The 56,911-nt window shown below is 73.2% G+C and carries 48 protein-coding genes, 1 rRNA gene and 1 pseudogene; 16 read left to right on the top strand and 34 right to left on the bottom strand.

Translation table 11 applies throughout. The features are described from left to right. Positions 1–90 precede the first annotated feature (90 nt). Positions 91–1,119 carry an aspartate-semialdehyde dehydrogenase gene (locus ACFYNS_RS17010; protein WP_360295591.1) on the top strand — a complete coding sequence of 343 codons (1,029 nt, stop codon included), beginning with the start codon at positions 91–93 and terminating at the stop codon, positions 1,117–1,119. Positions 1,120–1,378: 259 nt separating this feature from the next. Here the strand turns inward: ACFYNS_RS17010 and ACFYNS_RS17005 are convergent, their stop codons facing one another. Next, positions 1,379–2,554 (bottom strand): S1 family peptidase, encoded by a 1,176-nt coding sequence (locus ACFYNS_RS17005; protein WP_388603557.1) that lies wholly within the window; start codon positions 2,552–2,554, stop codon positions 1,379–1,381. A 496-nt stretch (positions 2,555–3,050) separates the two neighbouring features. Then, entirely contained in the window at positions 3,051–3,965 is a 915-nt protein-coding gene (locus ACFYNS_RS17000) for a S1 family peptidase (RefSeq protein WP_360295585.1), read from the bottom strand. 477 nt (positions 3,966–4,442) lie between these two features. Here ACFYNS_RS17000 and ACFYNS_RS16995 point away from each other — a divergent pair, with 477 nt between their 5' ends. Next, a complete protein-coding gene (locus ACFYNS_RS16995) occupies positions 4,443–4,901 on the top strand; it encodes a cell division protein SepF (protein WP_019355337.1) in 459 nt (152 codons plus the stop codon). A 49-nt stretch (positions 4,902–4,950) separates the two neighbouring features. Here the strand turns inward: ACFYNS_RS16995 and ACFYNS_RS16990 are convergent, their stop codons facing one another. Both ACFYNS_RS16990 and ACFYNS_RS16985 read right to left on the bottom strand, forming a co-directional pair. Beyond that, positions 4,951–6,135 (bottom strand): acyl-CoA dehydrogenase family protein, encoded by a 1,185-nt coding sequence (locus ACFYNS_RS16990; RefSeq protein WP_360295582.1) that lies wholly within the window; start codon positions 6,133–6,135, stop codon positions 4,951–4,953. 43 nt (positions 6,136–6,178) lie between these two features. After that, positions 6,179–7,915: an MFS transporter gene (locus ACFYNS_RS16985; protein ID WP_388603554.1), complete on the bottom strand. Its 1,737-nt coding sequence runs from the start codon at positions 7,913–7,915 to the stop codon at positions 6,179–6,181. A 196-nt stretch (positions 7,916–8,111) separates the two neighbouring features. Here ACFYNS_RS16985 and ACFYNS_RS16980 point away from each other — a divergent pair, with 196 nt between their 5' ends. The 3 genes from ACFYNS_RS16980 to ACFYNS_RS16970 all read left to right on the top strand — a co-directional run bounded on the left by ACFYNS_RS16980 (position 8,112) and on the right by ACFYNS_RS16970 (position 10,610). Beyond that, positions 8,112–8,246: a hypothetical protein gene (locus tag ACFYNS_RS16980; RefSeq protein ID WP_360295577.1), complete on the top strand. Its 135-nt coding sequence runs from the start codon at positions 8,112–8,114 to the stop codon at positions 8,244–8,246. Further along, on the top strand, positions 8,239–9,405 hold the full coding sequence (locus tag ACFYNS_RS16975; protein ID WP_360295574.1) for a glycosyltransferase family 39 protein: 1,167 nt from the start codon (positions 8,239–8,241) through the stop codon (positions 9,403–9,405). The genes ACFYNS_RS16980 and ACFYNS_RS16975 overlap by 8 nt, the downstream gene beginning before the upstream one ends. A 296-nt stretch (positions 9,406–9,701) precedes the next feature. Further along, a complete protein-coding gene (locus tag ACFYNS_RS16970; protein ID WP_360295571.1) occupies positions 9,702–10,610 on the top strand; it encodes a phosphatase PAP2 family protein in 909 nt (302 codons plus the stop codon). Positions 10,611–10,619: 9 nt separating this feature from the next. On the opposite strand, the gene ACFYNS_RS16965 is transcribed toward ACFYNS_RS16970, so the two are convergent. The 5 genes and pseudogenes from ACFYNS_RS16965 to ACFYNS_RS16945 form a co-directional block, all read right to left on the bottom strand. Further along, complete coding sequence (locus ACFYNS_RS16965; protein ID WP_360295568.1) at positions 10,620–10,847, bottom strand: hypothetical protein; 228 nt, start codon at positions 10,845–10,847, stop codon at positions 10,620–10,622. Positions 10,848–11,138: 291 nt separating this feature from the next. Next, a pseudogene (locus tag ACFYNS_RS16960) lies at positions 11,139–11,298 on the bottom strand (HTH domain-containing protein); the annotation flags it as partial. A gap of 95 nt (positions 11,299–11,393) precedes the next feature. Further along, entirely contained in the window at positions 11,394–12,392 is a 999-nt protein-coding gene (locus ACFYNS_RS16955) for a hypothetical protein (RefSeq protein ID WP_388603550.1), read from the bottom strand. Next, on the bottom strand, positions 12,389–13,639 hold the full coding sequence (locus tag ACFYNS_RS16950) for a glycosyltransferase family 4 protein (protein ID WP_360295562.1): 1,251 nt from the start codon (positions 13,637–13,639) through the stop codon (positions 12,389–12,391). Before ACFYNS_RS16950 ends, ACFYNS_RS16955 begins: the two co-directional genes overlap by 4 nt. Positions 13,640–13,909: 270 nt before the next feature. After that, positions 13,910–14,533: a transglycosylase family protein gene (locus tag ACFYNS_RS16945; protein WP_388603547.1), complete on the bottom strand. Its 624-nt coding sequence runs from the start codon at positions 14,531–14,533 to the stop codon at positions 13,910–13,912. A 459-nt stretch (positions 14,534–14,992) separates the two neighbouring features. Between ACFYNS_RS16945 and ACFYNS_RS16940 the strand changes: the two genes are divergently transcribed. Then, positions 14,993–15,808 (top strand): hypothetical protein, encoded by an 816-nt coding sequence (locus ACFYNS_RS16940; protein ID WP_388603712.1) that lies wholly within the window; start codon positions 14,993–14,995, stop codon positions 15,806–15,808. A 203-nt stretch (positions 15,809–16,011) separates the two neighbouring features. After that, positions 16,012–16,302 carry a hypothetical protein gene (locus tag ACFYNS_RS16935; RefSeq protein ID WP_360295556.1) on the top strand — a complete coding sequence of 97 codons (291 nt, stop codon included), beginning with the start codon at positions 16,012–16,014 and terminating at the stop codon, positions 16,300–16,302. Between the two features lie 55 nt (positions 16,303–16,357). Here the strand turns inward: ACFYNS_RS16935 and der are convergent, their stop codons facing one another. The 5 genes from der to aroH form a co-directional block, all read right to left on the bottom strand. Further along, a complete protein-coding gene (der, locus tag ACFYNS_RS16930) occupies positions 16,358–17,836 on the bottom strand; it encodes a ribosome biogenesis GTPase Der (RefSeq protein WP_388603545.1) in 1,479 nt (492 codons plus the stop codon). 73 nt (positions 17,837–17,909) lie between these two features. After that, positions 17,910–18,575: a lysophospholipid acyltransferase family protein gene (locus ACFYNS_RS16925; RefSeq protein ID WP_360295550.1), complete on the bottom strand. Its 666-nt coding sequence runs from the start codon at positions 18,573–18,575 to the stop codon at positions 17,910–17,912. Next, complete coding sequence (cmk, locus tag ACFYNS_RS16920; protein ID WP_360295547.1) at positions 18,572–19,306, bottom strand: (d)CMP kinase; 735 nt, start codon at positions 19,304–19,306, stop codon at positions 18,572–18,574. The genes ACFYNS_RS16925 and cmk overlap by 4 nt, the downstream gene beginning before the upstream one ends. A gap of 202 nt (positions 19,307–19,508) precedes the next feature. After that, a complete protein-coding gene (locus tag ACFYNS_RS16915; protein WP_360295544.1) occupies positions 19,509–20,600 on the bottom strand; it encodes a prephenate dehydrogenase in 1,092 nt (363 codons plus the stop codon). Between the two features lie 15 nt (positions 20,601–20,615). Then, on the bottom strand, positions 20,616–20,978 hold the full coding sequence (aroH, locus tag ACFYNS_RS16910; RefSeq protein WP_360295542.1) for a chorismate mutase: 363 nt from the start codon (positions 20,976–20,978) through the stop codon (positions 20,616–20,618). 131 nt (positions 20,979–21,109) lie between these two features. On the opposite strand from aroH, the gene ACFYNS_RS16905 reads away from it, so the two are divergent. Continuing rightward, positions 21,110–21,430, top strand: a complete 321-nt coding sequence (locus ACFYNS_RS16905; RefSeq protein WP_019355320.1) for a DUF952 domain-containing protein — start codon at positions 21,110–21,112, stop codon at positions 21,428–21,430. 138 nt (positions 21,431–21,568) lie between these two features. Here the strand turns inward: ACFYNS_RS16905 and ACFYNS_RS16900 are convergent, their stop codons facing one another. The 9 genes from ACFYNS_RS16900 to ACFYNS_RS16860 form a co-directional block, all read right to left on the bottom strand. Then, the gene (locus ACFYNS_RS16900) at positions 21,569–22,825 is read right to left on the bottom strand and encodes a pseudouridine synthase (RefSeq protein WP_388603540.1); all 1,257 of its coding nucleotides are present in this window, start codon (positions 22,823–22,825) and stop codon (positions 21,569–21,571) included. Beyond that, on the bottom strand, positions 22,825–23,601 hold the full coding sequence (gene scpB / locus ACFYNS_RS16895) for an SMC-Scp complex subunit ScpB (RefSeq protein WP_360300199.1): 777 nt from the start codon (positions 23,599–23,601) through the stop codon (positions 22,825–22,827). The genes ACFYNS_RS16900 and scpB overlap by 1 nt, the downstream gene beginning before the upstream one ends. Then, complete coding sequence (locus ACFYNS_RS16890; RefSeq protein ID WP_360300202.1) at positions 23,594–24,829, bottom strand: segregation/condensation protein A; 1,236 nt, start codon at positions 24,827–24,829, stop codon at positions 23,594–23,596. Before ACFYNS_RS16890 ends, scpB begins: the two co-directional genes overlap by 8 nt. A gap of 25 nt (positions 24,830–24,854) precedes the next feature. After that, the gene (locus ACFYNS_RS16885) at positions 24,855–25,541 is read right to left on the bottom strand and encodes a hypothetical protein (protein ID WP_388603537.1); all 687 of its coding nucleotides are present in this window, start codon (positions 25,539–25,541) and stop codon (positions 24,855–24,857) included. Next, positions 25,538–26,602 (bottom strand): ParA family protein, encoded by a 1,065-nt coding sequence (locus tag ACFYNS_RS16880; protein ID WP_388549572.1) that lies wholly within the window; start codon positions 26,600–26,602, stop codon positions 25,538–25,540. The genes ACFYNS_RS16885 and ACFYNS_RS16880 overlap by 4 nt, the downstream gene beginning before the upstream one ends. A gap of 526 nt (positions 26,603–27,128) precedes the next feature. Next, positions 27,129–28,244 (bottom strand): alanine dehydrogenase, encoded by a 1,116-nt coding sequence (gene ald, locus ACFYNS_RS16875; RefSeq protein WP_360300223.1) that lies wholly within the window; start codon positions 28,242–28,244, stop codon positions 27,129–27,131. Between the two features lie 460 nt (positions 28,245–28,704). After that, the gene (locus ACFYNS_RS16870; protein ID WP_388603536.1) at positions 28,705–30,825 is read right to left on the bottom strand and encodes an AAA family ATPase; all 2,121 of its coding nucleotides are present in this window, start codon (positions 30,823–30,825) and stop codon (positions 28,705–28,707) included. Positions 30,826–31,093: 268 nt separating this feature from the next. Further along, complete coding sequence (locus tag ACFYNS_RS16865; protein ID WP_360300210.1) at positions 31,094–31,735, bottom strand: NUDIX hydrolase; 642 nt, start codon at positions 31,733–31,735, stop codon at positions 31,094–31,096. A 5-nt stretch (positions 31,736–31,740) separates the two neighbouring features. After that, the gene (locus ACFYNS_RS16860; RefSeq protein WP_388603533.1) at positions 31,741–33,390 is read right to left on the bottom strand and encodes a CTP synthase; all 1,650 of its coding nucleotides are present in this window, start codon (positions 33,388–33,390) and stop codon (positions 31,741–31,743) included. A 410-nt stretch (positions 33,391–33,800) separates the two neighbouring features. On the opposite strand from ACFYNS_RS16860, the gene ACFYNS_RS16855 reads away from it, so the two are divergent. Continuing rightward, positions 33,801–35,630: a glycoside hydrolase family 15 protein gene (locus ACFYNS_RS16855; RefSeq protein WP_075000609.1), complete on the top strand. Its 1,830-nt coding sequence runs from the start codon at positions 33,801–33,803 to the stop codon at positions 35,628–35,630. Positions 35,631–35,746: 116 nt separating this feature from the next. Here the strand turns inward: ACFYNS_RS16855 and ACFYNS_RS16850 are convergent, their stop codons facing one another. From ACFYNS_RS16850 to ACFYNS_RS16815, 8 genes are all read right to left on the bottom strand, one after another. Further along, positions 35,747–36,967 (bottom strand): glycosyltransferase family 4 protein, encoded by a 1,221-nt coding sequence (locus ACFYNS_RS16850; RefSeq protein ID WP_388603530.1) that lies wholly within the window; start codon positions 36,965–36,967, stop codon positions 35,747–35,749. Between the two features lie 335 nt (positions 36,968–37,302). After that, entirely contained in the window at positions 37,303–39,045 is a 1,743-nt protein-coding gene (gene recN / locus ACFYNS_RS16845) for a DNA repair protein RecN (RefSeq protein WP_360299953.1), read from the bottom strand. A 294-nt stretch (positions 39,046–39,339) separates the two neighbouring features. Continuing rightward, complete coding sequence (locus tag ACFYNS_RS16840; RefSeq protein ID WP_360299956.1) at positions 39,340–40,266, bottom strand: NAD kinase; 927 nt, start codon at positions 40,264–40,266, stop codon at positions 39,340–39,342. A gap of 71 nt (positions 40,267–40,337) precedes the next feature. After that, positions 40,338–41,144 (bottom strand): TlyA family RNA methyltransferase, encoded by an 807-nt coding sequence (locus ACFYNS_RS16835; protein WP_360299959.1) that lies wholly within the window; start codon positions 41,142–41,144, stop codon positions 40,338–40,340. A gap of 3 nt (positions 41,145–41,147) precedes the next feature. Continuing rightward, positions 41,148–41,588 (bottom strand): hypothetical protein, encoded by a 441-nt coding sequence (locus ACFYNS_RS16830; RefSeq protein WP_360299962.1) that lies wholly within the window; start codon positions 41,586–41,588, stop codon positions 41,148–41,150. 40 nt (positions 41,589–41,628) lie between these two features. After that, positions 41,629–42,474, bottom strand: a complete 846-nt coding sequence (locus ACFYNS_RS16825) for an ABC transporter ATP-binding protein (RefSeq protein WP_388603526.1) — start codon at positions 42,472–42,474, stop codon at positions 41,629–41,631. Positions 42,475–42,533: 59 nt separating this feature from the next. Continuing rightward, complete coding sequence (locus ACFYNS_RS16820; protein ID WP_360299967.1) at positions 42,534–43,586, bottom strand: iron chelate uptake ABC transporter family permease subunit; 1,053 nt, start codon at positions 43,584–43,586, stop codon at positions 42,534–42,536. After that, complete coding sequence (locus tag ACFYNS_RS16815) at positions 43,583–44,662, bottom strand: FecCD family ABC transporter permease (protein ID WP_388603524.1); 1,080 nt, start codon at positions 44,660–44,662, stop codon at positions 43,583–43,585. The genes ACFYNS_RS16820 and ACFYNS_RS16815 overlap by 4 nt, the downstream gene beginning before the upstream one ends. A 168-nt stretch (positions 44,663–44,830) precedes the next feature. Between ACFYNS_RS16815 and ACFYNS_RS16810 the strand changes: the two genes are divergently transcribed. After that, a complete protein-coding gene (locus ACFYNS_RS16810) occupies positions 44,831–45,859 on the top strand; it encodes an ABC transporter substrate-binding protein (RefSeq protein WP_388603521.1) in 1,029 nt (342 codons plus the stop codon). An 88-nt stretch (positions 45,860–45,947) separates the two neighbouring features. Next, on the top strand, positions 45,948–46,844 hold the full coding sequence (locus ACFYNS_RS16805; protein ID WP_388603519.1) for a siderophore-interacting protein: 897 nt from the start codon (positions 45,948–45,950) through the stop codon (positions 46,842–46,844). Between the two features lie 82 nt (positions 46,845–46,926). On the opposite strand, the gene ACFYNS_RS16800 is transcribed toward ACFYNS_RS16805, so the two are convergent. Further along, positions 46,927–48,000, bottom strand: a complete 1,074-nt coding sequence (locus tag ACFYNS_RS16800) for an HAD hydrolase-like protein (RefSeq protein ID WP_360299976.1) — start codon at positions 47,998–48,000, stop codon at positions 46,927–46,929. Between the two features lie 146 nt (positions 48,001–48,146). On the opposite strand from ACFYNS_RS16800, the gene ACFYNS_RS16795 reads away from it, so the two are divergent. From ACFYNS_RS16795 to ACFYNS_RS16775, 5 genes are all read left to right on the top strand, one after another. Further along, positions 48,147–49,418: a DUF1015 domain-containing protein gene (locus ACFYNS_RS16795; protein ID WP_360299979.1), complete on the top strand. Its 1,272-nt coding sequence runs from the start codon at positions 48,147–48,149 to the stop codon at positions 49,416–49,418. A gap of 191 nt (positions 49,419–49,609) precedes the next feature. Further along, positions 49,610–51,121: a pyridoxal phosphate-dependent decarboxylase family protein gene (locus ACFYNS_RS16790; protein ID WP_388603516.1), complete on the top strand. Its 1,512-nt coding sequence runs from the start codon at positions 49,610–49,612 to the stop codon at positions 51,119–51,121. Then, on the top strand, positions 51,115–52,506 hold the full coding sequence (locus tag ACFYNS_RS16785) for a lysine N(6)-hydroxylase/L-ornithine N(5)-oxygenase family protein (RefSeq protein WP_388603514.1): 1,392 nt from the start codon (positions 51,115–51,117) through the stop codon (positions 52,504–52,506). The genes ACFYNS_RS16790 and ACFYNS_RS16785 overlap by 7 nt, the downstream gene beginning before the upstream one ends. Further along, on the top strand, positions 52,503–53,084 hold the full coding sequence (locus ACFYNS_RS16780; RefSeq protein WP_388603512.1) for a GNAT family N-acetyltransferase: 582 nt from the start codon (positions 52,503–52,505) through the stop codon (positions 53,082–53,084). The genes ACFYNS_RS16785 and ACFYNS_RS16780 overlap by 4 nt, the downstream gene beginning before the upstream one ends. Next, a complete protein-coding gene (locus ACFYNS_RS16775; RefSeq protein WP_360303107.1) occupies positions 53,081–54,892 on the top strand; it encodes an IucA/IucC family siderophore biosynthesis protein in 1,812 nt (603 codons plus the stop codon). Before ACFYNS_RS16780 ends, ACFYNS_RS16775 begins: the two co-directional genes overlap by 4 nt. A 132-nt stretch (positions 54,893–55,024) precedes the next feature. Here ACFYNS_RS16775 and ACFYNS_RS16770 read toward each other — a convergent pair whose 3' ends face one another. Further along, positions 55,025–56,683: a tetratricopeptide repeat protein gene (locus ACFYNS_RS16770; RefSeq protein WP_388603509.1), complete on the bottom strand. Its 1,659-nt coding sequence runs from the start codon at positions 56,681–56,683 to the stop codon at positions 55,025–55,027. Positions 56,684–56,819: 136 nt separating this feature from the next. Next, a 5S ribosomal RNA gene (gene rrf / locus ACFYNS_RS16765) occupies positions 56,820–56,911 on the bottom strand; the annotation flags it as partial.

The following is a 56,911-nucleotide window of genomic DNA, read 5'->3' as shown; positions in this document are numbered from 1 at the left end:
CACCGTGCAGGGTAGGGGCACGCGGGACACGCACGAGACCAGCGCGGCGGGACGAACCCACGAGGCCGCGCGTTCAGCAGAAGGAGCCCCATGAAGGTCGGGATTGTCGGAGCCACCGGTCAGGTCGGCACAGTGATGCGCGAGATTCTGGCCGAGCGTGATTTCCCGGTCGACGAACTGCGGCTGTTCGCCTCCGCGCGCTCCGCGGGCCGGACGCTGCCCTGGAAGAGCGGCGAGGTGACCGTCGAGGACGCGGCCACGGCCGACTACACCGGACTGGACATCGTCCTGTTCTCCGCGGGCGGTGCCACCTCCAAGGCGATCGCCGAGAAGGTCGCGGCCCAGGGCCCGGTCGTCATCGACAACTCCTCGGCCTGGCGGATGGACCCCGAGGTGCCGCTGGTCGTCTCCGAGGTGAACCCGGAAGCGACCCGCCGGCGCCCCAAGGGCATCATCGCCAACCCGAACTGCACCACCATGGCCGCGATGCCGGTGCTGCGTCCGCTGCACGCGGAGGCGGAGCTGACCGCGCTGGTCGTCGCCACCTACCAGGCGGTCTCCGGCAGCGGCCTGGCGGGCGTGGCCGAGCTGGACGGCCAAGCACGCAAGGCGGTGGAGAACGACGCCGCCCGGCTCGCCTTCGACGGTGAGGCGGTGGACTTCCCCGAGCCGGACAAGTTCAAGCGGCCCATCGCCTTCAACGTGCTGCCGCTGGCCGGCTCGATCGTCGACGACGGCCAGGCCGAGACCGACGAGGAACAGAAGCTCCGCAACGAGAGCCGCAAGATCCTGGACATCCCCGCACTGAAGGTCTCCGGCACCTGCGTGCGCGTCCCCGTCTTCACCGGTCACTCGCTGCAGGTCAACGCCCGCTTCGCAAACCCGCTCAGCCCCGAGCGGGCCGCCGAGCTGCTCGCCGCAGCGCCGGGCGTGGAACTGTCCCCGATCCCCACCCCGCTCCAGGCCGCGGGCAAGGACGCCAGCTACGTGGGCCGGATCCGCGCCGACGAGACGGTCGAGCACGGCCTGTCGCTCTTCCTGTCCAACGACAACCTGCGCAAGGGCGCCGCGCTCAACGCCGTGCAGATCGCCGAGCTGGTCGCCGCCGAACTGGGCTGACCACCGGGACGTTCGGAACGGGCCGGCGAAGCGCCGGAAGCGGGCCGGCAGCCCGGATGCGTGCAAGACCGGGTCGCACCCTCGCCTCCGGCGCACGGAACGCGTGCCCGGCAACCGCACAGCAGCACGGAACCCCCCGGACCACGTCCGGGGGGTTCCGCTGTGGGGGGTCCGAGCCCCTTCCGGAGAGGCTCACCAGGATCCCGTGCAGGGGCCGGGCCCATCGCCCGGCCGACCGGGCTCAGCCGGTCCCGCGGGGTCAGCCGATCTTGGCACCGAGCGCGTCGAGCGCGGCGGGCACCGGCTGGAAGTAGGTCTCGCCGCCGGAGGAGCAGTCACCGCTGCCGCCGGAGGTGAGGCCCAGCGCCTTGTCGCCCGCGAAGAGCGAGCCACCGCTGTCGCCCGGCTCGGCGCACACGTCGGTCTGGATCAACCCGTCGACGGTGCCCTCCGGGTAGGAGACGGAGGCGTTCAGCGCCTTGACCGTGCCGTCGTGCACCTGGGTGGTGCTGCCGCTGCGGGTGACCTTCTGGCCCACCTCGGCCTCTCCGGCGCCGGAGATGGCCTGGGTGCTGCCGTCGTACAGGTCGACCTCGCTCGGGTGGTCGGTGTCGCCGGTGTAGGTGGCGATGCCGTAGTCGTTGCCCGGGAACTTGCCCTCCCCGCTCTCCGCGATGGGCTGGCCGCCCTGCGAGTCGGACCACGAGGAGATGGCGGTGGTGCAGTGGCCCGCGGTCAGGAAGCCGGGCTTGCCGTCCGCGGTGGTGACGTTGAAGCCGAGCGAGCAGCGTCCGCCGTCGCCCCAGATGGCGTCCCCACCGGCGATCTTGGTGGTGAACTTGCCTTCGGTGCGCTTCAGCTCGACCTTGCCGCCCTGGGCCTTGAGCTGCTTCTTGAGCTTGGCGAGCTCGGCGCCCTTGACCGTGCTGTCGGCGGTGACGACCACCTTGTTGGCCTTCACGTCGACGGCGCGGGCCGTGCCCGTCACATCGTCCTCGGTGAGCGTCTTCTTGGCGGAGGTGAGCTGGGAGAGCGTGTGCTCGACGACCCGGGCCCTGGCTCCGGCCGCCTGGACCTTCTCCTTGGCCGCGTCGTCGGTCACGTTGACGACGAGCTGCTTGGCCTTGGCATCGTAGTAGGCGCCCGCGTCGCTCTTGATGTCCGAGGTGAGCTTCGAGGCCAGCTTCGATGCCGAGCCGGACGAGAGGGTCTTGACCGAGGGGGCCTCGGGCGCGGCGTTGGCGGTGGTGACCGTGAGCGCGCCGGCCGCGAGGGCCGCTGCGCCCGCGCCGGCCAGCAGTATCCGCCTCTTGGGTACGCGTCGGTGGTTGGACAAGGTGATACCTCCAGTGGGGGGTTGGGGCCGTCCCCGAGCGGGGTGGTCCCGGAGGATGTACGGACACGGCCCTCTTACCCAAGAGAAAGTCGCGTCCATGCCAACTCGTGCGCCGAGTATTGCGATCCCCCCGACTTCCGCACAAGGTCCAGATCACGTCAGCCGACCGGAAGTTCGGTCCGGCTGTCAAGATGCCGAACGTCCCACCCTGTCCCTGACGTCCGGCGGAACGAACACGGCGGGCGACACCGCGTGTTCATGAGGTAAGGCATGGACCTGTCCGGTATTCGTCGCCCCGGCGGCCGAATCGCGGCAGCACAATGAGGCACTTCGCCACGCGTCCGCCCGCGTGCGGCGACGTGGCACCCGTCGCGCACGCCAACACACCCGCGCACGTGCGCACAAAGACGCCCCGCCGGAGAACGGCCCACCGCATCCCGCATCCCGCATCCCGCATCCCGCATCCCGCATCCCGCGCGAGGACGCTCCGCGGACACGGATCCGCCCGCACACACGGAAGTGCCCGTACACACACCCAGGGAGCGTGTACGGGCACAGGACCGAGCGGTGCTCGGCCGGCACGGGTGGCGGTACGTCAGTAGACGTTCACGCCATACGCGTTGAGCGCCTCGGTGACCGGCTGGAAGAAGGTCGTCCCACCGCTGCTGCAGTTGCCGCTGCCGCCGGAGGTCAGGCCCAGTGCGGTGCTGCCCCGGTAGAGGGGGCCGCCGCTGTCGCCCGGCTCCGCGCACACGGTGGTGCGGATGAGGCCGTAGACGATGTCGCCGCCGCCGTAGTTGACCGTGGCGTTGAGACCGGTCACCTGGCCGCTGTGGGTTCCGGTGGTGCTGCCGCGCCGGGTCACGGTCTGACCCACGGACGGGGTGCCGGCGCTGGTGATGTCCTGCCCGCCGACGGTGCCGGGGTGCGAGATCGAGGTGTTGCTGTAGCGCACGATCCCGTAGTCGTTACCGGGGAAGCTGGAGCCCGCGGTGGGCCCGATGAGAGTGGAGTGGCTGGAGTTGGTGTACCAGTTGCCTCCGCCCTCGGTGCAGTGCCCGGCGGTCAGGAAGTAGTAGGTGCTGCCCCTGCGGACGTTGAAGCCCAGTGAACAGCGGTAGGAACCCGCGTAGATGGCGTCCCCGCCCGAGAGGTACTTCTTGAACGTACCCTTGACGTGCTCGATCTCCACCGCGCCCGCGTTCTTCCCGGCACTGTGCCGGATCCGGGCGATGTCGGCGTCCGAGACGCGGCTGTCGACCGCGACGACGACCTTGTCGCTCTTCTTGTCGACGTGCCAGGCCGTGCCGGCGACATCCGCCGCGCGCACGGCGTCGCTCGCCGAGCCGAGCTGGCTCGCGGTGAAGGTGTGGGGGGACGGAGCTTCCGCGGAGGCCGTGGCGGGCACGATCAGCGCCCCGGCCGCCACCATGCCCGACGCGACGGCGATCAGCCGGTTGCGTCTGCGTCCGGCCGTGCTGTCGTTGGCTTTTGTGCGTTTGGTCTTCACTTTTCCTCCCGATCAGGGAAACCAAGCGTGCTCCTGACAAACGCTGCATGGAGTATTCGCGGCGGCATTCCGGCCCCGCAAGGGCATCTTTCGGACTCCGTGCGTCCAGTTCGCCTGCCGTCCACACCGTTTGACACCGGGAGGTGCGGGGGAGAAGAGGGTTCTGGCCTATCCCTGGCCAGCCCCTTGTCAATCTGGGCGCACGACCGGACCGTCGCTCACTCGGATGTCGTCGGGCGACCACCGGTCACGGCCGGAACGGGGCAATGCGGCACAATCCCGCGCCCCGTCACCAGCCCCTCTGAACAACAACCTTGCTCGAGCGCCACCCGTTTGTGCACCAGAACCGTCACGAATGTCGTGCTGGACGGGTAACCGCTTGGCGCATCATCAGCATCATGGACGACCATAGGGGTTGCGGACCCGCGGCGGAGCGCTAGCAACGGTGGGACACCGCGCAGAGGAGAGGAGGCGTCCATGGGATCGGTGCGCAAGGCGAGTGCCTGGCTGGGCCTCGTCGACGACAGCGAGATGCGGTACTACGACTATGCCGACGGGGCGGACGGCCCGGCCGAGGGGCCGGAGACCGGGAACGCCGCACGCGAGCCGTGGGTCACCGACCCCAGAGTGCGCGTCACGGCCGAGACGGCGCAGGACCAGGGCACCAAGATCGCGACGGTCAGCCCGGACTGCTTCCGGGACGCCCGCGGCATCGGCGAGCTCTTCCGGGACGGGGTCCCGGTGATCGTCAACCTCACCGCCATGGACCCCGCGGACGCCAAGCGCGTGGTCGACTTCGCGGCCGGGCTGACCTTCGGCCTGCGCGGCTCCATCGAACGGGTCGCCAACCGCGTCTTCCTGCTGACGCCGCCCGACTACAGCGTCGTCACCAACGAGGACCGCCGCGACCAGGGCGGCTTCTTCAACCAGAGCTGAGCTGCGGAGGGGCTGGCGAACAGCCCCTCCGCAGCGCGGCGGACGCTGCTCAGCCCCGGAAGGCGTCCACGCCGGTGAGCGCCTTGCCCAGCACCAACTGATGCATCTCCACCGTCCCCTCGTACGTGAGCACGGACTCCAGATTGGTGCTGTGCCGCATCACGGGATACTCCAGCGAGACGCCGTTGGCACCCAGCACGGTCCGGGCGGTCCGGCAGATCTCGATGGCCTCCCGGGTGTTGTTCAGCTTTCCCAGACTGATCTGCTCCGGCCGCAGCCGTCCCGCGTCCATCCGCCGCCCCAGGTGGTGCGCGAGCAGCAGTCCCTTGTGCAGCTCGACCGCCATGTCGGCCAGCTTGGCCTGGGTGAGCTGGAAGGCGGCCAGCGGCTTGCCGAACTGCTCCCGTTCGGTGGCGTAGGCCAGCGCCGTCTCGAAGCACGACCGCGCGGCGCCCATGGATCCCCACACGATCCCGTACCGGGCGTGGCTCAGACAGCTCAACGGCCCGCGCAGCCCCCGCGCCTCGGGCAGCACCGCATCCGCCGGCAGCCGCACCTCGTCGAGGACGAGCTCGCTGGTGACCGAGGCGCGCAGGGACCACTTGTGCTTGATCTCGGGCGCCGAGAAGCCCGGCGCGTCCGTCGGGACCACGAACCCGCGGACCCCCTCCTCGGTGCGGGCCCAGACCACGGCGACCCCGGCGACCGAGCCGTTGGTGATCCACATCTTGCGGCCGGTGAGCACCCAGTCCGCACCGTCGCGCCGGGCGTGGGTCCGCATTCCGCCGGGATCGGAGCCGTGGTCGGGCTCGGTCAGCCCGAAGCAGCCGATCACCTCCCCCGCCGCCATCGGCGGCAGCCAGCGCTGCTTCTGCTCCTCGCTGCCGAACCGGTGGATGGCGTACATCGCCAGCGAGCCCTGGACCGACACCAAGGAGCGGATACCGGAGTCGGCGGCCTCCAGCTCCAGGCAGGCCAGACCGTACTGCACGGCACTCGCGCCCGCGCACCCGTAGCCGGTCAGGGGCATGCCCAGGGCACCGAGCGAGCCGAGTTCCCGGGCGAGCTCCCGGATGCCGGGCAGCTCCCCGCGCTCGTACCAGTCGGCGACATGGGGCAGGACCCGGTCCGCGGCCCAGGAGCGCACGGTGTCGCGCACGGCGCGGTCCTCGTCGCCGAGCAGGTCGTCGATCCCCAGCGGATCGTGCGCGTCGAACGCGGGCAGCGGGCTCATGGGCGGCCTCCGGAAGGGAACGATCACGGATACCGACCAGACGCTACGGCTGGGTAACGCCCCGCGACAAGGGGTTCCCGGCGCGCCCCGGCCGGTCCTCGCAGATCCGGGCCCGCTGCGGGGCACCGGAGGCGGCGCCCGGCCCGGCCCCGGACTCGGCACCGGCCTCCGCACCGCCGGGGCCCTCCTCGTGCACGGTGGAGTCGGCGGTCTCCATCCGCCGGGGCAGCCGCAGCGCCGCCAGCGCACCGAGCAGCAGCAGGCAGGCACTGACCAGCAGGGTCACATGCAGCCCGGTGACGAACGAGGACCGCGCGGCGGACCGCAGCGCGGCACCCGGAGCGCCGCCGAGGTGCCCGGCGACCTCGTACGCCTCCCCCAGCGAGTGTGCCGCGTCGGCGCCGGTGCGGTCGGGGAGGCCGAGGCGGCGGGCTGCGTCCCGCACCCCCGGCCCATAGGCGGCGTTCATCACACTGCCCAGCAGTGCGATGCCGATGCCGGCGCCGAGCTGGTAGGCGGTCTCACCGACGGCGGCCGCGCCCCCGGACCGGCCGGGCGGTGCCTCGCTGAGCATGGACTCGTAGCAGCCGAACAGGGTGGTCTCCAGGCCGAAGCCGAGCAGCACGAACCCGCCGACCAGCAGGCCCGGCCGATCGTGCTGGCCCACCCCGGTCAGACACAGCACCGCGGCCGCGGTCACCAGGAAGCCGAGCGCGACCATCGCGCGCGGCCCCAGCAGCGCCAGCAGCCGGGAGCCCAGCAGCCCCGCCGCGATGGCGGCCACGGACAGCGGCAGCAGCCGCACTCCGGTCTCCAGCGGGGAGAGCCCGAGGACGAGCTGCAGATACTGGGCCGCGATCAGCGCCAGTCCGACCAGCGCCAGCACGGTCAGCACGATGCAGCCCACGGAGGTGCCGAAGGCGGCCCGGGTGAGGGTGCCGAAGTCGATCAGCGGATGGGCGCGCCGCCGCTGACGGCGCACGAACAGCGCGATCAGCACGGCCCCGGCGAGCAGCGGCAGCCAGCACAGCGGGGTGAGCACCTCGCCGCCGCCCGCCTGCTTGACCCCGAGTATCACCCCGAAGAGACCCAGTGCCGCCATCACGGCGCCCAGGACGTCCCAGGGCCCCCCGCCGCCGGTGGCCGACTCCGGCAGCAGCCACCGCCCCACCGGGAGGCTGGCGGCCATCAGCGGAATGTTGACCAGGAAGACCGAGCCCCACCAGAAGTGCTCCAGCAGCGCTCCCCCGACCAGCGGCCCGACCGCCGCGCCCACCGCGGCGACGGCGCTCCAGATGCCGACGGCCAGGGCCCGCTCGCGGCGGTCGGGGAAGACCTGGCGCAGTATCGAGAGGGTGGCGGGCATGATCATGGCGCCGCCCACGCCGAGCAGCCCCCGGGCGGCGATCAGCACCTCCGGGGTGGGCGCGTACGCGGCGACGGCGGAGGCGGCGGCGAAGAGCGCGTAGCCGAACAGCAGCACCCGGCGGGTGCCGATCCGGTCGCCGAGCGTGCCGAAGAGGATCAGCAGCGAGGCGCACACCAGCGGATAGGTGTCCACGATCCACAGCAGCTCGATCGAGCCGGGGCGCAGGTCCTCGGAGACCGCGGGCACGGCGACGTGCAGCACGGTGGCGTCGACGGCCACCAGCAGCAGGCTCGTGCAGAGCACGACGAGCACGACCCACCGGTTCGCCTCCCGGTCGGACCGCCGCGCTCCCGGTCCGCTGCCGGGGACGTCCGCCGCCTTCCGCGATATGGCCGTGGTCGTCCCGGACATGTACGCACCTCCTGTTGCTCTCGCACCCGCGGGACGGACCGTGGGGGTGGGGGACGGCTGCCCGGGCCGCGGCTGTCGCACGCGGCCCGATCGGCGTCGGCGTCCGGCCCCGGTGAAGAGGGGCGAGTGCCGGTCAGCGTACGCGAACCGGCACGGGCGTCCAGTGCTCCCCCGTCAAACGGAAGGAGTGCCCCCGGTGCAGCTGCCCGATGTGCGGCTGTCCATGACCGCGATTTTCCCGCAGTTTCCGGACACCGGTCGCGTCCTGCCCGTCGGCCCGCCCGCCGCACCGGGCGCCGGGAGCGTGGCCAATAATCGTCCGAATGACTGACCTCGCCGACCCGGGCACACCCCAGGTGCGCCCCGGGACCACCGGATACGGCAGCTCCGGGCCGCTGCGCGGGCCCGCCGCCGCACTGCTGGCCTACGCGGGCGTGCGCGTGCTGGGCCTGCTCGTACTGGCGCGCTGGAGCGCGGAGCGGGGCACGAGCGCGCACACCCTGCTCACGGCGCGCTGGGACTCCCTGTGGTACACCCGGGTCGCCGAGGGCCGGTACGGCTACCAGGTGCGGCTGCCGGACGGCGGCGTCCATTCCGACCTGGCCTTCTTCCCGCTGCTGCCGACGCTGGAGCGCGGGCTGGCCGAGCTCTCCCCGCTCACCGCGCCGGACGCGGGCATGCTCGTGAGCTGGCTCTCCTCGCTGGCGGCGGCCTGGGCGCTGTATCTGACGGGCGCGCGGCTGCACGGGCACCGCGCGGGAGTCTGCCTGGCGGTGCTGTGGGCGGCGCTGCCGGTCGGCGTGGTGCAGTCGATGGCCTACAGCGAGTCGCTGTTCACCGCGCTGGCCGCCTGGGCGCTGTGGTCGGTGCTGCGGGGCCGGTGGGTGTGGGCGGGCACATTGGCCGCGCTGGCGGGGCTGACCCGCCCGGTGGGGGCCGCGGTGGTGGCCGCGGTGTGGATCGCGGCGCTGCTGGAGCTGCGGCGGGAGCGGCGCCGGCCGGATGTGCGCATGGCGCTGGGACTGCTGCTGGCGCCCATGGGGTGGCTCGGGTACGTCGTCTGGGTGGGGATCCGCACCGGAAGTGTGACCGGGTACCTGGACGTCCAGGGGCAATGGGGCAACGGCTTCGACGGCGGCTGGGCGTTCGCGGGGTTCGTCCGGGACACCTTCGCGGACACGGCGGCCGGCGGCCTGGGGCTGCTCGCGGGGGTGGCCCTGGTGCTCTGGTTGTACGGGCTGTGCGTCCGGCGCCGGCAGCCCGCGGCGCTGCTGGTGTACACGGGTCTGGTGGTGGCTCTCGCGCTGGGCGCCAAGGGGTACTTCGGCTCCAAGCCCCGGCTGCTGCTGCCCGCCTACCCGCTGCTGCTCCCGGTGGCGGCCGCGCTGGCACGGTGGCGGCGCGCGGCTGCCGCTGCGGTGCTGTGCGGTCTGGCAGCCGTCTCGGCCTGCTACGGCGCCTGGTGGCTCAACGGTTCCGGACCGCCGTGAGGACCGGGCCGGGGCGCACCGGACCCCGGGAGGCGCAGGGGGCGTGCGCAGGGGCGCGGGTGGTGCCGACGCGCGGAGGAAAGCACGGTGCACCGACCGGTGAATGGTGCGAATTTCCGTCAACCCACGTGTGACGGAAGTCGCTTCACGGTCCCGTCCCGACAATGAATCGGGCCCGGAATCGTGGGGGATAAACAGCATCCGGGCCGCCGCGGGGTGCTTTTGCACATCACATCGGCATCACGAACGGGCGGCCCTCGCCGGACCGGCTCTTCACGGCCGGTAATCTCGATTAGGTGCGTACCGACCGAATCTTCTCCCGGCTGGAGCAGGAGCCTCATCGCCCGCGGGGGCCCTTCCCGCGGATGAGCCCTGTCCGGCTGGGCCTGTTCAGCACCACGGTCGCCTTCTACCTGGCGATCGTGGTCGCCGTGCTGGGCACGACGTGGCTCGTGCAGCTCGACTGGCAGGTCATGCTCTTCCGCCCGTACAAGCAGTGGCCCGCCATCCACGGGTTTCTGGACGCCTTCGTGGTGCTGGGGCAGCGCGGTCCCACCGCGGTGCTGGTCGCGGCGTGGCTTGGCTGGCGCTCCTGGCGGCAGCGCACGCTGCGCCCGCTGCTGGCCCTGGGGTTCGCGCTGCTGCTGCTCAACGCGTCGGTCGGCGCCGTCAAGATCGGCCTCGGCCGCCTGGGCCCGCACTACGCCACCGAGATCGGCTCGGCCGAACTGTGGGCCGGCGGGGATATATTCCCTTCGGGACACACCGCCAACGCCGTGGTGACCTGGGGCATCCTCGCCTACCTGGCCACCACGCCGCGGGCTCGCAGATGGCTCTCCGTCGTCGCCGCCGTCTTCGCACTCGGGGTGGGCGCGACCACCGTCTACCTCGGTACGCACTGGGTGAGCGACGTGCTCCTCGGCTGGGCCGCCGGACTGCTGATCCTGCTGGGGCTGCCCTGGTGCGAACCCGCGATCGCGCGGGTGGAGGCCACCGTCCTGGCGTGGCGTGAACGGTTCAGCACGGCGGGTTCACCGCAGCCGAAGGATTCCTCGCCGGCCGCCTCGCCCGCCGCGCAGCCGATGCCGGCGCGGCAACCGCTGGTCGGGGCGCGGCTCCCGGCACAGGACTCCGGGAAGGGGACCCGCGCCGCGCTGCCGCGCACGGCGGACGAGGCGCGCTCGGCCGCCTCGTCCCGGTCGTGACCCCGGGCCTCAGCCCGCCCAGCAGCGGACCACCCGGTCGTCCTCGACCGCGAAGTTCAGCCGCCCCACCACGTACTCCATGGTGATGATCGCGTCCGGCTCCAGTCGGCGCACGCTCGACCAGCCCCGCGCGCGGGCCCGCCGTTCGGCCTCCTGGGCGCCGAGGCCCACATAGTCCTCGGGGGCGTCCCGCGGGGTGTCGTCGGAGGGCTGCGGTGCTGCGGATTCCGGTGCCATGGGACCACCGTATGCACCCGGCCGCGGCAGCCGGAAGTCCCGCCTTCGCAGCAGCGGCGTCACACTTGCGTCACAACGCTCCGTGCACTCTGCCCCGTTGCCCGCTTCACTCGTACGTGGCCTCTGCACGTCTGTACGCCACCCAATTCGACGAATTCCGCATTCGCTTTCCGCTGCCCGGATCAGAGGCATTGCCGACTGTCTTACGAATTCCGGAACGGCACGGTAAGCACACCTTAAAACCTTCGGAAGAGTTGCCGAATACCGCGTTACCGCCGCTCTTCCTCCGGATCGAAGGGACCGGATAGCCCAGCTCACGCAGCCGCTCCACGTCCCGGCGGACGGTGCGGGGGGTGACACCGAGCCGTCGGGCGAGATCACCGCCCGACCGGTCGGGGTGGGTCTGCAGCGGTGAGAGCAGCTGCAACAGCCGTGCCGAGGTCTCCAGCACGGAGCGATTCCGGCAGCACCCGCGGGCGACGCGCGCCGGGGTCCCGGACCGGACGGGTCCGGGAGCCGCTCGACACCGTCCGCCCGCGGCCCGGTTCACTCCGCGCGGTCGATCCGCACCGCCAGGTCGTTGTTGAGCGTGTAGTACGGCTTCGCGGTGACCGCGGCGGTCTCGGTGGCGACCGGCCCGGCCGCGGCCGACTCTCCGGCGTCCCGGGCGACGGGCTGCGCGGGGTAGGTGAAGATCCGCTTCTTGTCAGGGACGTCGTCCAGGATCCGCGCGACCCGCACCGCCTCGGCCCCTTCGGCGGGACGCAGCCACAGGTCCCACAGCCGACCCCCGGCCAGCGCCGCGAACGGCAGCGCGGCGGCGAACTCCCGCCGGTCGCCCCCCGTCCCGGCCGCGTCGGCGACCACCGGCTCGGCCGGCCCGCGCCGCGGCCACGCCTCCAGCCGCGCGGTGGCGGAGACCTCGCCGCCGTAGAGCCGTCCGCCGACCTCCAGGGCGCCGTCCCGCATCCGCAGCGCACCGGCCTCGGCGTGCGGCCAGCGCATCCACGCCCGGACGCTGAGGTTGCCGTGCTTGGTGGCGTAGGGGATGCGCACGCCCAGCCAGCCGCGGTTCTCGTGGGGAACCCGGTCCACCAGCGAGCGCAGGTCGTTGACGCCCGGGGAGAGCCTGCGCGGGTCGCGCCCGGCGAGCACGAGGAAGACGTTCCAGCGCCCCTCGGTCAGCCTGACGGTGCTGGGCAGCGCGGCGCGCAGCGTGCCGGGCTCCCCGTCCTGCACCGGGGTCAGCGGCAGCCTGACCTCTTCCGTCTCGCCCGAGGCGTCCGGACGGCGGCGCAGCAGCAGTCCCGCGTCCTCGCTTTCGGTCCCGGCGTCGGTCCCGGCGAGTCTCAGGTCGAAGGTGAGGCCGCCCGCGCTGTCGGCGGTGCAGTCGGTTGCCGGGCCGCGCTGGGCGGGCTGTGGGGGCACGGTCTCTCCAGCGTCGTGGCGGTGCTCCTCCTCGGCGCCGAGGGGAAGAGGGGCGAGCGGGCCGTCTGCGAGGGACGCCGCTCCTGTGGTGCCGGTCCGGATCGTGCTGCCGCTCATGCTGTGTGTCCTCCCTGGAGCGCCGCTTGTCCGTTGGCCAGCGCGTCCTTGACGGCGTAGGCCCCGCTCAGCAGCGAGGCGCGGGTACGGTGCAGGCCCCGGCTGCCCTTGCCGACGAGGTCGTGGAGTATCGACTCGTAGCGGGCCCCGATGAGCGAGGGGTCGAAGCGCGCGGAGTCGGCGAGCGCGGCCCGGCCCATCCGGCGGCGCAGTTCGTCGTCGTTGATCAGGCCGAGGAGCGCTCCGGCGACGGCGTCCTCGTCGCCGGTCGGTACGAGGCGTCCGTCGACGCCGGGCCGGACGATCTCGGCGGGACCGTGCGGACAGTCCGTGGCGACGACGGGCAGGCCGCAGCGCATGGCCTCGACGATGGTCATGCCGAAGGACTCCAGGCTGGAGGTGACGGCCGCTATCGACCCCTTGGCCCACTCCGGCTCGATGGGGTGGATGGGTCCCATCAGGAAGACGTGGTTGTAGAGCCCGAGTTCGTCTATGAGGGTGCGCAGCTCCGGCCGCTCCCGTCCTCCCCCGTAGATCCGCAGCCGCCAGTCCGGCCGCTCGGCCACCACCTTGGCGAAGGCGCGCACCAGCAGGTCGTACCGCTTGGCCGGGGCGAGCCGGCCCGCGGCGACGACCCATTTGCTGGAGCCGTCGGCCGGTTCGACGGCAGGTGCGGGGACGCTGTTGGGGACCGCCTCCACCCGGACACCGGGCAGTCGCAGCAGACGGCGGTAGTCGGCGGCGTCGGCCTCGGTGACGGTGGTCAGCGCGTCGAGCCGGGGATAGACGGTGCGCAGCACGCGTTTGAGGCTGCGGGAGTGGGTCGCGAGAGTGAGGTGCTCCTGCCCCAGTCTCGCGGGCCCGCGCCGGGTCTGGCGGGCGAGGTGGACGTTGAGGCCCGGCCGGGTGCCGATGACGACGTCCGCCTCGGTGCTGCCCAGGTGGTCCCCGATGAGGCGGTCGGTCAACTCGCTGTACATCGGGTGCTTGCCGTCGGCCTCCGGGAAGACCTGGGCAGGCCGGGCGTGTTCGGCGCCCAGGCCGTCCGGTGAGCGCACCCCGCGGGTGTCGACGAGGTGGCGCAGCCGCACCCCCGGTCCCGGGTCGAACACGGGCCGGTCCCGGGTCCGGAAGACCGAGACGACTTCGACGTCGTGGTGTTCGGCCAGGGAACGGGCCAGGTTGTAGGTGGTACGGACGGTTCCCCCGATGGCGTACCCGTTGTGGAGCAAGAAGGAAATGTGCATTTGTCCTGAGTCCCACGCATCCTCGCGGTCAGTCCCCCTCTGTCCGCCTGTCACCGAGCTAGACCGTTAAGTGCGGTGCAGGGTTGGGTGCGTTGAGCAGGTTGTTTCAGAAGAGTTCTGAATGGTTTTACTTTTGTGACCTGTTGAGGGGAACGAAACCCGTGCGCGGGACGTAACCGGCGGCGCCGACAGCAGACGTGGCGGCCCCGCCAGGTGTGCACCTGGCGGGGCCGCTCCGCTCCCGGCCGTCCGGCGGCCGGGCGCGACTGATCAGACGTCGAGCTTCTGACCGGCGAGGATGAGGTCGGGGTCGCTCCCGATGACGTCCTTGTTCGCGCGGTAGAGGTCCTTCCAGTCCTTGCCGTGCTCCGCGGCGATCGAGCCGAGGGTGTCACCGCTCTCGACCGTGTAGTTGCCGGATCCGCCACGTGTGGCACTGCGGCCCGGGTGCGTGGCGGGGCGGTCGTTCGACGGGGAGTCGGTGCGCGGCGCCGACTGCTGCCCGGAGCCCTGCTCGGACTGCGCCGGGCCGGTCGCCCGGGGCGGGGTGCCGGAGGCTCCGGCCTTGACCGAGCAGTTGGGCCAGGCGCCCCAGCCCTGGGCCTGCTGCACCTTGGTGGCGACCGCGATCTGCGCGGCCTTGCCGGCCTTGTCGGCGGTGGGCGCGTAGGCGCCGCCGCCGTAGGCCCGCCAGGTGCTCGCCGAGAACTGCAGGCCGCCGTAGTAGCCGTTGCCGGTGTTGGTCTGCCAGTTCCCTCCGCTCTCGCACTGGGCGATGCGGTCCCACACTCCGTCGTTCGACGCCGCCGAGGCCGTCGGAGCCGTGGCGGCGAGCAGGGCGAGCGGGGCGGCGAGACCGGCACCCGTGAGCACTGCTGTACGACGCTTGGACAAATCAAACCCTCTCCACGAACCCGGGAGACCCCGTTGCTCCCCCGTGCGGGCCGAGTAGCAGTGGGCGCGTCCGGCGCCCGCACTCGACTCCACCTGTCCCGGGTGGTGCTCGGTGCACCGCCGAGGAATGTAGGGAGCACCTCGCCCGAATTGCAACCAGAACACTGTCTTTGCAGGCCATGCACCGGTTACCGGCTATAACAGCGGTTTCAGGACACCCCCCGAACGGGTGCATTCCGGGCAGTAGTTGACAGTCCGACCGGCCCACTGTGAGTCAGCTCACCAGTCGAACTCCTGCGCGCTCGACAGGTATTGACGGGGTGTGAACTCTTCTCCCGGTTATGTGACCGGTTGCGTACGAACGGGGGACGTGCACCGGCACCCGCGCGTGACCGCGACCACAGGTCTCCCGTTGTCCAGGCGAACAGGAACCGAAAGCCAGGAGTCCCCGTGTCCCCCATGCTCGATGTCAGCGACGCCGTACGCGCCGAGATCGGCGAAGCAGAAGCCGAGAGGCTGCTCGCCGGAGAGAACGCCCCAGGAGACTACGACTGCACCTCGTGCCGCGCCCGGGGCAACACCGGCCAGGAGCGCACCAGCACCGTGCTGTTCGTCGGCGAGGAGACCGCGGTCCTCGCCTTCGCGCACGCGGCCTGCATCCCCTCCCAGGTGGTGACCGTCGCCGAGGACCAGCTCCAGGGCGCGGTACGCACCCTCTCCACGCCCGAGTCCGCCCCGGCCGGGCCGCCCGCCGAGCCCGCCGTCCCCTCGCCCGCCGCCGAGCCCGGGACGGGGCAGCGCCAGGCGGTGCTGGGCATCACCTGCGGCCAGGTCCTCATCGACGGCACCGCGCGCTCCGCGCTCGTGGTGGAGCCCACCGGCCCGATCGCCCGCCCGGGTTCGGACGGACCGGGCGACGACTTCCTGCCGCTGCTGATCGAGCAGGGCTTCATGCCCGTCACCGACGTGGGGCTGCTGCCCGCTCCGGTGGCCGGGTGGTCGGTGCTGGTGGCCATGGGGCAGCTGCACGCCGTCTTCCAGCCTCCCGCCACACCGGGCGGGCAGCCGGTCGCCTGGTGGCAGGCGCACCAGCCGCTCGCCGTCACCGAGGGCTGGCGCACCGCGGCCGCCAAGAACCACACGGTCGTGGTCTACGCCGCCCCCGCGGGCTCCATCGGCCAGCAGCCGCGCGAGGACCTGCTGCGGGAAGCGCTGGAGAAGGCGGCGGCCGGCGGTGTGCTGGTGGCCGGCACGATGCCGCTGACGGGCACATGAGCCGCCCTCCGCACGCGCACGGGCCGCGCTCCCGGCACCTTCCGGCGGCCGGGAGCGGGAGCACGAACAGCTCGGGACAACTGGTGCGATCCGGTCATTCGCCACACGCGGCCGCATCCGGTGTGCCGCACGGTCGTTGGGCAGACGTGCAGCCATACGAGCCTCTCCGAGCCCCTCACCCGCATCTCGGCCACGGCCGCGCCGTGAGCGCGTCCGGGGCCCCCGCCGTACCCCGGATGCGGGCGCCGTACAGCTCGTCCCCCGAGGGGTCAACGCCCATCTACGACTCGCTGTACGCGGAGTACCGCAGACTCTTCCGGGCCCTGCCGGGAGACCGCTCCGGCGAGGAGGAACTGCGCTTCGAGGGGTTCGGCACAGTGCACGGCATCGGGTCGGGCTCCTGGAGCGACCAGGAGTCCCCGGCCGCCTGGCACACCCCCTCCTGGCAGCTTCCGGCGCTGCCTCCCGCGCCCCGCCACGGCCCCCACCGCTGACGGGCGCCCCGCCGGAACCCGGGACCGGGTTCCGGCGGGGCGCTGCCCGAAGCGGCTACTTCTTGCGGCCGCGCTTCTCGCGCACCCGCACCGAGAGCTGGACCGGGGTCCCCTCGAAACCGAACTTCTCACGCAGGCGACGCTCCACGAAGCGCCGGTAGCCGGCCTCCAGGAAGCCCGAGGCGAACAGCACGAAGCGCGGCGGTCGGGTGCCGGCCTGGGTGCCGAAGAGGATGCGCGGCTGCTTCCCGCCGCGTACCGGATGCGGGTGCGCGGCGACGATCTCGCCGAGGAAGGCGTTGAGCTTGCCCGTCGGGACCCGCGTCTCCCAGCTCTCCAGCGCCGTCTCGATCGCCGGTACCAGCTTCTCCACATGCCGTCCGGTGCGTGCCGAGACATTGACGCGGGGCGCCCAGCGCACCTGGACGAGGTCCCGCTCGATCTCCCGCTCCAGGTAGTAGCGGCGCTCCTCGTCCAGGGTGTCCCACTTGTTGTAGGCCAGCACCACGGCCCGGCCGGAGTCCACCGCCATGGTGATGATGCGCAGATCCTGCACGCTGATCGACTCGCTGACGTCGATCAGCACGACAGCGACCTCCGCCTTCTCCAGCGCCGCCGCGGTACGCAGCGAGGCGTAGTAGTCGGCGCCCTCGGCCATGTGGACCCGCCGCCGGATACCCGCCGTGTCCACGAACTTCCAGGTCCGGCCGCCGAGTTCGATCAGCTCGTCCACCGGGTCGCGGGTGGTGCCGGCCTCCTCGTTGACGACGACGCGCTCCTCACCCGCCACCTTGTTCAGCATCGAGGACTTGCCGACGTTGGGGCGGCCGATGAGCGCGACCCGGCGCGGGCCGCCCAGCGGGACGCCGTCGAAGGTCTGCCGGGGCGCCTCGGGCAGTGCCTTGAGCACCTCGTCCAGCATGTCTCCCGTACCGCGCCCGTGCAGCGCCGAGACGGGGTGCGGCTCGCCCAGGCCCAGCGACCACAGATAGGCCGCGTCGGCCTCTCCCGACGGGCCGTCGACCTTGTTGGCACACAGCACCACGGGCTTGCCCGCGCGGCGCAGCAGCTTGACGACCGCCTCGTCGGTGTCGGTGGCGCCGACGGCGGCGTCCACCACGAACACCACCGCGTCGGCGGCCTCGACGGCGAACTCGGCCTGCGCCGCGACGGAGGCGTCGATGCCGAGGACGTCCTGCTCCCAGCCTCCGGTGTCGACGACCTTGAAGCGGCGGCCCGCCCACTCCGCCTCGTAGGTGACCCGGTCCCTGGTGACGCCCGGACGGTCCTCGACCACGGCCTCGCGACGGCCGATGATCCGGTTCACCAGGGTCGACTTGCCCACGTTGGGCCGGCCGACGACGGCGAGGACGGGCAGCGGCCCGTGCCCCGCCTCGCCGAGCGCGCCCTCGACCTCCTCCTGGTCGAAGCCCTCCTCGGCGGCGAGCTCCATGAACTCGGCGAACTCGGCGTCACCCAGCTCACCGTGGCCCTGCTCGGTGCCGTCGTCGGCGGGGTGCATCTGGTCGTTCATGACGTCTCGTCCTCGTCGTTCAGCGGGTCTGTGCGGCTGCCGCGAAGGGCGCGGCCGCCGGGTGGTACGGGGGTCAGGGGCCCGCGCGGCCGGTGAGCCGCCTGGCCTCGGTCAGATGCCCGGCGAGCCGTTCCTGGAGCCGTACGGTGGCCTCGTCCAGCGCCTTCCTGGTCCGGCGGCCGGAGCCGTCCCCCACGGTGCACGGGTCGCCGAAGACCACGTCGACCCGGCCGCGCAGCGGCGGCAGCGCCCGTATCAGCCGACCCGGGCGGTCCGAGCTGCCGAGCACCGCGACCGGGACGACGGGCGCGCCGGAGCGCAGCGCGAAGTAGGCGAGCCCGCCGCGCAGCGCGGCGAAGTCGCCCTCGCCGCGGGTGCCCTCCGGAAAGATCCCCAGCGCCCCGCCCTGCTTCAGCACCGCCAGCGCGCGGGTCACCGCCGTGCGGTCGGCGCCGCTGCGGTCGACCTCGAGCTGGCCGATGCCGCGCAGGAACGGGTCGAGCGGACCGACGAACGCCTCTTTCTTGATCAGGAAGTGCACGGGCCGCGGTGCGGTCCCCATCAGCATGGGTCCGTCGATGTTGTGCGCGTGGTTGACCGCGAGGATCACCGGGCCGCTCGCCGGCACCCGCCAGGCGCCCAGCACCCGGGGGCGCCACAGGGTGTACATCAGCCCGATGCCGATCCGGCGGCCGACGGCGGCGCCCCGCTCGCTCGCGGCGGAGTCGGATGCCGTCACCTGGCGGCCTTCTCCCGGTCCTGCGCGGGACCCTCCTTGTCCGCCGCCGCCTTCTCCACGAGGGTGACGACGCACTCGACGACCTGCTCCAGGGTCAGCTCGGTGGTGTCCACCTCGACGGCGTCGTCGGCCTTCTTCAGCGGGGAGGTCTTGCGGCTGGAGTCCGCCCGGTCGCGGGCGGTCAGCGCCTGCTGGGTGGCGGCCAGGTCGCCGACGGAGGTGCCGTCGGCGGTCTTGAGCTCGCCGTTCCGCCGTGCGGCCCGCGCCTCGGGAGAGGCGGTGAGGAAGACCTTCAGGTCCGCGTCGGGCAGCACCGTGGTGCCGATGTCCCGGCCCTCGACGACGATGCCGCCGCGCGCCTCCACCGCGATCGTCCGCTGGAGCCCCGTGATCCGCTCCCGCACCTCGGGCACCGCGCTGACCGCGCTGACCGCGGCGGTGACCTCCTGGGTGCGGATCGGGCCGGAGGCGTCCGCGCCGTCGGCAGCGATCGCCGGGGAGAGCGGATCGGTGCCGGAGACGATGCTGGGCTTGCCCGCTGCGGCCGCGACGGCGTCGGCGTCGGCGGTGTCGACGCCGTTGGTCAGCATCCACCAGGTGATCGCCCGGTACTGGGCCCCGGTGTCGAGGTAGCTCAGCCCCAGCCGGGCCGCGACGGCCTTGGACGTGCTCGACTTGCCCGTGCCGGAGGGGCCGTCGATGGCGACAATCACTGCCGGGGTTGCAGACACGGTTGTGGGCACCTTTCGTGGGTCTGAGGCTCGCGCGCGGCGCACAGGAACGGACGGGACCGCCCTGGGCCCCCGCACAAGGCTACCGGCTGCCACGGACACGCCAGGCCGCGCGTCCGGACCCCGGCGCCGCCCCGCGGTGCGGCCGCGGCCCGCTCCGACAGCGCGCCCAGGCCCCGTCGGCTCGTCGGACCCGCCGGCTTCACTGCCGCAGGGACCAGCCGCGTTCGCGCAGCGCCTGCTCCAGCACCGGCACCGCACCCGGCTCCACCATGAGCTGCATCCGGCCGGCCTGCTGCCCGGTCGCGTGCTCGATGCGGACGTCCTCGATGTTCACACCCACCGATCCCGCGTCGGCGAAGATCCTGGCGAGCTGCCCCGGGCGGTCGCTGATCAGCACCGTCACCGTCTCGTAGGCGGTCGGCGCCTGGCCGTGCTTGCCCGGGACCCGGGCCCGCCCCGCGTTGCCGCGGCGCAGCAGTTCCGCCACGCCCGCGGTCCCGCTGGAGCGCTTCGCCTCGTCGGCCGACTCCAGCTCGCGCAGCGCCCGCACGGCGGTGTCCAGGTCGGTGGCGACCGCGGCGAGGATGTCGGCCACCGGGCCGGGGTTCGCGGAGAGGATGTCCACCCACATCGCCGGGTCGGATCCGGCGATCCGGGTCACGTCCCGGATGCCCTGGCCGCACAGGCGCACATCGGTCTCGGCGGCCTCCTCGAGCCGCGCCGCCACCAGCGTCGAGAGGAGCTGCGGGGTGTGCGAGACCAGCGCGACGGCCCGGTCGTGCGCGTCCGCGTCCATCACCACCGGCACCGCCCCGCACAGCGCGATCAGCTCCAGGGCGAGGTTGAGCACCTCCGTGTCGGTGCCCTGGGTGGGGGTGAGCACCCAGGGTCGCCCCTCGAACAGGTCGGCCGAGGCGGCCAGCGGACCGGACTGCTCGCGGCCGGACATGGGGTGGCTGCCCAGGTAGGTCGTCAGGTCGCCGCCCCGCTCCAGCAGCTCCCGGCGCGGGCCGCCCTTGACGCTGCCCACGTCGATGACGCCGCGCGCCAGCCCGGCGCGCTGCACCTCGGCGACGGTCGCGGCCAGGTGCGCCGGCGGCACGGCCACGATCGCCAGGTCGACGGGGGAGCCGGGGGCGGGTTCCTCGCCGGTTCCGGCGCCCAGCGCGACGGCCGTGCGGACCCGCTCCGGGTCGCGGTCGCTGAGGTGCACCCCGACGCCCCGCGCGGAGAGCGCCAGCGCGGCCGAGGTGCCGATGAGTCCCGTACCGAGCACGAGGGCGGTGCGCATTGCCGTGGCGTGTCCTTACTGGGCGATGTCCTTGCGGAGGGCGGCTGCGGCGCCCAGATAGACGTGCTGGACGCCGGACCTGGGCAGCTCGGTCTCCGTGTGAGCAAGGATACGGACCACCCGGGGCATCGCACCCGCGACCTCGAGTTCCTGCGCGCAGATCAGCGGCACGTCCGCGATGCCCAGCTTGCGGGCCGCGGCGGCGGGGAAGTCGCTGTGCAGGTCCGGGGTGGCGGTGAACCAGATGCTGATCAGGTCCTCGGTGGAGAGGCCGTTGCGCTCCAGCACCTCGGTCAGCAGTTCCCCGACCCGCTCGTTCATGTGTCCGGCCTCGTCCCGGTCGAGCTGGACGGCCCCCCGTACCGCACGCACCGCCACCGCCGCTCGCCCCTTTCCGACCCGCCGCCGGTCCCGATCCCCTGCCGGCCGCCTGCCGGCGGGGCCAGGGTAGGTACGTTCCAGCGCGGATGTCCGGGCCGCCCGCACAGTGAGACGGTACAAGTGGAGGCATGCTCTTCCACGTGGTCCCGCTCGACGACTGGTTGCTCGCCCCGGACCGGCCGTACGCGCCGCGCGCGCTGGCCGAGGACGGGTTCATCTCCTGCACGCCCGACGAGAAGCAGGCGCTGGCCGTCGCCGACGCGCGCTTCCGCGAGGCGGTGGGGCCGCTGATGGCCCTCATGATCGACGAACGGCGGCTGGACGCCCGCGTCTGCTGGGACCCCGCGCCGCGGATCCACGGGCGGGTGAACCGGTCCGCCGTGGCGGGCATGCTGGAGGTCCGGCGCGACGACGAGGGCCGGGCCGTCGATCTGGCGCTGTGGTCCTGAGCCCCCGGGCCCGCCCAAGTCCCCGGGCCCGCCCGTTCCCGACGACCGGGCGCAGGGTGCGCTCCGGGCGCCGGTGGCGCCGGGCCGGGTGCCCGCGGCGCGAGCAGGCTCTCCGCGGCCGCGGAGAGCCCTGCGCCGCTACAGGCCGACCTCGCCCATCAGCATGCCGACCTCGGTGTTGGTGAGGCGGCGCAGCCAGCCGGACTTCTGGTCGCCCAGCGCGATGGGGCCGAAGCGGGTGCGCACCAGCCGCTCCACCGGGAACCCGGCCTCGGCCAGCATGCGCCGCACGATGTGCTTGCGCCCCTCGTGCAGCGCGACCTCGACCAGGTAGTTCTTTCCGGTGTTCTCGACGACCCGGAAGTGGTCGGCGCGCGCGTACCCGTCGTCGAGCCGGATCCCGGACTTCAGCTGCTTGCCCAGGTCCCGGGGCAGCGGGCCCTGGATGGCCGCCAGGTAGGTCTTGGTCACGCCGTACCGCGGATGGGTGAGCCGGTGCGCCAGCTCACCGTGGTTGGTGAGCAGGATGATCCCCTCGGTCTCGGTGTCGAGACGGCCCACGTGGAAGAGCCGGGTCTCCCGGTTCTGTACATAGTCGCCCAGGCACTGGCGGCCGTCGGGGTCCTCCATGGAGGCGACGACCCCGGCGGGCTTGTTCAGCGCGAAGAAGAGGTACGACTGGGTCGCGATGGTCAGTCCGTCGACCTTGATCTCGTCCTTCTCCGGGTCGACGCGCAGCCCCTGCTCCCGGACGATCTCGCCGTTGACCTCCACCCTGGCCTGCTCGACCAGCCCCTCGCAGGCGCGGCGCGAGCCCATGCCCGCACGTGCCAGCACCTTCTGCAGGCGCTCGCCCTCCACCTCGCCGAACGTCTTGGGGAGCTTGACCGGGGGCTTGCTGTGCCGGGCCCGGTTGCGCTCCTCGATCTGCGCCTCGTACTCGCGGGGGCGCGCGGGCGCCGAGGCCCGGCGGGCGCGTGCCTTGGGGGCGCCGCTCTTGGTCACGTCCTTGCGCACGTTGGCCTTGCCGCCGGGCTTGCCGCCCTGGCCCTTGGCGGCGCCGCCCTGGCCCTTCGGGGCGCCGGGCTTCGCCTTCGGGGCGCCGGGCTTCGCCTTCGGGGCGCCGGGCTTGCCGCCGCCGGGCTTGCCGCCGCCGGACCCGGCGCTGCCGGACCCGGCGCCGGAGCCGCCCTGGGGGTAGCGGCGCTCCTCGGGGCGCGGCGGCCGGGAGTCCGCGGACTGCTGCCGCCCTCGCTGCCCGCCCTGGCCCTGCCGGCCGCCGGAGGCGCCCTGCCCGCGCCGGGCACCCTGCCCGCGGCCCTCCTGGCCGCCGCGGCCCGCGCCGCCCTGCTTGCCGCCTCGGTTTCCGCCGGTGTTCCTGCCGCTGCTTCGCATCAATGTTCCGTCTGGGAGTCGGGGGAAGGATCGTCTACGTCGAACGACGGCATACCTTCCTGGGTCTCCCCCTCGACGGCCTCCGCTTCCGGGAGGAAGGGCGCCAGCTCCGGAAGCTCGTCCAGGCCGCGCAGGCCCATCCGCTCCAGGAAGTAATGCGTCGTCCTGTAAAGGATCGCACCTGTCTCGGGTTCCGTGCCCGCCTCCTCCAGCAGACCGCGCTGGAGCAGGGTGCGCATCACGCCGTCGCAGTTCACACCGCGTACGGCGGAGACCCTCGAGCGGCTGACCGGCTGCCGGTAGGCGACGACGGCGAGGGTCTCCAGCGCCGCCTGGGTCAGCCGGGCCTGCTGCCCGTCCAGTACGAAACGCTCCACCGCGTCCGCGTAGTCGCTGCGGGTGTAGAACCGCCAACCGCCCGCGACCAGCCGCAGCTCGAAGCCGCGGCCCTCGACGGTGTACGCGTCGGCCAGCTCGCGCAGCGCGTCCGACACCTCGCGCGGGCGACGCTCCAGGACCTTGGCCAGGTGCTCGGGGGTGGCGGGCTCGTCGACGACCATCAGCACCGCCTCCAGCGCGGGCTTCAGCTCCAGCTCCGCGACGCCGTTGCCCCCCGCGGGCTCCGCCGCCGGGCCGCGCTCCTCCTCGGCCTCCTGCACCTCGTAGGTCTCCGCGTGAGTCTCCGCCGGGCCATCGGCCGCCCTCTCCGGAGCCTCGGCCTCCGCCGCTCCGGGTGCTCCGCCGGTTCCGGCCCGGTCGCCGACCGCTTCAGTCATCCTTGCGCTCTCCTGGCTCCTGGTCGAACTCGTCGGTCACCAGCGGTGTCCCGTCTCCGGCGTCCGCGGTGCCGCTCCATCTGACGAGGAGCGCGCCCAGCGCCTCGTCCTGGTCCAGCGCGACGGCCCGCTCCCGGTAGAGCTCCAGCAGCGCGAGGAAGCGGGCGACGACGGTGAGGGTGTCGGGGGCGTCCCGGGTCAGCTCCTGGAAGCTGGCCTCGCCCCGCTCCCGCAGCCGCGCCACGACCACCTCGGCCTGCTCCCGGACGCTGACCAGCGGCGCGTGGATGTGCTCGACATACACCTGCGGCTTGGGCTTGGGCCGCATCGCCTTGACGGCCAGCCTGGCGAAGCCCTCCGGGCCGACGCTGAGGGCCACCTCGGGCAGCAGCTCGGCGTGGTCCGGTTCCAGCCCCACGGTGCGCGGGTGACGCCGGGCCTCCTCCTCCAGCCGGGTCGCGAAGATGTTCGCGATCTCCTTGTAGGCGCGGTACTGGAGCAGCCGTGCGAAGAGCAGGTCCCGGGCCTCCAGCAGCGCCAGGTCCGCCTCGTCCTCCACCTCGGCCTGCGGCAGCAGCCGGGCGGCCTTCAGATCGAGCAGCGTGGCGGCGACGACGAGGAACTCGGTGGTCTGGTCGAGATCCCACTCCGGGCCCATGGCGCGGATGTGGGCCATGAACTCGTCGGTGACCCGGGAGAGGGCGACTTCGGTGACGTCCAGCTTGTGTTTGGAGATGAGCTGGAGCAACAGGTCGAAGGGGCCCTCGAAGTTGTCGAGGACGACCCTGAACCGCCCGTCGTCGGCCTCCTGCCCGGCCTCGGCGGCCCCGGCCGGGTCGGCAGGGGCTTCGGGGTGCGCTTCCCCGGCGGCCGGTCCGGCGGCCCCTTCCGGTCCGCCGGGCGGTTCCTCGGGCTCCGCGCGGAGTTCGGCCGCGGGCTCGTCGCCCTCGCGGAGTTCAGACGCGGACCCCTCGACCGGTCCGAGGGGTTCCGCGGCGGACCCGTCCGCCGGTCCGCCGGGCAGTTCCTCCGGCTCCGGTGCGGGTGCGGAACGTTCCGCCGGTACCGGCGCAGGCGGCGCGCTCGGCGCCGCGGGAGCCGGTCCGGCCGCCGCGGCCCCATCAGGGCTCCCGACGGCGGCGGGCTCCGCCTCGTACGCCGTCCCGGGCCCCCGCCCCAGCGGTCGGCGGGAGCCCCGGCTGCGGAGTGCGTCGTCAGGAGTGGGCATCGCAGGCAGCGTACTGGCAAGCAGGTCAGCGCCCGCGCAACCGCCGTACGAGAATGCTCGCGTCTCCGCGGGATTCGAGGTCGGCCAGCACGACGGCCACGGCCTCGCGCACGATCCGCCCCCGGTCGACGGCGAGTCCGTGTTCGCCGCGCAGCACCAGCCGGGCGTGTTCGAGGTCCATCAGTTCCTCGGCGGAGACATAAACGGTGATCTTCTCGTCGTGCCGCTCGCGCCCGCTGGGGCGGCGGGCCGCCCGGCTGCGGCGGGAGGCCGCCGGGGAGGCGGAGGCCGCCGGGGAAGCCGTTCCCGAAGCACCGGCCGACTGGCGGCCTTTGGCGGTGCCGCCGCGGCGCCCGGCGCGCTCGCCGGGCGCCGGACCCGCCTGTTGGGGCGGTGCGGTCCGCTGGTCGTCGGCCGTGGCCGTGCCGCGCGCACCGCGCGCGGTGCGCCGTGCGCCGGCGGTCGCGGCGCTGCCGGGCTCGCCACCGGACTCGTCGGCCGCGGAGCGCTCGACACCGCCGGTCTCCGGAACCGGCTCGGAGGCGGGAGCGGGCACCTTGGGGCCGGGAGCGGCGGGGCCCACCGAAGACTGCGCCGGGGCCTCGCCGTTCGCCCGGCCGACCTGCCCGGACCGCTCCTCCTGCGGCGCGGACGGCTGTACGGCGGCACCGCCTGTCGTACGGAACAATTCGTCGGCTGCCGGGAGACTCACTCGGCGTGGCACCGGGCGAGCACCTCCCTGGCGAGCTGGCGATAGGCGGCGGCGCCGACGGAGTTGGAGGCGTACGTCGTGATCGGCTCACCCGCGACGGTGGTCTCGGGGAAGCGGACGGTGCGCCCGATGACGGTGTGGTAGACGTTGTCGTCGAACGCCTCGACCACCCGGGCGAGCACCTCGCGGCTGTGCACGGTCCGCGAGTCGTACATCGTCGCCAGGATGCCGTCCAGCTCCAGCTCCGGGTTGAGCCGCTCCTGGACCTTCTCGATCGTCTCGGTCAGCAGCGCGACACCGCGCAGTGCGAAGAACTCGCACTCCAGCGGGACGATCACCTTGTGCGCCGCGGTGAGCGCGTTGACGGTGAGCAGGCCGAGCGAGGGCTGGCAGTCGATGACGATGAAGTCGTAGTCGTTGAGCAGCGGACCCAGCGCGCGCTGGAGCGTCGACTCGCGGGCCACCTCGCTGACGAGCTGCACCTCGGCCGCCGACAGGTCGATGTTGCTGGGCAGCAGGTCCATCCCGGCCACCGCGGTCTTCAGCAGCACCTCGTCGGGGGCCAGGCCGCGCTCCATCAGGAGGTTGTAGACCGTCAGGTCCAGTTCCATCGGGTTGACGCCGAGGCCGACCGAGAGAGCACCCTGCGGGTCGAAGTCGACCAGCAGCACGCGCCGTCCGTACTCCGCGAGCGCCGCACCCAGGTTGATGGTCGACGTCGTCTTGCCGACGCCGCCCTTCTGGTTGCACATGGCGATGATCTTGGCCGGGCCGTGCTCGTTCACCGGGCCGGGGATCGGGAAGTAGGGCAGCGGGCGTCCGGTCGGGCCGATGCGCTCCCGGCGCTGCCGCGCGGCATCGGGCGCGAGCGTGGCCGCGTACTCCGGATCGGGTTCGTACTCCGCGTCCGGGTCGTAGAAGTGGCCCTCGGGCAGCTCGCCCTGGTTGGGGTCGTAGTGCGGGTCACTGTAGTCGGCGAAACGCTCGGCGGACGGACCGTTCGCAGCGTCGCCGGCCGTGGCGTTCACGTGGTGGCCGTCCGTGCTCTGGTTGGCTGTCATGGTGGGCGTCGGGTTCTGGTGGGCTGCGAAGGTGCGGACAGCGACGGAGCCGACACCCTCGGGTCCTGTGGGACCTGAGGACCCCTGGCCTCGTACAGGCGCTCCTGGTTGACCACCCCCGGGAGAAAATGTCGACTCGTTCACAAGTCGTCGTACCTCCTTGGTGACCAGGAAATTTCTCAACAGGTCAGCGTGACACCATGCCGACGGTTGGCGACTCTATGGCGTGTCGGCGGTCCGCAGCAACACAATCCGCCTCAGACGGCCCGATGTGTCGGTATGCGGACCCCCTGCTGTCAAGAGGCTCCCGGGTGACGTCGGGGTGGTTTCGCCGGTGGGCAAAAAGGTTGGACAGTTACGTTAAGGGCAAGTCGGGTCGCCGTCCCGCGGACACGACGACGTCACCGTCCGGACCTTCCCTCCAAGGCCCGGACGGTGACGTGAGGTTGCCGACGTTGACGCCGGGAGTTGACCCGGCCGCGGGTTCTCCCGGCCCCGCCGGCGGTGCGCCGGCCGGCTCGGCGGCTCAGCCCAGCAGCGTCGCGATGTCCCGCACCGGCAGGTCGTGCGCCTCGCCCACCGGGCCGTAAGTGACCTCGCCGTCGTGCGCGTTGAGGCCCTTGGCCAGAGCCGGGTCGCGGCGCAGCGCCTCCCGCCAGCCGCGGTTGGCCAGCTCGACGATGTACGGAAGCGTCGCGTTGGTCAGCGCGTGCGTGGAGGTGTTCGGCACGGCGCCGGGCATGTTGGCGACGCAGTAGAAGACCGAGTCGTGGACACGGAAGGTCGGCTCGGCGTGCGTGGTCGGCCGCGAGTCCTCGAAGCAGCCGCCCTGGTCGATCGCGATGTCGACAAGGACACTTCCCGGCTTCATCCGGGAGACCAGCTCGTTGCTGATCAGCTTCGGGGCCTTGGCGCCCGGGATCAGCACGGCACCGACCACCAGATCCGCCTCGAGCACCGCACGCTCCAGCTCGAAGGCGTTGGAGGTGATGGTGCGCACCCGGGTGCCGAAGATCCTGTCGGCCTCACGGAGCTTGTTGACGTCCTTGTCCAGCAGGGTGACGTGGAAGCCGAGGCCGACCGCGATCTGGGTGGCGTTCCAGCCGGAGACCCCGCCGCCGATCACGACGGCGCGGCCGGGGTTCACCCCGGGCACCCCGCCGGGCAGCACACCGCGGCCGCCCGCGGAGGCCATCAGATGGTAGGCGCCGACCTGCGGCGCGATCCGGCCCGCGACCTCGGACATCGGGGCGAGCAGCGGAAGGGTGCGGTTGGCCGGCTCGACGGTCTCGTAGGCGATGGCCGTGGTGCCCGACTCCAGCAGCGCGTCGGTGCACTCACGCGAGGCGGCCAGGTGCAGGTAGGTGAAGAGGGTCTGGTCCTTGCGGAGCCGGTGGTACTCCTCGGCCACCGGCTCCTTGACCTTCAGCAGCAGGTCGGCGGTGGCCCACACCTCGTCCGCCGTGCCCAGGATGGTGGCACCGGCACCGGTGTACTCGGCGTCCGGGATGGAGGAGCCGACTCCGGCGTCCTTCTCCACGTACACGTCGTGGCCGTTCCGCACCAGTTCGTTCACCCCGGCCGGGGTGATGGCGACACGGAACTCGTTGTTCTTGACCTCGCGGGGGATACCGACCTTCACGTCGATCACGGTCCTTCACTCAGGGGTGCAGAAGGCAGAGAAAGCCGGGTCGCGCATGCTCGAAAACACCGGGGGGACCGCGGCTCGACCAGTCTAATGAAGGAGGCTGAGCTGTCCAGCCTTACAAACAGTCGATCTTTTTCGAGATTGCTATGTGATTCGCAGGTTCTCGATGGAGGGCCGCGAGAGCGCCCCATCGGGCACCACGAACCGTCGCCGAGTGGCGCATGTCACACCCTGCTGGGGGCCGGAAATTCGTTCCGTTTCCACCCCTCGCCCCGGTCCGTCCCCAGCCCGGCCCGGTTCCGGCTCCCCGCCCTGCGGCTTCCGGTTCCGTGCCCGGGGCCGGGAGCTCGGGGCACGGCGGGGTCGGCTCGCGGGCTCGGACTCCAGGCAGGGCCGGCTGCGGGCCCGGCGGCGCCGCTCCGGGCTCGGGCCCGCTCCCGGGCCCGGCCGGTTCTCAATCCCCGGCGGCCCCGGCGGCCCCGGCAGCCCCGGTGGAGCCCGCCGCGGGGCGCCGCAGCCGCGCGGCCGCCGTCCGGTACCGCCGGGCGTCCCGCAGGCTCCCGGCCCGCTCGCACGCCTCCGCCGCCCACAGCGCCAGTTCCGTCGCCAGCCGGACGTCCCCCGCACCCCGGGAGACCTCGCACGCCTGACCCCAGGTGCGCAGCGCGTCCGTCCGGCGCCCCGACTGCTCCTGCACCGCCGCCACCTCGGCCAGCGCCCGCGCCCGCGCGGCCGGCTCCCGGAGCCTGCGGAAAGCGGCCGCCGCGGCCCGCCACGCCCGCAGCGCCTCCTGCGGGCGCGCCGCCCGGGTGTGCACGGCGCCGATCCGGCCGTGCAACCGCGCCACCGCCGCCCGGTCCGCGAATTCGTCCCGGGCCAGCCGCAGCGCCAGCGCCCGGCCGTACCAGTCGGCGGCCCGGTCCCAGTCGGCCAGCTCCGCGTAGCCGTCGCCCAGCGACTCCAGGGCCCGGCCCGCCGCCCACTCGTCCTCGCCCTCCCGCGCCGCGTCCAGCGCCGCGCGGTAGCGGACGAGGGCCTCCGCCCAGCGGTCCGTGCGCGCATCCAGGTCCCCGAGGTTGAGCAGCGCGGCGGCACGCTCCCGGTGCCTGCCGTTGCGCTCGGCCACCAGCAGCACCAGTTCGTGCAGTTCGTAGCGGTCGGACGCCGCCTGCTCGGGCGCCTCGTGCGCGTCGAAGGCCCGGGCCAGTGCCGACACCAGGCGGCGGGCCAGCGTGTCGAGCTCCCCCGCGCCGTCCGCGACGGCCGCCCGGACGGCCGACAGCAGCGCCGGACGCCGCGTGCGCAGCCAGTTCCGCGCCTCCAGGGGGTGCAGGAAGCGCAGCGCGCGCGGCATTCCCGCCAGTTGCCGGCGTGCCTCGGACCCCGGCGGTTCGCACACCGCGCGACACGCCTGGAGCCGGCTGACCAGCCGCTCCAGCATCCGCGCCCGGGCCAGCAGCACCTCGTTCGGCTGCTCGTGCGCGGCCGACGCGGCGCGCAGCAGCGGATCCAGACACCCCGGAACCTGGTAGTGGCCGGAGTCGAGCGGACGCAGCAGACCGAGCCGCACATAGTCGTCCAGCGCCGCCTGCGCGGTACTCAGCGAGCAGCCGCCGAGCGCGGAGGCGAGCTGCGGATCGACGAACCCCGCCGGTGCGAGGGCGAGCAGCCGCAGCAGACGCCCCAGCGGACGCGGGAGGGAGTCGTGGACGAGCCAGAACGTCCGCTCCAGCGGGTCCGGGGCCGCCGGGATCCGCGCGGAGTGCGCCTCCTCCGGCACCGGCGGACCGCTTTCGGCCAACGCCCGGGAGGCGTCGAGCAGCGACAGCTTGGGATGGGCGCCGAGCCAGCCGCTCAGCAGCGTGAGCGGCGCCGGGAGGGCACCGCACTGCTCGACCAGTGTCTCGGCGCTGCGCGGGTCCACGGTGACCCGGGGCGAGGAGCCGGCATGACGGGACATCAGCGCCACGGCACTCGCGCGGTCGAGACCGCCGAGGGCGCACGGGCGGACGTCGGGCACCTCGGTGAGCGGCCCCGAGGAGACGGCGACCACCAGGCAGTCGCGGCTCTCCGGCGCCAGGTCGAGGAGCTGCTCGGAGTCGGCCACGTCGTCGAGGAACAGCAGGACCCGGCCGCGGCGCTCGAGTGCGGAGCGCAGCGCCTCGGCGACGTCCGCCGGGTCGGCACCGGGCGGCGGATCCTGGCCCGCCGCGTCCTCCTCGGGGCGGCGCGCGGTGCCGGGCCCGGCACTCCGCGCCAGGGAGGCCAGCAGGTCCCGGGCGGTGCGCTCGGTGGGAACCGGGGTCCCGCCCGGCTCGGTGAGCCGGGCCCGCAGCACCCCGCCGGGATAGCGGTCGGCCACCTGCCGGACGAACTCCTCGGCCAGGGTGGTGCGGCCCGATCCGGCCGCCCCCGCGATCAGCAGCACCCGGCTCTGCGGGAGCGGGCGCCCGGACATGGTGTGCAGCCCGGCGCTCTCCAGGTCGGCGCGCAGCGCGCGCAGTTCGCGGTCGCGACCCGTGCAGGAGTGGGGGCCCGGCCCCGCGGTCGCGGGCTGCACCGCCTGATCTGTCACGGGCTACGCTCCCGTTCGCTGTTCACCTGGTGTGTGCGCGGACGAATACCGCGAGCGTAGTTCACCGCGGGCCGCCGACCGGTGCGAACGGGCGCCGCGCCCGCCCCGGGAATCACCACATCGGCTCAGGTCGGCCGGATCGGACGCCCCCGGGGCCGGGAGCCCCGCACCGGGCGGACCACCGGGATGCGGCCGCCGCGCCTTGGACGGGCCCGCGCGAGGCGGTGGGGTGCGGGGCGCGAAGCGCGGGGGCGGCTCCCGCGGGCGGCTACATCGGGTCGAAGGGCCGGGCGGGCCAGGGGGCTTGGGCGGGACGCAGCGCGCCCAGACCGCCGCCGCTGGAGAGCGCGGCGCTCAGCGCCAGGCACCCGACCACGAGGCAGTTGTTGTGCAGCTGCCCGGCGAGCGCCCCCCGCACCAGTTCCTCCATCGGCACCCTGGCCAGCTCCATGTCGGCCTCTTCCCCGGAGACCTCGAAGCGCGCCCCCTCGGCCTCGGACAGCCGCCGGGCCAGGAAGATCCGCACGGCTTCGTCGCTGCCGCCGGGGGTGGTGTAGACGTCGACCAGGACCCGCCAGTCCTCGGCCTGGACGTGGGCCTCCTCGTACAGCTCCCGCTGCGCGGCGGCCAGCGGGTTCTCGCCGGGGACGTCCAGCAGCCCGGCCGGGATCTCCCACAGCTTCTCGCGGACGGGGTGCCGGTACTGGCTGAGGACCAGCACGTGGTCCTGGTCGTCCAGGGCCAGCACGGCGACCGAACCGGGGTGGGTCTGGTAGTCGCGGCTGACGGCGACCCCGTCGGGCATGACGACGTGGTCGGTGCGGACCCCCGTCTTGGCGCCCTGGAACGGTGTGGCGGTCGCGGTGACCTCCCACTCCTCGGGAGTGTCGGCGATACGGGACGCGGACACGGCGCTCACTCCCCCTGCTGGCGCGCCACGGCGGCCTTGACCAGGCCGGCGAAGAGCGGGTGCGGGCGGGTCGGCCGGGAGCGCAGCTCGGGGTGCGCCTGGGTACCGACCAGGTAGGGGTGCACCTCGCGCGGGTACTCGACGTACTCGACCAGCTTGTTGTCCGGCGAGGTGCCGGAGAAGACCAGTCCGGCCTTCTTCTCCAGCTCGGTGCGGTAGTGGTTGTTGACCTCGTAGCGGTGGCGGTGGCGCTCCTCGACGTAGGGCTCGCCGCCGTAGGTCTCGCGCACGATGGAGCCGTCGGCGAGCTTGGCCGGGTACATGCCCAGCCGCATGGTGCCGCCCATGTCGCCCTCGCCCGCGACGATGTCGAGCTGCTCCTCCATGGTGGAGATGACCGGGTGGGCGGTGCCCTGGTCGAACTCGGTGGAGTTGGCGTCCTCGATGCCCGCCAGGTTGCGGGCGCCCTCGACGACGATGCACTGCAGCCCCAGGCAGAGGCCGAGCAGGGGAACGCGGTGCTCGCGGGCGTAGGTGATGGCGCCGACCTTGCCGTCCACACCGCGCTCGCCGAATCCGCCGGGGATGCAGACGGCGTCGCAGTCGCCGAGTTCGCGCTCGGCGCCCTCCGGGGTGCGGCAGTCGTCGGAGGTGACCCACTTGATCTTGACGCGGGCCCGGTTGGCGAAGCCGCCCGCCCGCAGCGCCTCGGTGACCGACAGATAGGCGTCGGGCAGGTCGATGTACTTGCCGACCAGGGCGACCTGCACCTCGTGGTCCGGCTGGTGGACCCGGCGCAGCAGGTCGTCCCACTGGGTCCAGTCCACGTCCCGGAAGGGCAGGTCCAGCTTGCGGACGACGTAGGCGTCCAGGCCCTCGGAGTGCACGACCTTGGGGATGTCGTAGATGGAGCGCGCGTCCTTGCAGGCGACCACGGCGGCGTCGTCCACGTCGCACATCAGCCCGATCTTCCGCTTGATGGAGACGGGCACGTCGCGGTCGGCCCGCAGCACGATGGCGTCGGGCTGGATGCCGATGTTGCGCAGCGCGGCGACCGAGTGCTGGGTGGGCTTGGTCTTCAGCTCCCCGGAGGGGCCGATGTAGGGCAGCAGGGAGATGTGGACGACGAAGACGTTGTCCCGGCCGACCTCGTGCCGGACCTGGCGGACGGCCTCCAGGAAGGGCAGCGACTCGATGTCGCCGACGGTGCCGCCGACCTCGGTGATGACGACGTCCACGTCGTCGGTGGCCATCCGGCGGATGCGGTGCTTGATCTCGTTCGTGATGTGCGGGATGACCTGCACGGTGTCGCCCAGGTACTCGCCGCGCCGCTCCTTGGCGATGACCGTGGAGTAGACCTGGCCGGTGGTGACGTTGGCGCTGCCGTCGAGGTCGACGTCGAGGAAGCGCTCGTAGTGGCCGATGTCCAGGTCGGTCTCGGCACCGTCGTTGGTGACGAACACCTCACCGTGCTGGAAGGGGTTCATCGTGCCCGGGTCGACGTTCAGGTAGGGGTCGAGCTTCTGCATGGTCACCCGCAGGCCGCGCGCCTTCAGGAGCGCGCCCAGGCTGGAGGCGGTGAGCCCCTTGCCGAGCGAGGAGGCGACACCCCCGGTGACGAAGAGGTGCTTGGTCGTCATGGACGTAGGCGGCATGGCCAAGAGGGGGCTCCCGTGGTCGCTTGGTGGGGTGCGATGGCTGCGTCCCGGATGGGTGGCCCGGGTGGCCTCGCTGCGGTTCGGGGGGCTGCCGTCTCGAACACTTCGCGTTCGCGCGCCCACCGCTCCACGGGCTACCAGCGTAACAGTGCCGAGGGGGCGGTGCCGCTGCCGAGGCCCGTCGGCGGGTGGGCGTCGCGACCGGGTGCGCCCCAGGGTGACGGGAGAGTCGCAGCAGGTGAAGCCCTCGGTCAAGCTCACCCCATCGGCGCAGCCGGACTCAGCCGACCGTCGGGCGGAAGGGATCGCTGCGTCGTATCCTGCACGGACACTTGCCTGGGGACAGGCAGAAACTCACAGGTCATCCAGCACGTCCCGCGGGGGCGTCGCAGTTCGTTCGACTGGAGATGCACGTGGCTGGGCGCATCGAAGATTACGCACTCATCGGGGATATGCAGACTGCGGCCCTGATCGGCAGGGACGGCTCGGCCGACTGGCTCTGCCTACCCCGCTTCGACTCCCATGCGGTGTTCGCCGGGCTGCTCGGCACCGAGGAGCACGGGTTCTGGCGGGTGGGTCCGGCGCACCCGGCCGGCGGCGACCCGCCACCGGCCGACCGCCGCCGCTACCGGGGGGACTCCCTCGTACTGGAATCGGAGTGGGACACCCCGCGGGGTACCGTCCGGATCATCGACTTCATGCCTCCGCGGGAGAACCACGCACCGCAGTTGGTGCGCATCGTGGAGGGCGTCAGCGGGCGGGTGCGGATGCGCTCGGCGCTGCGGATGCGGTTCTCCTACGGCTGGGTGGTGCCGTGGGTGCACAAGGAGGGCCGGCGCACGGTCGCCGTCGCCGGACCGGACTCGGTCTGGCTGGACACCGAGGCCGACACCTACGGCAAGGACCTGACGACCTACTCCGACTTCACCGTCGGCCCCGGCGACCGGGTGGCGTTCACCATCAGCTGGGAGGCGTCGCACCGGCCCGCGCCGGAGCTTCCCGAGCCGGAGGAGGCGCTGCGCACCACCGAGGACTTCTGGCGCGAGTGGGTCGAGACCTGCACGTACCACGGGCCCTACCGGGAGGCCGTGGTGCGCTCGCTGATCACGCTCAAGGCGCTGACCTACGCGCCCACCGGCGGTATCGTCGCCGCGCCGACGACCTCGCTGCCGGAGGAGATCGGCGGGGTACGGAACTGGGACTATCGCTTCACCTGGCTGAGGGACGCGGCCATCACCCTCTCCTCCCTCCTGCGCACCGGGTACCGCGAGGAGGCCCGCGCGTGGCGCGAGTGGCTGCTGCGGGCGGTCGCGGGCGACCCGGAGAACCTCCAGATCATGTACGGCATCGCGGGCGAACGCGAGCTTTCCGAGGCCGAGTTGAGCTGGCTGCCGGGGTACGAGGGCTCCAAGCCGGTGCGGGTCGGCAACGGCGCGGCGGGCCAGCTCCAGCTCGATGTGTACGGCGAGATGGTCGAGGCGCTGCACCTGGGCCATATGACGGGCCTGGCGCGCAACGACTACGCCCAGCTGCTCCAGCTCAAGCTGATCGGCTACCTGGAGGACCACTGGGAGGAGAAGGACGAGGGCATCTGGGAGGTGCGCGGCCCGCGCCGGCACTTCGTGCACTCCAAGGTGATGGCCTGGGTGGCCGTCGACCGCACGGTCAAGCTCATCGAGTCGGGCGACGTGGACGGGCCGCTGGAGCGGTGGCGCAACCTGCGGGACGAGATCCACCGCCAGGTCTGCGAGAAGGGCTACGACAAGGAGCGGAACACCTTCACCCAGTCCTACGGCTCCAAGGAGCTGGACGCCTCGCTGCTGCTGATCCCGCAGATGGGCTTCCTGCCGCCGGACGACAAGCGGGTGATCGGCACCATCGAGGCCATCCAGCGGGAGTTGACCACCGAGGACGGCTTCGTGCTGCGCTACCCCACCAGCAGCGAGGCGGGCGCCGACGGCACGGCCGAGAACGTGGACGGCCTCGCGGGTGAGGAGGGGGCCTTCCTGGCCTGCTCCTTCTGGCTCGCCGACGACCTGGCGATGATCGGCCGGGTGGACGAGGCCCGGAAACTGTTCGAGAAGCTGCTGGCACTGCGCAACGACGTCGGTCTGCTGGCGGAGGAGTGGGACTCGGCGCGCCAGCGGCAGGTCGGCAACTTCCCGCAGGCGTTCAGCCACGTCCCCCTGATCGACACCGCGCTGCGGCTGACCGCATCAGGGGCGTACGGGGTCTGACCGTACGCCCCGTTTCGGGTGCCCTGCGCGCATGCGCGCAGGGCGGCTCACGGTAGGGGCGCCGGTCGTCGGATCTCGCGGTACCCGCCGCCCGGCGTCGGCGGTCGGCGCCGGGCTCAGCGATCCGCGGCGGCGCGGGTCACCTCGTCGTACACGCTGAGGACCAGCGCGGCTGTGTCGTCCTCGCCGGGCCAGGTGCGCGCCCGGGCACGTCCCGCCGCACCCAGCGCGGCACGGCGGGCCGGATCGGCCAGCAGGCCCAGTACGGCGGAGGCGAGCGAGTCGGCGTCACCGCAGGGGACCAGTACGGCGGCGGTGCCGACCAGTTCGGGAACGCCGCCGCTCGCCGCGGCGACCAGTGGCACGCCCGCGCGCAGGGCTTCCTGGGCGACCAGCGACGGCCCCCGGCAACGGGTGGGCTGCAGCGCGATGTCGGCCTCCGCCAGCAGCCGCAGTGCGTCGTCCCGCCGTCCCAGCAGCCGTACCGGCAGCTTCTCCTCGTCGATACGGCGCTGCAGCGCGTCCCGCCCGGGACCCTCCCCCGCGACGGCGAGCAGTGGTGCGGGGGTGAGGCCACGCCAGGCGCGGGCGGCGGTCAGCGCGGTGTCGTGGCCGCGCCGCCCGTCCAGCCGGCCGACGGCCATCAGCAGCGGCCGGTCAGCGGCCCCGATACCGGCGCGCGCCGTGCTGCGGAGCGCGTCCTGGGCTGCCGCGTCCTCCCGGTCCGGCGGCGGCACGGCCCCGGTCAGCGGGACGGGTGCCGGTGCGAGACGTGCGTCGCGGGCTCCGCTGCGGCGCGCGGCGTCGACGAGTTCGGTGGTGGTCCCCAGGACGACGGTCGCGGCACGGGCCACCCGCCGGAGCAGGAGCCGGGTCACCAGGTCGTGGGCGGCGTCCGCCGGTGAGGCGTGTCCGGGTCCGGCGCGCGGCAGTGCGTGCCAGGTGACGACGAGCGGCACCGGGCCACGCCGTCTGCCGAGCGCGAGGGCGGCCAGCAGTCCGGCGCGCAGGCCGTGCGCGTGGACGAGGTCGGCTTCCGCGCAGACCGCGCGCAGCCGGGCCGCCGCCTCGGCCTCCGAACGGCCGGGGAGGGCGGTGAACTCCGCGCCGGTTCCGGTGAACGAGTGCCGCAGTGCTTCGTCGTGCCGGGTGCACACCGTCACCCGCACCCCGCGCGCGGTCAGTCCCCGGGCGAGCGAGCGCGCGTGGGCCGCCGTACGCGCCGAGGGTACGTATGTCCCGTCGGCCGCCGGGCCGCCCCCGAGCACATGCACGGCGTGCGGCGGCCGTGCACCGACCGCGGGCCGGCGCGCGGTGTGGGTACGGCTCGGGCTCACGGCGGTCGGGCTCCCTGGCTCGGGGGTGGGCGCATGCGTGCCCAGGATGCCAGCCGAACCGGGACCGGCACGCCGCCGTGCGGACCGCGGCGCCGCCACGCAGGGCGTACACCCCACGCTCTCACTCACACGAGTGAAAGCGTGCGAAGCCAAGTCGTGCGCCCCCAGCGCACGCTCCCCTCGCGGGGCCGGGCGCACGGCGTCCCGCCCCGCGGACGGTGCCGCCGACCGTGCGGACCCGGCCGGACGCCGAGCGGCTCACGGCCGGGAACGGCGCGCCACCGGGCGACGCGCCGGAGCGGCAGCCCCGGCCGCCGCCGCACCCGCACGGCGGCTCACAGACCGCCGCGGGCCGCCTCCAGGAGTTCCTCGGCGTGTGCCCGGGCGAGTTCGGAGTCCTCCTGGCCGGCGAGCATCCGGGACAGCTCGCGCACCCGCTCCTCGCCCTCCATGACACGGACACCACTGCGGGTCACCGACCCGTCGTCGGTCTTCTGCACCACCAGGTGCCGGTCGGCGAACGCTGCCACCTGCGGGAGGTGCGTGACCACCACGACCTGCGCCGACCGGGCCAGCCGCGCCAGCCGGCGTCCGACCTCGACCGCCGCCTTGCCTCCGACACCCGCGTCGACCTCGTCGAACAGATAGGTCGGCACCGGATCGGAGTCGGCGAAGACCACTTCCACGGCGAGCATCACCCGGGACAGCTCGCCGCCGGAGGCGCCCTTGGCGACGGGCCGGGGCGGCGCGCCCGGGTGCGGGGCGAGCAGCAGTTCGACCTCGTCCGTGCCGTGCGGCCCGAAGGCCACCGCGCGTCCGTCGACCTCGATGCCGTCCGGGTCCTCGGTGTGCTTGAGCGCGAAGCTGACCCGGGCGTGCGGCATGGCCAGCTCGGCCAGTTCCCCGGTCACCGCGTCCGCGAACCGCTTGGCGGCGTCCGCACGCGCCTCGCCGAGCGTACGGGCGAGGGAGCCGAGCTCGGCACGGAGCGCGTCCCGCTCGGCACCCAGCTCGCCGATCCGGTCGTCGTCGCCCTCCAGCTCGGCCAACCGCTCCGCGCCCTCCCGGGCCCAGCCGAGTACGGCGGCGATGTCCTCGCCGTACTTGCGGGTGAGCTGCGCGAGTGCGGCACGGCGCTCCTCGACCGCGGCCAGGCGGAGCGGATCGGCGTCCAGGTCGTCGGCGTACCCGGCCAGTTCGCCCGCGATGTCGGAGAGCAGGATGTGCACCTCGCCCAGCCGGTCGGCGAGCGTGGCCAGCGCCGGATCGTGCGCGCGCACCGCCTCCAGCGCACGGTGCGCCCCGGCGACCAGAGTGGCCGCGTCGACACCTTCCGGGTCGGCGGGGTCCCCGGCCAGCGCACCGTGCGCGGTGGTGGCGGCGGAGGCCAGCGCCTCGGCATGGCCCAGCCGTTCGGCCTCGGCCGCCAGCTCGGTGTCCTCCCCGGTCCGCGGCTCGGCGGCCTCGACCTCCTGGATCCCGAACCGCAGCAGATCCGCCTCCTGGGCACGTTCGCGGGCCCGGGCGGACAGCTCCTCCCACTCGGCGGCGACAGCCCGCAGCCTGCGGTACGCCTCCTGGTAGGCGGCCAGCGGCCGGGCCACGGCCTCGCCCGCGTAGCGGTCCAGCGCCTCGCGCTGCCGCGCGGTGCGCAGCAGGCCCTGCTGATCGGTCTGGCCGTGCACGGCCACCAGATCGTCGCCCAACTCCGCGAGCAGCCCGGCCGGCACCGAACGCCCGCCCACGTGGGCCCGCGACCGCCCTTCGGCCGAGACGGTGCGGCTGAGCAGCAACGCCCCTTCGTCCAGCTCCGCGCCCGCTTCCTCGGCGCGGCGGGCCGCCGGCGCGTCCGGTGCCAGCGCGATCCGGCCCTCGACAAGGGCGGACCTGGCGCCGACCCGGACCAGCCCGGCGTCGGCACGCCCCCCGAGCAGCAGCCCGAGACTCGTGACGACCATGGTCTTCCCGGCGCCGGTCTCGCCGGTCACCGCGGTGAAGCCTGGGGACAGCTCGACAACGGCGTCGTCGATCACGCCCAGGGCTTTGATCCGCATCTCCTCCAACACGGATACGACCATACGAGGTCCCCGCGCACCGGCCACACCTGTGGTCCGGGTGGTAGCCGGATCGTGGGGCGGCACCGCAGGGGAACTCGACCCGGGTTGCACCGGCATATCCGTTTCCTCCCCCGCCGTCTCGATCCCGACTCCCCCAGTGCCCTGCACGCGGTTCCCCGCCGCTCCGCTGCGGCACGCGCCGCCGCACGAGCCCGCGCCGGCGCCCCGCGCCGGGCCGCTCCCCTGTGGCAGGCCCCGCGCCGGGTCGTCGAAGCCCCGTCCGCCGGGCCGGGCGGACGGGGCTCCTCCGAGGACCTAGCGCGGCGCCCCCCGCCAGCCCGTGACGGGCAGCGCGAACTTGGCGACCAGGCGGTCGGTGAACGAGGCATGGTGCAGCCGCGCCAGCCGTACCGGCACCGCACCGCGCCGCACCTCCACCCGGGCCCCGGCGGGCAGTTCGACGCTGCGCCGCCCGTCGGCCCACAGCACCCCGTGCGGCGTCTGGGGCCGGACCTCGACGGCCAGCACCGAATCCGGCGCGGTCACCAGGGGCTTGGCGAACAGCGCGTGCGCGCTGATCGGCACCATCAGCAGCGCCTCGACCTCCGGCCACACCACCGGTCCCCCCGCGGAGAAGGCGTAGGCCGTGGAGCCGGTGGGGCTGGCGCACACCACGCCGTCCCCGCCGAAGCTGGAGACGGGCCGCCCGTCGACCTCGATGACCACCTCCAGCATCCGCTCGCGCGCGGCCTTCTCCACCGAGACCTCGTTCAGCGCCCAGTCGGCGTGCACCACCTGGCCGCTGCCGGGGCTGTGCGCACCGTGGCCGCCGTTGCGCACCAGCACGTCGAGGGTCATCCGCTCCTCGACCTCGTAGGCACGGGAGACCACGCGGTCCACGACCTGGTCCAGATCGTCGCGCTCGGCCTCGGCGAGGAAGCCGACCCGGCCGAGGTTGACGCCGAGCATCGGCACGCCCGAGGCGCGGGCGAACTCGGCACCGCGCAGCAGGGTGCCGTCCCCGCCGAGCACGACCAGCAGTTCGCAGCCCTCGGCCGCGTCCTGCCTGGCCGACACGGTCTGCACCCGCTCGGGCAGCGGCAGGTCGGCCGCCTCGTCGGCGAGCACCCGCACCCCGATCCCGCACCGCAGCAGCCCCTGGACAACGAGTTCGGCGCTGCGCACCGCGGCCGGTCTGCCGGTGTGCGCGAGCAGGAAGACCGTACGGTCCCCGCCCGCCACGCCGGGGTCCGGTGCACCGCCCCGGCGGTCACCGGGAGGGTGTGCTGGCTGCGTCGCTTCGCTGTCCTCGGTCACTTGGGCCCCTCCGCCACCGCTCGCTCGACTTCGGCCGGGTCGAGGGTGTCGGCCCCGGCACGCAGCCACAGAAAGTATTCGACGTTTCCCGAGGGCCCGGGCAGCGGACTCGAGGTGACGCCCAGCGCGCCCAGGCCCAGGGCCGCCGCGTGTCCGGCGACCGTTCGCACGGCCTCGGCGCGCAGCTCCGGGCTGCGGACGACACCTCCGCTGCCCAGCCGTTCCCTGCCCACTTCGAACTGCGGCTTCACCATCAGCACCAGATCCGCCTCGGGTACTGCGCAGCGGACCAGCGCGGGCAGGACGAGCCCCAGGGGGATGAACGACAGGTCACCGACGACGAGTTCCACCGGCTCGCCATCGAGGTCCTCCAACGTCAGTTCCCGGACATTCGTGCGGTCCTTGACGGTGACCCGCGGGTCGCTCCGCAGCGACCAGGCGAGCTGCCCGTAGCCCACGTCCACCGCGACCACCCGGTCCGCCCCGGCGCGCAGCAGCACGTCCGTGAAGCCGCCGGTGGAGGCGCCCGCGTCCAGCGCACGCCGGCCGGTCACCCGCAGTCCGCGCGGGCCGAACGCCTCCAGTGCTCCGGCGAGCTTGTGGCCGCCGCGCGAGACATAGCCCGGATCGCTCTCGTCCGCCTTGACGACCAGCGCGGCACTGGTCTCGACCTGGGTGGCGGACTTGGCCGCGACGTTGCCGCCGACCGTGACCCGGCCCGCGGCGATCAACTGGCCCGCGTGCTCCCGGGAGCGGGCGAGGTTGCGGCGTACCAGCTCCGCGTCGAGTCGGCGTCGTGCCACGGTTCAGCTCCGGGGTGTGTGGGGGCGGTCCAGCGCGGCCAGGCTCTCGCGCAGGCCGTCGTGGACATCTTCGTACACCTCCAGATGGCCGGAGACAGCGAGGTGGTCGGCGTCCTCCAGCCGCTTGAGCCGGGCGTCGACCGGGCCGTTTCCGGTGGGGCGCACACCCACGCCGAGGGGACGCGGGCCGTCCTCGGGCTCCTCCTCCGGCTCGGCGCCCGGCTCCTCGTCTCCACCCGGGGCGGCCTCCGACTCGCGTGCGCCCTCCGGCTCGGAGAGACCCGGGCCGCGGCGGACCCCGGGGTCCTCGGGGCCCGCCGGGGCCTGCCCGGGGTGCCCGTGCGGCTGATCGGGCCGCACCGTCTCGTCGTACCGCTCGGTGGCGCTCCCCGGGTGCTGCTCGGGGACGCGGCCGGGCCCGGGGCCCTGCGCGAACTCGCTCATGCCCCGACGCTACCCTCCGGGTCCGACAGAGCAGCCCGTCTCAGCGCCGTGCCGCGGGCACCACCAGCGGGGTGCCGGTCTCGGGATCGTCGATGACGCGGCAGGGCATGCCGAAGACCTCCGCCACCAGTTCCGCCGTGACGATCTCGCCGGGCTCGCCCTGTGCGACGATCCGGCCGTCCCGCATGGCGATCAGATGGGTGGCGTAGCGGGCCGCGTGGTTGAGGTCGTGCAGGACGGCGACCAGGGTGCGCCCCTCCTCCTCGTGCAGCCGGGCGCACAGGTCGAGGATCTCGACCTGGTGGGCGATGTCCAGGTAGGTGGTGGGCTCGTCCAGCAGCAGCAGCGGCGTCTGCTGCGCCAGCGCCATGGCGATCCACACGCGCTGGCGCTGGCCTCCGGACAGCTCGTCCACGAAGCGGTCCCCGAGGCCCTCGACGCCGGTGGCCGCCATGGACTCGGCCACCACCCGCTCGTCGTCGCGCGACCACTGCCGCAGCAGTCCCTGGTGCGGATAGCGGCCGCGGGCCACCAGGTCCGCGACGGTGATGCCGTCGGGCGCGGTGGACGACTGGGGCAGCAGGCCGAGGGTGCGGGCGAGCGACTTGGCCGGCAGGCCCGCGATGTCGCTGCCGTCCAGCAGCACCTTCCCGCGGGTGGGTTTGAGCATCCGCGAGAGTGCGCGCAGCAGCGTCGACTTGCCGCACGCGTTGGGGCCGACGACCACGGTGAAGGAGCGGTCGGGTACGGCCACGTCCAGCTCGCGGGCGATGGTGCGCTGGTCGTAGGCGAGGGTGAGGTCGTGCCCGGTCAGCCGGGGTTCCCCGGCCGCCGGTCCGGCGGCGGCAGCGGTCCGCGCCCGGTCGGCCTGTGTCGCGGTCTTCATCGTGTCCCCGCCTCCGTCGTGGGTGCGTACATCTGTGCCGGTGGGGCCGTGGGTGCCGGTCATATCCGCCCCGCTCTGCGCTCGGTGGCCAGCAGCCACACCAGGTACCCGCCGCCCACCACCCCGGTGATCACGCCCACCGGGAGCTGGTGCCCCCCGAAAGCCCGCTGGGCGAGCAGATCGGCGCAGATCAGCAGCAGGGTGCCCATGCACAGGGAAGGCAGCAGATTGGGGCCCGGCGCCTTCGTCAGCCGCCGGGCGAGCTGCGGGGCGCACAGCGCGACGAAGGAGACCGGCCCCGCCGCGGCGGCCGAGAGCGCCACCAGCAGGATCCCGGCGACCAGCAGCGCGAGCCGGGTGTGTTCGACGCGGACACCGAGCGCGTACGCCGCGTCGTCACCCATCTCCATCATTCCCAGCGCACGTCCGCAGCCGAGCAGCACCAGCGGGACGAGCACCAGCATGCCCAGGGCCAGCGGCAGGACGTCGCCCCAGCCGCGCCCGTCCAGGCTGCCGGTCATCCACAGCACGGCGCGGGACGCCTCGGTGAGGCCGGCGCGGGTGATGAGGTAGCTGTTGACGCCGGTCAGGATGGCGGTGGTGCCGACCCCGACGAGCACCAGCCGGTAGCCGTGCATGCCGCGGTTCCAGGCGAGGGCGTAGATCAGCGTGCCGGTGACGAGTGCCCCGGCCACGGCGCCGCCCGCGAGCAGGGCGCTGCTGCCGCCCACGGCGAAGATGACCAGCAGCGCCCCGGCCGCCGCTCCGTTGGTGAAGCCGAGGATGTCCGGGCTGCCGAGCGGGTTGCGGACGACGGCCTGGAAGACGGCGCCGCTCAGCCCCAGGCTCGCGCCGACGAGCAGGGCGGTCGCGGTGCGGGGGAGCCGCAGCTCGTTCACGATGAACGCGTCGGCGGGGTCGCCCTGTCCGAGCAGGGTGCGCAGTACGTCGCCGGGCGGCATCGGGTACTCGCCGCTGCCGATCGCGAACACGGCGGCGACCAGCGCGAGCAGCAGGCAGCCGGCGCCGACCAGCAGGGCGCGCGGACGGTAGCCGACCGAGAGGCCGCCCGCGGTGCGGACGACGCGGGAACGGGTGCCGGTGAGGCTCATGCGTGTGCCACCCTCCGCTTGCGCACGAAGTAGAGGAAGAGCGGTCCGCCCAGGACCACGGTCACGATGCCGACCTGCAGTTCGCCGGGGCGGCCCAGGATCCGTCCGAGGATGTCGGCGCCGAGCAGCAGCACGGGGGCCAGGACGGCGCAGTACGGCAGCATCCAGCGCTGGTCGGGGCCGGTGAGCGCGCGCACCATGTGCGGCACCATCAGTCCGACGAAGACGATCGGCCCGCAGGCCGCGGTGGCGGCGCCGCACAGCAGGGTGATGGCCACGATGGCGGCGGCGCGGGTCCTGGCGGGCCGGGAGCCGAGGGCGCGGGCCGCGTCGTCGCCGAGCGCGAGCGCGTTCAGCGGCCGGGCCAGCGCCAGCGCGACCAGCGCGCCGACCGCGATGAAGGGCAGGGCCGAGAGGACCGTGGCGTCCTGGGCGCGGGCGAGCGAGCCGACCATCCAGAACCGCATCCGGTCCAGCGAAGCGGTGTCCAGGAGCTGCACGGCGCTCACGTAGGAGATCAGCGCCGCGTTGAGCGCCGTCCCCGCCAGGGCGAGCCGGGCGGGGGTGGCGCCGCGGCCGCCGCCCACGGCGTAGACGAGTACGGAGACCGCCGCGGCGCCCAGGAAGGCGAAGCCGATGTACCCGGTGTATCCGGCGACGCCGAAGAAGGAGATGGCGGTGACGACGGCCGCGGCGGCACCCGCGTTGATGCCCAGCAGGCCGGGGTCGGCCAGCGGGTTGCGGGTGAGCGCCTGCATGACGCCGCCCGCCAGACCGAGTGCGGCACCGGCGAGCAGACCGAGGAAGGTGCGCGGCAGCCGCATCTCGTGGACGACGGGGTAGCTCGCCGAGCCGCTGTCCAGCAGTCCCGACCACGCCTCCCCCAGGGAGAGCGGCCGGGCGCCGAGGGCGAGGCTGAGCAGGGCGACGAGCAGCAGGACGAGAGTGGCGGCCAGCAGCCCGGCGGCCCGGGCGAGCGGCGCCCGGGCCCTGGCGGGCCGTTCCGGGCGGGCCGCGGGCGGCTGCTGCTCGACCACCGAACCCCTATGCGACTGCGGGGACTTGGGGAGAGTCACGTACGCGCTCCGGTAGGGGCCGGGGAATCGTGCCGCCCGGCCACTGGACAACAACAACTTTGGTTAGGTTAGCCTAACTGGGAACTCGGCCCCATGGCCGCCCCGCATGGACGTCCGCGGCCTGCCCGCGGTGCGTTCGCAGCACGTCGAGAGAAGGCCGGAGAGAAAATGCCCAGCTCCTCCCCCATGTCCCCGCTTTCGCGCCGCGGCCTGCTCGCCGCGGGTGGCGCCGTCGGCCTCGGCGCGCTGCTCACCGCCTGCGGAAGTGACGACTCCGGATCCGGTTCGGGCAGTGACCCGAAGGGCAAGGGCTGGTCCTTCACCGACGGCCGCGGCGAGAAGGTCTCCCTGGACGCCGTGCCGCAGCGGATCGTCGCCTACACGGCCACGGCCGCCGCGCTGTGGGACTTCGGCGTCCGCGACCAGGTCGTCGGCGTCTTCGGTCCGACCAAGCAGAAGAACGGCGACCCCGACGTGCTCGCCGGGGACATGGACATCTCCAAGGTGGAGATCATCGGCAACGCCTTCGGCGAGTTCGACCTGGAGAAGTACGCCAAGCTCCGTCCGCAGTTGCTGATCAGCAACATGTACCTCAAGGACGCGCTCTTCTACGTCCCGGACGAGAGCAAGGACAAGATCTACAAGCTGGCTCCGCACGTGGCCATGAAGGCCGCCGGGGTGCCGATGCTGGAGGTCGTACAGCAGTACGCGAAGCTCGCCGAGTCGCTGGGCGCGGATGTGAAGGCCAAGGCCGTCACCGACGCCAAGGCCCGCTTCGAGAAGGCCGCCGAGCGGCTGCGCAAGGCAGCGAAGAGCGGCATCCGCGTGATGGCCGCCGCCGGGGCACCCGACCTGTTCTACGTCTCGGACCCGGACGCCAGCACCGACCTGCAGTACTTCAAGGAGCTGGGGGTGGACTTCGTGAAGCCGAAGAAGCTCAGCAAGCAGGGCTTCTTCGAGGAGCTGAGCTGGGAGAACGCCGACAAGTACGAGGCCGACCTGATCATCCTGGACAACCGCACCCAGTCCCTGCAGCCCAAGGCCCTCGCCTCGAAGCCGACCTGGAAGGACCTGCCGGCCGTCAAGGCGGACCAGGTCGCCCCCTGGGCGGCGGAGCCCCGCTTCTCCTACGCGGGCGCCGCACCGCTGCTGGAGAACCTCGCGGAGGCGATCGAGAAGGCCAAGAAGGTCCGCTGACCCGCCGCGGGGCCCGTCAGCCCCGGCCCGCACCGTCCGCCCCCGCCCGCACCGCCCGACCCCGTCCCTCCCGGGAGGAGCAGTCACGATGAGCACTTCCAGCACGGCGCAGTCCGCGCCTTCCACCGTTCCGTTCGAGTTCTTCGCTCTGCACGTCGTCCGGACCCGCCGACTGGGTCCGACCCTGCTGCGGGTCACCTTCGGAGGCGAAGGACTGGACCGGTTCGCCTCCGGGGGCCGCGACCAGCGCGTCAAGCTCTTCCTGCCGCAACCGGGTCAGACCGCGCCGGTGGTCCCCGTCGAGGCGGGCACGGAGTGGTTCGCCGAGTGGCGGGCGATGGACGAGAACATCCGCGGGATCATGCGCAGTTACACCGTGCGCGCACTGCGCAAGGGCAGCCAGTACGGCGCCGCGGACGAGCTGGACATCGACTTCGCGCTGCACGGCGAGATCGGCCCCGCCTCGCGCTGGGCGCTGCGGGCCACGCCCGGGGACCGGGTGACGCTGCTCGGTCCGGTCGTCGAGGACAACGCCGGCGTCGACTTCCGGCCGCCCGAGGGCACCGACTGGGTACTGCTGAGCGGTGACGAGACGGCCCTGCCCGCCATCGGGGCCGTACTGGAGTGGCTGCCCGCCGGGATGCCGGTGCGGGTGTTCGCCGAGGTCGCGCACCGGGAGGACATCCAGGACCTGCCGACCCTCTCGGACGCGCGGATCACCTGGCTGGTGCGGGACGAGTCCGGGAGCCGGACGGCCGGTTCGCGGACCGAGCGCGCGGTGTCGGCGGTGCGCTCGGCCGGGCTGCCCTCGGGCACGCCCTACGCGTGGCTCGCGGGCGAGGCCGGCACGGTCAAGGCCCTGCGGCGCCATCTGGTGAACGAGCGGGGCTTCGACCGCCGGGCGGTCGCCTTCACCGGCTACTGGCGCGCCGGCACCACGGAGGAGCAGTTGGTCGCCGAGGCCCTCGCGGCCGCGGCGAGCTGAGGCATCCCGGCCGGCCGCGGCGAGCCGGGGAGCGAGCGTTCGGTGTCCGGCCGCCACACGGTCCCCGGCCTCGGCCCCGGCCTCAGAACCCCAGCCGGGTCAGGGCCTTCTCCGCGTCCAGTCGGCACTCCGCGGTCCCGGCCGTCGACCAGGCGGCCCCGCACAGGGCCCGCAGCCCGTCGGCCGGATCACCGTCCCCCGCCACCTCCAGCCGCCCGTCCTCGGCCCGGGCGCTCCAGCCGCCGCACCCGGCGGCGCCGTCCGGCCCCACCGTCACCTCCGGTTGGGGCTCCAGCAGACCCCGCAGGTCGCGGGCCACATACGTGGGGCGGTGCACCGGGGAGGCGGCGAGCAGCCGGGCCGCGTCGGTCACCCCGGTCAGGACCAGCAGCGAGTCCACGCCCCCCGCGTGCGCCCCTTCGATGTCGGTGTCCAGCCGGTCGCCGACGACCAGCGGGTGCCGCGCACCGGTGCGCAGGATGGACTCCCGGTGCATCGGCGGCAGCGGTTTGCCCGCCACCTCGGGCTCGGGCGGCGTGCGCATCCACCGGGTCGCGAGGCGCACGACCTCCACGGCCGAGCCGTTGCCCGGTGCGATGCCGCGCCCGCTGGGGATGGTCAGATCGGTGTTGGAGGCGAACCACGGCACCCCGCGCTGCACGGCGAGCGCCGCCTCCACCAGCCGCCCCCACTCCATCGACGGCCCTCCATAGCCCTGCACGACGGCCGCGGGCTCCTCGTCCGCCGTCTCGACGACGGTCAGCTCCCGCTCCGCCAGCGCGGCCCGAAGCCCCTCGGCGCCCACGGCCAGAACCCGCGCACCGTGCGGCATCCGCTCGGCGACGAGCCGGGCGACGGCCTGCGCCGAGGTGACGACCTCGTCGGCCGCCGCGGGCACACCCAGCTCCGTCAGATGCGCGGCGACCACCTGCGGAGTGCGGGCCGCGTTGTTGGTCACATACGCCGTCCGCAGCCCGCTCCCGCGGGCCGCGGCGAGGGAGTCGACGGCGTGGGGCACGGCCTCTCCCCCGGCGTAGACGACCCCGTCCAGATCCAGCAGTGCCGTGTCGTACGCGGTGTGCAGCGCACGCTCGCTGGCCTGCGGGGCGCGCCGCGGCGCCGGTGCCGCCGTGTCGGAGGCGGGGCTGTCGTGCATCAGGGGTCGCTCCTCGTGCTCTCTCCCGGGGGACGCGGACGCCGGGGCCGGCCTGCGCGCGGTACCGATCCTCTCGCACCCTCCGCACCCCTGCGCCCCCTGTGCCCCACTCCTGCGGCCGCGGGGCACCGGCATACCATGCACGGATGACCGTCCGAGGACTGAGACTCACCCCGTTCCGGGGGCTGCGCTACGTGCCGGAGAAGGTCAGCAGCCTCGCTGCCGTGACCTCACCCCCGTACGACGTGGTGGTCCGGCCGGACGGGCTGCGGCACCTGGAGACCGCGGACCCGTACAACATCGTGCGGCTCATCCTGCCCCAGGCCGAGGATCCGGCGGCGCGACACCGCAAGGCCGCCGCGACCCTGCGCCGCTGGCGGGACGAAGGGGTGCTGGCGCGCGATCCGCAGCCCGCGCTGTACGTCTACGAGCAGCGCAAGGGCGAGCTGCTGCAACGCGGCCTGATCGGTGCCCTGCGGCTGTCGGCCCCCGAGGAGGGGATCGTGCTCCCGCACGAGGCGGTGATGGACGAGGTCGTGGCCGACCGCGCGGAGCTGATGGGCGAGATGGCCGCCAACCCCGAGCCGTTGCTGCTCTCCTACCGCGGCGACGGCACCCGCAGCGGCGCGACCGCCGTCATCGAGCGGACCATACGCGGCGCGCCGCTGGCGGCGACGACCACCGAGGACGGTTTCGCGCACCGGCTGTGGGCGGTCACGGATCCGGCCGAACTCGCCCAGGTGGACGCCGAGCTGTCCCGGCACAGCGCGCTGATCGCCGACGGGCACCACCGCTGGGCCACCTATCTGCGGCTTCGCGCCGAACAGGGCGACCGGGCCGAGGAGTCGCCGTGGAACCACGGCCTGGTCCTGCTGGTGGACACCGCGCGCTATCCGCTGCAGGTACGCGCCATCCACCGGATACTGCCCAGGCTGCCGGTGAAGCGGGCGCTCGACCTCCTCGACCGCGCGGAGACACCCTTCCGGGTGCGCACACTGGAGGCGCCGCTGGACGAGGCGCTGGAGGAGCTGGCGGACACCCCGGGGAACGCGTTCCTGCTGACCGGGGGTGACGGTGTCTTCCATCTGCTCGACCGGCCCGCCCCTGCGCTGCTGGAGCGCACGGTCCCGGCGGACCGGCCCGCGGCGTGGCGCCGGCTGGACGCCACGGTGCTGCACTCCACGCTGCTGGACGCGGTCTGGCAGGTGCCCGACCGCCCGGAGGACATCGGCTATCTGCACGACGTCGGGGCGGCGTTGGAACAGGCGGCGGCGCACGGCGGCACGGCCGTGCTGCTGCGGCCCGTTCCGGAGTCGACGGTGCGGGCGCTCGCCGAGCGCGGTGTGACGATGCCCCGCAAGTCGACCTCGTTCGGCCCCAAGCCCGCCACCGGACTGGTGCTGCGCACCCTGCGCTGACCGACGGCCCGCGGCCCGCGCGCCGTGGGCCGACTGCCCGCCGCGGCCCGCGCCGCCCGCGGGCCGCTCCCATGCCCCTCGCGGATCGCCCCGAGGCCCCCTTGCATGCGGACGGACAGGGTTGGTTAGGCTAGCCTTACCTGACCGCGCGAGTCGCGCGGTGTGCCACGTCCGTGTCAGGAGGACACTTCATGAGCAGCAGGTCACACCTGCTCAACGACGGGACAGCGGAGCACTACAGGCGCTCCCTCACACACGGCGTCGAACGGGTCGCCGCGAGACTCGCCGGCACCGAGCAGCCCTTCACCGGCGTCACCCCGGCCGAGCTCGCCCCCACCGTGTCCGCCGTGGACCTGGAGAAGCCCCTGGGCACGGCGAGCGAGGCACTGGACGAGCTGGAGCGCGTGTACCTCCGCGACGCCGTCTACTTCCACCACCCGCGCTACCTCGCGCACCTCAACTGCCCCGTGGTCATCCCGGCCGTGCTCGGAGAAGCCGTGCTCTCCGCCGTCAACTCCTCCCTGGACACCTGGGACCAGAGCGCGGGCGGCACCCTGATCGAGCGGCGACTCGTGACCTGGACCGCGCAGCGCGTGGGCTTCGGCGCGTCCGCCGACGGCATCTTCACCAGCGGCGGTTCGCAGTCCAATCTGCAGGCGCTGCTGCTGGCCCGCGAAGAGGCCTGCCGCCTGGTGCGCAAGAACTCCGAGACCGCGCTCAGCACCCCGCAGATCCTGCCGAAGCTGCGGATCCTCACCTCCGAGTGCAGCCACTTCAGCATCGAGAAGGCTGCGGTGCTGCTGGGACTGGGCACCGAGGCCGTCGTCCCGGTGCCCTGCGACGAGCAGCGGCGGATGCGCGTGGACGCGCTGAGCGAGGAGATGGCCCGCTGCGAGCGGGCCGGCGAGACGGTGATGGCCGTCGTCGCCACCGCCGGCACCACCGACTTCGGCAGCATCGATCCGCTGCCCGCCGTCGCCGACCTGTGCGAGCGGGCGGGCGCCTGGCTGCACGTGGACGCCGCCTACGGCTGCGGCCTGCTCACCTCGCGCCGCCGCCGAGGACTGCTGGCCGGTATCGAACGTGCCGACTCGGTGACCGTCGACTACCACAAGTCCTTCTTCCAGCCGGTGAGTTCCAGCGCCGTCCTGGTCCGCGACGGGAACACACTGCGCCACGTCACCTACCACGCCGACTACCTCAACCCGGCGCGCAGCGTGGAGCGGGAGATACCCAATCAGGTCGACAAGTCGCTCCAGACCACGCGGCGGTTCGACGCGCTCAAGCTCTGGATGACACTGCGGGTGATGGGCGCCGACGCGCTCGGCGAGCTGTTCGACGAGTGCGTGGACCGGGCCGCCGAGGCCTGGCGCCTGCTGGACGCCGACGAGCGGTTCGACGTCGTCGTCGAACCCCGGCTCTCCACCCTCGTCTTCCGCCACCTGCCGCGCGGCGCGGACGCCGCGCTCACCGACCGGGCGAATCTGCACGCGCGCGACGCGCTGTTCGCCTCCGGCGAGGCCATCGTCGCCGGCACCGTGGTCGACGGCCACCACCACCTCAAGTTCACCCTGCTCAACCCGGAGACCTCGACGGCGGACATCGCCGCGGTCCTGGACCTGATCGCCGCACACGCCGACCGGTACGCCGCCGAGCACGGCGCGGTCCACCCGCCCGCCCTCAGCACCGCCCCGGCATGCTGACCGATCCGACCCGGAGCCCCCACGTGACGCCCTCCAGCGCCAGTCCCGCCGACCCGCCCGTCCACGATTTCGTCGCCATCGGCGTGGGCCCCTTCAACCTGGGCCTCGCCTGTCTGACCGCACCGATAGCGGAGCTCGACGGGATCTTCCTGGACGACAAGCCGGAGTTCGACTGGCACCCGGGCATGATGCTGGACGCCAGCACCCTGCAGACCCCGTTCCTGTCCGACCTGGTCACCCTGGCCGATCCCACCTCGCCGTTCTCCTTCCTCAACTACCTCAAGGAGTCCGGTCGGCTGTACGCGTTCTACATACGCGAGAGCTTCTATCCGCTCCGTGCGGAGTTCAGCGACTACTGCCGCTGGGCGGCCGACCGCCTGGGCGGCACGGTGCGGTTCGGTCACCGCGTCACATCGGTCGAGTACGACGAGGCCGACGGTCTCTACACCGTCCACGCCGAGCACCTGCCCGACGGAGAGCACCGCGCCTTCCGCACCCGGAAGCTCGTCCTGGGCACCGGCACCCCGCCGCACCTCCCGGGGCCCTGCCAGGACCTGGGCGGCGACCTGCTCCACAACTCCCGCTACCTGGAGCACAAGGAGGCGCTGCAGCGGAAGAAGAGCATCACTCTGATCGGCAGCGGCCAGAGCGCGGCGGAGATCTACTACGACCTCCTCCAGGACATCGACACCCACGGCTACTCGCTCACCTGGCTCACCCGCTCCCCCCGGTTCTTCCCCCTCGAATACACCAAGCTGACGCTGGAGATGACCTCCCCGGAGTACGTGGACTACTTCCACTCCCTCCCGGCCGACACCCGGGACAGCCTGGTCGCCTCCCAGAAGAACCTCTACAAGGGCATCAACTCCGAGCTGATCGACGCCATCTTCGACCTGCTCTACCAGAAGAACCGCCGCGCCCCCTGCCCCACCCGGCTGATGACCAACACCGCGCTCACCGACGCCGCCTTCGACGAGTCGGACGGCACCTACACCCTCGGGCTGCGCCAGGAAGAGCAGAAACGTGACTTCAGCCTCACCACCGAGGGACTGATCCTGGCCACCGGCTACCGCTACCAGCGGCCGGACTTCCTCGGCCCGATCACCGACCGCATCGAATGGGACGCCCAGGGCCGCTTCGCCGTACGCCGCGACTACAGCATCGACACCTCCGGGCAGGAGATCTACGTACAGAACGCGGAGCTGCACACCCACGGCTTCGTGGCACCCGACCTGGGCATGGCCGCCTACCGCAACTCCTGCATCATCCGCGAACTGCTCGGCCGGGAGGCCTACCCCGTCGAGAAGTCCATCGCCTTCCAGGAGTTCACTGCTCCGGCGGACGCACCTGCCGCGCCCGCCACGGCCCCGGAGGCAGCGCTGTGACCACCGCCGACGCCACCGTCTTCACCCGCACCGACGAAGCCCTGGGCGCCCTCTCGCTGCGCCCCGTCGACCCGCTCGCCGACACCGGGCTGCTGCACCGCTGGGTGACGCACCCCAAGTCCGCGTTCTACCTGCTGCAGGACGCCACACTGCCCGACGTGGAACGCGAGTTCATGAGCATCGCGGCCTCCCCGCACCACGACGCCTTCCTCGGCCTCCACCGGGGAGAGCCCGCCTTCCTCATGGAGCGCTACGACCCCCGGTACGTGGAACTGGCCGGGCTCTACCCGCACCGGCCGGGCGACGTCGGCATGCACTTCCTGTGCGCGCCCACCGAGCAGCCCGTCCACGGCTTCACCCGCACGGTGCTCACCACCGTCATGGCGATGCTCTTCTCCGACGCCGGCACCCGGCGCGTCGTCGTCGAACCGGACGTCCGCAACACCGCCGTACACGCCCTCAACGAGGCCGTGGGCTTCCGCGTCGACTCCACCCTCACCAAGCCGGAGAAGGAAGCCCTGCTCAGCTTCTGCACCCGCGAGCAGTTCCGGACCGCCACAGGAGAAACCCCCGCATGACGCTCCCTCTCACCCCACGGCCCACGCAGCCGCACGAAGCCATCACCCACCTCACCCCCGAACGCTGGGAGCGGGCGACCCGGCTCCTGATCCGCAAAGCCCTCGCGGAGTTCAGCCACGAACGACTGCTGGACCCGACTCCGCTGGACGGCCAGGAGCACCGGTACGCGGTCCGCTCCGACGACGGCGCCACCGAGTACCGCTTCACGGCCCGCCGCTCGGCCCTCGACCACTGGCAGGTCGACGCCGACAGCGTCACCCGACACCGCGCGGGGAGCGAACTCCCGCTGGACGCCCTGGCGTTCGTCACGGAACTGCGCACCACCCTGGGCCTGGGCGAGGAGATCCTCCCCGTCTACCTGGAGGAGGTCAGCAGCACCCTGGCCAGTACCGCCTTCAAGCTGGCGGCCACACCCAGGACCGCGGCGGAGCTGGCCGGGGCCGACTTCCAGGCCATCGAGTCCGGGATGACCGAGGGCCACCCCTGCTTCGTCGCCAACAACGGCCGGCTCGGCTTCGACAGCTCCGAGTACCGTGCCTACGCGCCCGAGGCCGGAGCGCCCGTACGGCTGGTCTGGATCGCCGCGCACCGCACCCGCACCACCTTCACCACCGGCACCGACCTCAGCTACGACAAGCTGCTGCTCTCCGAACTCCCCGCCGCCACCCTGCGCCGCTTCTCCACCACCATGACCGAACAGGGCCTGGACCTGGACGACTACTACCTCGTCCCCGTCCACCCCTGGCAGTGGTGGAACAAGCTCTCGGTGACCTTCGCCGCCGAGATCGCCCAGCGCTCCCTGGTCTGCCTGGGCCACGGCGACGACGCGTACCTGGCCCAGCAGTCGATCCGCACCTTCTTCAACGCCGACCACCCCGAGAAGCACTATGTGAAGACCGCGCTCTCGGTCCTCAACATGGGCTTCGTCCGCGGCCTGTCCGCCACCTACATGGAGGCCACGCCCGCCATCAACGACTGGCTGGCCGAACTGGTGGCAGGCGACGTCATCCTGCGCGGCACCGGCCTGGGGCTGCTGCGCGAACGCGCCGCCGTCGGCTACCACCCCGCCCCCTACGAGGCCGCGGCCCCCAAGGGCTCCCCCTATCTCAAGATGCTGGCGGCCCTCTGGCGGGAGAGCCCGGCACCGTTCCTCGACGAGGGCGAGAAGCCGGCCACCATGGCGTCGCTCCTGCACGTCGACCGCGACGGCGACTCCTTCGCCGCGGCCCTCGTACGGCAGTCGGGCCTGGAGCCCGCCGAGTGGCTCCGCGCCTACCTCCACGCCTACCTGACCCCGCTCCTGCACTGCTTCTACGCCTACGACCTGGTGTTCATGCCACACGGCGAGAACGTGATCCTGGTCCTGGACGCGCACGGCGTGCCCCGCCGCGTGCTCTTCAAGGACCTGGCCGAGGAGATCGCGGTCATGAGCCGGGACGCCGAACTGCCGCCCGAGGTGGAACGCATCCGCGCGGACGTCCCGGAGGACATGAAGATCCTCTCCCTGTTCACCGACGTCTTCGACTGCTTCTTCCGCTTCCTGGCCCCCACCCTCGACACGGCGGGAGTCCTGGACGAGGACACGTTCTGGTCGACGGTGGCCGAGGTGGCGAAGGACTACCAGAAGTCGACCCCCGAGCTGGCCGACCGGCACGCCCGGTACGACCTGTTCGCCGACGAGTTCGCCCTCTCCTGCCTCAACCGCCTCCAGCTCCGCAACAACCAGCAGATGGTCGACCTCCAGGACCCGGCCGGCGCCCTACAGCTGACGGGCACCCTCCGCAACCCCCTGGCCCGGTACCGGTAGCAGCACACCCCTCGGGCACAGCAGAAGGGCGGACCCTTCGAGAGGGTCCGCCCTTCTGTCCATCCGACCGCATGTCTGCGCCGACGCGCCCGCCCGCGGCCCGCCGCGGCCGGGCGACCGGGCACCCGGTGCTCAGTCCTCGGCGGGGGGCTCCTCGTCGGCGTCCTCGTCGAGGGCGTCGATGAACTCGACACCGTCCAGCTCGGCCAGCCGGTCGGACGCGTCGGTCACCCCGCCCTGGTCGGCCTCCAGCGCCTTGGCGAACCAGTCGCGTGCCTCGTCACGCCGCCCCACCTCCAGCAGCGCGTCCGCGTAGGCGTACCGGAGCCGGGCCGTCCACGGCTGCGTCGAGTGGGAGGCCAGCTCCGGGCTCTGCAGCGTGACCACCGCGGCGTCCGGCTGCCCCATGTCCCGGCGCGCTCCGGCCGCGACCAGCCGCATCTCGACCTGCTCGGCCTTGTCGAGCTTCTGCACCTCCGGCTCGCCGGCCATCGCCAGCGCCTTCTCCGGACGGCCCAGCCCACGCTCGCAGTCGGCCATCACCGGCCACAGGTGCTGGAGCCCGGTCATCCGCCGGGCAGCGCGGAACTCGGCGAGTGCCTCCGCGTACTTCTGCACCCCGTACGCCGCGAACCCGGCGGCCTCCCGCACCGAAGGCACCCGCGACGCGAGCCGCAGCGCCACCTTTGCGTACGCGTACGCCTGCTCGGGGTCCTCGTCCAGCAGCCGCGACACCATCACCAGGTTCCGGGCGACGTCCCCGGCCAGTGTCTTCGGCAGGCTCATCAGCTCCTGCCTGACGTCCTTGTCCAGCTCGTCCCCGGTGACGTCCTCGTCGATCGGCAGGCGCCGCAGCGGCTCCCGATCCGGCCGCTCCTGGCGCCGGTCCCGGTCCCCGCGCCCGGCGTACGGCCGCTCCCGGTCCCCGCCCCGGCGGAAGCCGCCGCCGCGGTTGTCGTCGCGGCGGAAGCCACCGCCACCACGCCGGTCGTCGCGCCGGTCGTCGCGGCCGTTCCTGCGGTCGTCCGGACGACCGTCCCTGCGGTCGTCACGCCCGCGGGCGCCGCCCTGACCATACGGCCGCCGGCCGCCGCGCTCGTCGTCCCGGCGCGGACCACGGCCGCCCTGCGGGCGCCTGGCATCCCGGGGCTCGCTCCGGTCCCGGCCGTCGCGAGCGTCACGGCTCTCACCGCTGTCACGGCGGAAGGGTGCCCGCCCGCGGTCGTCCCGCTGCGGCCGGTCCCCCCGGTATCCGCCACGCCGCTCCTCGCCGCGGCCGTCACGTCCCCGGTCATCGCGTCCCCGGTCATCGCGGCGCGGGCGCTCGTCTCGTCCCCGGTCATCGCGGCGCGGGCGCTCGTCGCGCCCACGGTTGTCGCGGCGCGGGCGCTCGTCTCGTCCCCGGTCATCGCGGCGCGGGCGCTCGTCGCGCCCACGGTTGTCGCGACGGTCATCCGGCCGACCGTCCCGGCGGTCGTCCCGGCGGAAGCCGGAGCCGCCCTGGCCGCCCGGTCGACGACGGTCGTCCCGGTCACGGCTGCCGAAGGCTCGCTCGTCACCACGTCCGCGGTCGTCCCTGCGGCGCTCGTCGTCGCGCCGGTCGTCACGCCGGTCGTTGCGCCGGTAGCCCTGCGACGCACCGCGCTCGCCCCGCCGGAATCCCCCACCTGCACGGTCACCGCCCTCGCGACCGGGGCCGCGGGTGCGCTCGCGGCCGTCGCCACCGGGCGGGCCGGACTGCCGCGGCCGCCGGTCGGCTCGGTCGCGGTCGTCTGAGGAGCTGGGGGACATCGATGACTCCTGTCTGCGGTACCTGCGTTTCGATTCTCGCGCAGGTGGTGGAACAACGCTCTTCGGAAAGCTGAGGACAGCAAAAAGCCCTTGGCCTCCAGCGCATGCACGCTGGAGGCCAAGGGCCATAAAGATTGTTCGGCGGCGTCCTACTCTCCCACACGCTCCCGCATGCAGTACCATCGGCGCTGAAAGGCTTAGCTTCCGGGTTCGGAATGTGACCGGGCG

It is taken from the genome of Streptomyces sp. NPDC006925 (assembly GCF_042869575.1).
GTDB lineage: Bacteria > Actinomycetota > Actinomycetes > Streptomycetales > Streptomycetaceae > Streptomyces.
Note: the sequence above shows the minus strand (reverse complement) of the source record. Positions and strands in the feature narration are given on the sequence as shown.

Coding starts and splice junctions, on each gene's coding strand:
- ACFYNS_RS17010 (WP_360295591.1), top strand. CDS start 91: ATGAAGGTCGGGATTGTCGGAGCCACCGGTCAGGTCGGCACAGTGATG.
- ACFYNS_RS17005 (WP_388603557.1), bottom strand. CDS start 2,554: ATGGACGCGACTTTCTCTTGGGTAAGAGGGCCGTGTCCGTACATCCTC.
- ACFYNS_RS16995 (WP_019355337.1), top strand. CDS start 4,443: ATGGGATCGGTGCGCAAGGCGAGTGCCTGGCTGGGCCTCGTCGACGAC.
- ACFYNS_RS16990 (WP_360295582.1), bottom strand. CDS start 6,135: ATGAGCCCGCTGCCCGCGTTCGACGCGCACGATCCGCTGGGGATCGAC.
- ACFYNS_RS16985 (WP_388603554.1), bottom strand. CDS start 7,915: ATGTCCGGGACGACCACGGCCATATCGCGGAAGGCGGCGGACGTCCCC.
- ACFYNS_RS16975 (WP_360295574.1), top strand. CDS start 8,239: ATGACTGACCTCGCCGACCCGGGCACACCCCAGGTGCGCCCCGGGACC.
- ACFYNS_RS16965 (WP_360295568.1), bottom strand. CDS start 10,847: ATGGCACCGGAATCCGCAGCACCGCAGCCCTCCGACGACACCCCGCGG.
- ACFYNS_RS16955 (WP_388603550.1), bottom strand. CDS start 12,392: ATGAGCGGCAGCACGATCCGGACCGGCACCACAGGAGCGGCGTCCCTC.
- ACFYNS_RS16950 (WP_360295562.1), bottom strand. CDS start 13,639: ATGCACATTTCCTTCTTGCTCCACAACGGGTACGCCATCGGGGGAACC.
- ACFYNS_RS16940 (WP_388603712.1), top strand. CDS start 14,993: ATGCTCGATGTCAGCGACGCCGTACGCGCCGAGATCGGCGAAGCAGAA.
- der (WP_388603545.1), bottom strand. CDS start 17,836: ATGAACGACCAGATGCACCCCGCCGACGACGGCACCGAGCAGGGCCAC.
- ACFYNS_RS16915 (WP_360295544.1), bottom strand. CDS start 20,600: ATGCGCACCGCCCTCGTGCTCGGTACGGGACTCATCGGCACCTCGGCC.
- ACFYNS_RS16905 (WP_019355320.1), top strand. CDS start 21,110: ATGCTCTTCCACGTGGTCCCGCTCGACGACTGGTTGCTCGCCCCGGAC.
- ACFYNS_RS16900 (WP_388603540.1), bottom strand. CDS start 22,825: ATGCGAAGCAGCGGCAGGAACACCGGCGGAAACCGAGGCGGCAAGCAG.
- scpB (WP_360300199.1), bottom strand. CDS start 23,601: ATGACTGAAGCGGTCGGCGACCGGGCCGGAACCGGCGGAGCACCCGGA.
- ACFYNS_RS16890 (WP_360300202.1), bottom strand. CDS start 24,829: ATGCCCACTCCTGACGACGCACTCCGCAGCCGGGGCTCCCGCCGACCG.
- ACFYNS_RS16880 (WP_388549572.1), bottom strand. CDS start 26,602: ATGACAGCCAACCAGAGCACGGACGGCCACCACGTGAACGCCACGGCC.
- ACFYNS_RS16860 (WP_388603533.1), bottom strand. CDS start 33,390: ATGCCGCCTACGTCCATGACGACCAAGCACCTCTTCGTCACCGGGGGT.
- ACFYNS_RS16855 (WP_075000609.1), top strand. CDS start 33,801: ATGCACGTGGCTGGGCGCATCGAAGATTACGCACTCATCGGGGATATG.
- recN (WP_360299953.1), bottom strand. CDS start 39,045: ATGGTCGTATCCGTGTTGGAGGAGATGCGGATCAAAGCCCTGGGCGTG.
- ACFYNS_RS16830 (WP_360299962.1), bottom strand. CDS start 41,588: ATGAGCGAGTTCGCGCAGGGCCCCGGGCCCGGCCGCGTCCCCGAGCAG.
- ACFYNS_RS16825 (WP_388603526.1), bottom strand. CDS start 42,474: ATGAAGACCGCGACACAGGCCGACCGGGCGCGGACCGCTGCCGCCGCC.
- ACFYNS_RS16820 (WP_360299967.1), bottom strand. CDS start 43,586: ATGAGCCTCACCGGCACCCGTTCCCGCGTCGTCCGCACCGCGGGCGGC.
- ACFYNS_RS16810 (WP_388603521.1), top strand. CDS start 44,831: ATGCCCAGCTCCTCCCCCATGTCCCCGCTTTCGCGCCGCGGCCTGCTC.
- ACFYNS_RS16805 (WP_388603519.1), top strand. CDS start 45,948: ATGAGCACTTCCAGCACGGCGCAGTCCGCGCCTTCCACCGTTCCGTTC.
- ACFYNS_RS16800 (WP_360299976.1), bottom strand. CDS start 48,000: ATGCACGACAGCCCCGCCTCCGACACGGCGGCACCGGCGCCGCGGCGC.
- ACFYNS_RS16795 (WP_360299979.1), top strand. CDS start 48,147: ATGACCGTCCGAGGACTGAGACTCACCCCGTTCCGGGGGCTGCGCTAC.
- ACFYNS_RS16790 (WP_388603516.1), top strand. CDS start 49,610: ATGAGCAGCAGGTCACACCTGCTCAACGACGGGACAGCGGAGCACTAC.
- ACFYNS_RS16785 (WP_388603514.1), top strand. CDS start 51,115: ATGCTGACCGATCCGACCCGGAGCCCCCACGTGACGCCCTCCAGCGCC.
- ACFYNS_RS16775 (WP_360303107.1), top strand. CDS start 53,081: ATGACGCTCCCTCTCACCCCACGGCCCACGCAGCCGCACGAAGCCATC.
- ACFYNS_RS16770 (WP_388603509.1), bottom strand. CDS start 56,683: ATGTCCCCCAGCTCCTCAGACGACCGCGACCGAGCCGACCGGCGGCCG.